This window comes from Mycobacterium sp. 1245805.9 (assembly GCF_001672915.1).
Lineage (GTDB): Bacteria > Actinomycetota > Actinomycetes > Mycobacteriales > Mycobacteriaceae > Mycobacterium.
This window is the reverse complement of sequence record NZ_LZKR01000006.1, coordinates 1-45,581: the sequence shown is the minus strand read 5'-3', so window position 1 is coordinate 45,581 and position 45,581 is coordinate 1. Positions and strand designations below refer to the sequence as shown.

Here is a 45,581-nt window from a genome sequence, read left to right as displayed (position 1 = left end):
CGGCGCCTGGGCCCCCGCGGGCGCCCCGCCCCCCACCCCCGCCCCCCCGGGCAACCCCCCCGGCCCCGCGCCCCCGCGCCGCCCGGCGCCCGCCGCGGCGCCGCCGCCGGCTCCCGCGCCACCCCCCGTCCCCAAGGATTACGTCGAGGGCCTGGTCCAGTCGGTGTCCGACGGCACGATCCAGCTCCGGACGCGGACCGGGTCGGCCACCGTCGACTTCACCCCCCAGACCCGGGTCGTCGAGACCACGCCGGCCCAGCTGACCGACGTCACCCCCGGCAGCTGCGTCAATGTGCGCGCCACCCCGCAGAACGCCCCCACCCCCGGCGCGATCACCGCCCAATCGGTCACGGTCACCCCGGCCGTCGACGGCAAGTGCCCGCCGCCCGCGGGGTTCTACGGCACGGTCAGCTCGGTCTCCGGTGAGACGATCGCGGTCAGCGGTATCGGCGCCCAACCGACGCCGACGAACGTGACCGTCGCAAACACGACGTCCTACCAGAAGCAGACGGCTTCGGACGCCCAGGCGATCACGAACGGGAAATGCATGGGGGCGCAGGGAATCCAGGACGCCGGGGTGCTGCACGCGGTGACCATCAGCCTCGAGACGTGCCCGCCGATGGGTCACCCGCATCACCACCTGCACCTGCCCCACCTCCCCTTCCACCTTTAGTGGCGATCGCAAGCGCGGCGTAGCCGGGCGCGGCGGGTCGCCACCATCGGGCTAGTGGGGAGGTCCGGGACTAGACGGTGAAGCCGAGGGCGCGCAGCTGCTCGCGGCCGTCCTCGGTGATCTTGTCGGGGCCCCACGGCGGGTTCCACACCCAGTTGATCCGCAGGTCGTCGACCAGGCCGCTGCCGACCAGCGCGCTGCGCGACTGGTCCTCGATGACGTCGGTCAGCGGGCAGGCCGCCGACGTCAACGTCATGTCGATCAGGGCGACGGTTCCCTCGTCGCCCTCCTCCACGTTGAGGCCGTAAACCAGCCCGAGATCGACGACGTTGATGCCCAACTCGGGGTCGACGACGTCGCGCATCGCCTCCTCGACGTCGGCGAGGAACTCGTCGCTCGGTGCGGTGGTTTCGCTCATTTTTGGTCCTCCTCAAACCCTGCGCTGGCCTGAGCCAAGGCGTCTTTGAAAGCCATCCAGCCGAGCAGTGCGCACTTCACCCGCGCCGGGTACTTGGCGACTCCGGCGAACGCGACCCCGTCGCCCAACACGTCCTCGTCGCCGTCGATGGTGCCGCGCGAGGACACCATCTCGCTGAACGCGGTGATGGTCTTGAGCGCCTCGCCGACACTGCGGCCGATCACCTGCTGGGTCAGCACCGACGTCGACGCCTGGCTGATCGAACAGCCCTGCCCGTCGTAGGAGACGTCCGTGACGGTTTCGCCGTCGTCGGACAGCGCGACCCGCAGGGTGACCTCGTCACCGCAGACCGGGTTGACGTGGTACACCTGTGCGCCGAACGGCTCCCGCAGCCCCCGGTGCTGCGGGTGCTTGTAGTGATCGAGGATCACGTCCTGGTAGATCTGCTCGAGGCGCAACGTCAGTCTCTCCCAAAGAAATCCAGCGCGCGTCGCACGCCGGCCACCAGTCGCTCGACCTCGTCGCGGGTGTTGTAGACCGCGAACGACGCCCGCGCGGTGGCCGCCACGCCGAACCTGCGGTGCAGCGGCAACGCGCAGTGGTGGCCCACCCGCACCGCGACGCCGTCGTCGTCGAGCACCTGGCCGACGTCGTGGGCGTGCACCCCATCGACGACGAAAGCCACCGGCGAGCCCCGGTGCTCCGTCGACGTCGGGCCGACGATGCGCAGGCCGTCGATGCCGGACAGGCCGTCGATGGCCGCGGCCACCAGCTCGCGTTCGTGGGCCTCCACGGCGTCCATGCCGATGGCGCCGAGATAGCGTGCGGCGGCGGCCAATCCGACCACCTGGGAGGTCATCGGGGTACCGGCCTCGAAGCGCTGCGGCGGCGCCGCGTAGGTGCTGACCTCCATGGCGACCGTCTCAATCATCGACCCGCCGGTGAGGAACGGGGGCGCGGCCGCCAGCAGCTCGCCCCGCCCGTACAGCACGCCGATCCCGGTGGGGCCCAGCATCTTGTGGCCGGAGAACGCGGCGAAGTCGACGTCGAGCGCGTGGAAATCGACCGGCCGGTGCGGCACCGACTGGCAGGCGTCCAGCACCGTCAGCGCGCCCACGGCCTTGGCGCGCCGGACCAGCTCGCCCACCGGCGCGTGCGCGCCGGTGACGTTGGAATGGTGGCTGAACGCAACGACTTTGACCCGCTCGTCGAGTTGCAGCGAGTCCAGGTCGATGCGCCCGTCGTCCGTCACGCCGTACCAGCGCAGCGTCGCCCCGGTGCGCCGGGCCAGCTCCTGCCACGGGACCAGGTTGGCGTGGTGCTCGAGCTCGGTGGTGACGATGACGTCGCCGGGCCCGACGGCGTGCTCGAAACGGTTGTCGCCCAGCACGTATGACACCAAGTTGAGCGCCTCGGTGGCGTTCTTGGTGAACACCAATTCGTCGGCGTCGGCGCCGACGAAGGCCGCGATGTCGGAGCGGCCCTGCTCGTAGGCGTCGGTGGCCTCCTCCATCAGCTGGTGCGCACCGCGATGCACCGCGCCGTTGGAGGTCAGCAGGAACTCCCGCTCGGCGTCGAGCACCTGCAACGGACGCTGCGAGGTCGCGCCGGAATCCAAGTACGCCAACTGGTTTCCCCCGCGCATGATGCGCTTGAGGATCGGGAAGTCGGCACGGATGGCCGCGACGTCCAGCATGGTCAGGCTCCGGTGGCCGCCGCTTGCGAAAAGCGCACGTATCCGTTCTGCTCGAGCTCGTCGGCCAGCTCCGGACCGCCGGACTCGGCGATGCGGCCGCCCACGAACACGTGCACGTACTCCGGGTGGATGTAGCGCAGGATGCGGGTGTAGTGCGTGATCAACAGGATTCCGCCGTGCTCGGTTTCGGCGTAGCGGTTCACGCCGTCGCTGACCACCCGCAGCGCGTCGACGTCCAGCCCCGAGTCGGTCTCGTCGAGGATCGCGATCTTGGGCTTGAGCAGTTCCAGCTGCAGGATCTCGTGGCGCTTCTTCTCGCCGCCGGAGAAACCCTCGTTGACGCTGCGCTCGGCGAAGACAGGATCGATCTCGAGGGACGTCATCGCCCCCTTGACCTCCTTGACCCAGTGGCGCAGCTTCGGGGCCTCGCCGCGGATGGCCGTCGCGGCCGAGCGCAGGAAGTTCGACACCGACACACCGGGCACCTCGACGGGGTACTGCATCGCCAGGAATATCCCGGCACGCGCGCGCTCGTCGACGCTCATTGCCAGCACGTCCTCGCCGTCCAGCGTGATCGACCCGGAGGTGACGCGGTACTTGGGGTGACCGGCGATCGCGTAGGACAGCGTCGACTTGCCGGACCCGTTGGGGCCCATCAGGGCATGCGTCTCACCGGATTTCACCGTCAGGTCCACGCCCTTGAGGATGGGGATCTCGCGCTCCCCCTCCGCGGCGTTGGGGTCGTCGACGCTGACGTGCAGGTCTTTGATTTCGAGGGTCGTCATGATGTGGTCGTTTTCTCCGTAATGGCCAGTTCGTGTTCGATGGCTGCGGTCAGGCGTTCGCGCACCTCGGGCACCGCGATCTTCGAGATGATCTCCCCGAAGAACCCGCGGACCACCAGGCGGCGGGCCTGATCCTCCGGGATGCCGCGGGAACGCAGGTAGAACAGCTGCTCGTCGTCGAAACGCCCGGTGGCGCTGGCGTGTCCGGCGCCGGCGATCTCGCCGGTCTCGATCTCGAGGTTGGGCACCGAGTCGGCGCGCGCGCCGTCGGTGAGCACCAGGTTGCGGTTCACCTCGAAGGTGTCGGTGCCGGTGGCTTCGGCGCGGATCAGCACGTCACCCACCCAGACCGTGTGCGCGTCGGGCAGCGCGGAATCCGGATCCCCTTGCAGCGCACCCTTGTACAGCACGTTCGACTTGCAGTCGGGCCGCGCGTGGTCCACCAGCAGCCGCGACTCGAGGTGCTGGCCGTCGTCGGCGAAGTACAGCCCCAGCAACTCGGCGTCCCCACCGGGACCGGAAAACCGCACGTTGGCCGACATCCGCACGACCTCACCGCCCAGCGTGACGGTGACGTGCCGCAGCACCGAGTCCTTGCCCAGCCTGGCGTGATGCGCGCTGACGTGCACCATGTCGTCGGCCCAGTCGGCGATCCACACGACGGTCAGGCGCGCGGCGTCGTCGACGACGCATTCGACGTTGTCGGCATAGGTTCCGCCGCCGCGTTGGTCGATGACCACCACCGCCTCGCCGAGCTCTTCCACGCGGATCTGCAGGTGCCCGTAGGCCACCGCGCCTTCGCCGGGCCCGGTGATGGTGATGTTGATCGGCTCGGCGACCCGAGTGTCCCGGCCGACGGTGACCACGGTCGCGGAGTTGAACGACGAAAACGCCTGGGCGGCAACGCGGTCGGCGGGCGCACCGCCCTGACCGAGCCGCTCGTCGCCGCGGCGGACGGTCTCGACCTGCACGCCGGGCCGCGCGTCGGCGGCGATTTCCGCTCGGCCCGTGGCCTTGGCGGAACCGTCGTGCAGCCCGCGCAGCCGCCGCAGCGGGGTGAACCGCCAGAGCTCGTCGCGGCCGTGCGGAACCTCGAACGCGTCGACGTCGAAGGAGGCGAACAGCTCTCCCTTATTCAGAGCGGCAGTCACTACCCGACCGCGCCTTCCATCTGCAGCTCGATCAGGCGGTTGAGCTCCAGCGCGTACTCCATCGGCAGCTCTTTGGCGATCGGCTCGACGAAGCCGCGCACCACCATCGCCATCGCCTCGTCCTCGGTCAGCCCGCGGCTCATCAGGTAGAACAGCTGGTTTTCGCTGACCTTCGACACGGTGGCCTCGTGGCCCATCGTGACGTCGTCCTCGCGGATGTCGACGTAGGGGTAGGTGTCGCTGCGGCTGATCGTATCGACCAGCAGCGCATCGCATTTCACGCTCGAGCGCGACCCGTGCGCGCCCTTGTTCACCTGCACCAGGCCGCGGTAGGAGGTGCGGCCGCCGCCGCGGGCCACCGACTTGGACACGATGTTGCTCGACGTGTTGGGCGCCAGGTGCAGCATCTTGGCGCCGGTGTCCTGGTGCTGATCCTCGCCGGCGAACGCCACCGACAGCACCTCGCCCTTGGCGTGCTCGCCGGTCATCCACACCGCCGGGTACTTCATCGTCACCTTCGAGCCGATGTTTCCGTCGACCCACTCCATGGTGGCGCCGGCCTCGGCGCGGGCCCGCTTGGTGACCAGGTTGTAGACGTTGCCCGACCAGTTCTGGATCGTCGTGTAACGGCAACGGCCACCAGGCTTTACGATGATCTCCACCACCGCGGAGTGCAGCGAATCCGACTTGTAGATCGGGGCGGTACAGCCCTCGATGTAGTGAACGTAAGCGTTCTCATCGACGATGATCAGCGTGCGTTCGAACTGGCCCATGTTCTCGGTGTTGATCCGGAAGTAGGCCTGCAGCGGAATGTCGACGTGCACGCCCGGCGGCACGTAGATGAACGAGCCGCCGCTCCACACCGCGGTGTTCAGCGCGGAGAACTTGTTGTCCCCCGCCGGGATCACCGTGCCGAAGTACTGCTTGAAGACCTCGGGATGCTCGCGCAGGCCCGTGTCGGTGTCCAGGAAGATAACCCCTTGCGCCTCAAGGTCTTCCCGGATCTGGTGGTACACCACCTCGGACTCGTACTGCGCCGCGACGCCGGCCACCAGCCGCTGCTTCTCCGCCTCCGGGATGCCCAGCCGGTCGTAGGTGTTGCGGATGTCCTCGGGGAGGTCATCCCACGTCGCGGCCTGCTTCTCGGTGGAACGCACGAAGTACTTGATGTTGTCGAAGTCGATGCCCCCGAGGTTCGAGCCCCACGTCGGCATGGGCTTGCGCTCGAAGATGCGCAGCGCCTTGAGCCGGGTCTGCAGCATCCACTCGGGCTCGTTCTTCTTCGCCGAGATGTCGCGGACCACCGCCTCCGACAGCCCGCGCTGCGCGCTGGCGCCCGCGACGTCGGAGTCCGCCCAGCCGTAGCCGTACCGCCCCAGGGAGGCGATCGCCTCCTCCTGGGTCAGCGGCACGGCCGCGGTCTTGTCGGCCTCTAGGGTCATAACGACGCTCCTTCGATGCTGGTGGTGTCGGGCGGCGGGCTGGCCACCTTCGACACCGGGACAGTGAGTGGCACGTGGGTGGTGCAGGCGCAGTTTCCGTTGACGATGGTCGCCAACCGCTGCACGTGGGTTCCGAGCACCTCGGCCATGGCCTGCTGCTCGGCTTCACACAACTCGGGGAATTCCTCGGCGACGTGCGACACCGGGCAGTGATGCTGGCAGATCTGCACCCCGTGGATCGGCCCGCCCACCCGGGTGGTGGTCGCGACGTAGCCGGCCTTGGTCAGCGCGCCGGCGACCCGCTCGGCCGCCGCCTCGACCTCGGCGTCCTCGGCGCTGTCGGCCGCCTCGACACCGGCCAGGATCGCGTCGATGCGCCGCCGGGCGAAGGTGCGGACGGCGTCCTCGCCGCCGATCTCCCGCAGCTGGCGCATGGCCGCCGCGGCCAGGTCGTCGTAGGCGTGGTCGAGCTTGGCCCGGCCGGCCCCGGTCAGCCGGAAGCGCTTGGCGGGGCGCCCGCGGCCCACCTGCTGCCACGGCTCGGCGGCCACCGACTCGGCGTCGCCCGCCTCGATCAGCGCGTCGAGGTGACGCCGCACCCCGGCGGGAGTCAGGCCGAGCCGGTCGCCGATCTCGACGGCGGTGATCGATCCGGATTCCAGCAGCAGGCGCACGATGGCGCGGCGGGTGTGACCATCCGGCACCGCGGCGCCGACGGAAGCCACGGGCGCCTCATCGAGGCTGGTTCGGATTTTCACAACACCAGTGTGACGCAATTCCGGGGATCGGTCCACCAAGGGTCCCCTGTCTGCGCGTTGCGCTGGTCACAAGGGCGTGCCGCTACGCTGCTCTGATGGCAGCCCGCCACCACACGCTGAGCTCGTCGATCGCCAGCTTGCACGGCGACGAGCAAGCGGTGGGCTCGCCGCTGAACGATACCGAGCTCACCGCGCTGCAGCGCACCCGCCTGTTCGGCGCCACCGGCACCGTCCTGATGGCGATCGGCGCGCTGGGCGCCGGGGCGCGGCCCGTCGTGCAGGATCCGACGTTCGGGGTCCGGCTGCTCAACCTGCCGTCGCGCATCCAGACGGTCTCGCTGACGATGACGACGACCGGCGCGGTGATGATGGCGCTGGCCTGGCTGATGCTGGGGCGGTTCGCGCTGGGCAACCGGAAAATGTCGCGCGGGGACCTGGACCGCACCCTGCTGCTGTGGACGCTGCCGCTGCTGATCGCGCCGCCCATGTACAGCAAGGACGTCTACTCCTACCTGGCCCAGAGCCAGATCTCGCTGGAGGGGCTCGACCCGTACAAGGTGGGTCCGGCGTCCGGGCTGGGCCTCGGCCACGTGTTCACGCTGTCCGTGCCCACGCTGTGGCGCGAGACACCGGCGCCCTACGGCCCGTTGTTCCTGTGGATCGGGCGCGGCATCTCCGCACTGACCGGGGAGAACATCGTCGCCGCGGTGCTGTGCCACCGGATCGTGGTGCTGATCGGCGTCGGCCTGATCGTGTGGGCCACCCCGCGGCTGGCCCGGCGCTGCGGCGTCGCGGAGGTGAGCGCGCTGTGGCTGGGGGCGGCCAATCCGCTGCTGATCATGCATCTGGTCGCCGGCGTCCACAACGAGGCGCTGATGCTCGGGCTGATGCTGGCCGGCGCGGAATTCGCCCTGCGCGGCGTCGACGCCCCGCGGCTGCTGCCCACCTCGTGGCGGCCGGGCCCGGACTGGGGACCGCTGGGCATGCTGGTCGCCGGCGCAATCCTGATCACCCTGTCCTCGCAGGTGAAGCTGCCGTCGCTGCTGGCGCTGGGCTTCGTCACGATGGCGCTGGCCTACCGCTGCGGCGGCAACCTGCGCGCCCTGCTGCTGGCGGGCGGCGGGATGGCGGCCCTGTCACTGGCCGTGATGGCCCTGGTCGGCTGGGCCAGCGGGCTGGGCTTCGGCTGGATCTACACGCTCGGCACCGCCAACGTGGTGCGCAGCTGGTTGTCGCCGCCGACGCTGCTCGCCCTCGGCACCGGGCAGGTGGGCATCCTGCTGGGCCTCGGCGATCACACGACCGCGGTGTTGGGGCTGACGCGTGGCATCGGCGTGCTGATCATCATGGTGTTGGTGGTCTGGTTGCTCGTGGCCGTCTTCCGCGGCCGGCTGCACCCGATCGGCGGCCTGGGCGTCGCGCTGGGCATCTGCGTGTTGCTGTTCCCCGTGGTGCAGCCCTGGTACCTGCTGTGGGCGATCATCCCGCTGGCCGCGTGGGCGACGCGCCCGGGCTTCCGCGTGGCGGCGATCATCATCACCCTCGTCGTGGGCATCTTCGGTCCGACGGCCAACGGTGACCGCTTCGCGCTGTTTCAGATCGTGGACGCCACGCTGGCCAGCACCCTGATCGTCGCGGTGCTCATCGCGCTGACATACAGGCGCCTGCCGTGGCGCCAACTGCCGCCGACGAGCCCGGAAACCAACGGCCAGACGGTGATCGGGCTGGTCGCCCCGGTGGCTCCCAAGACCCCCAGTTCCGAGGCGGCACCCGACGCCTACGCTGATTCCACGTGAGCCCGCTCCCCGAAACGCCCGACACTGTCGTGCGGCTGCGCGGGGTCACCAAGCAATACGGGTCAACCACGGCCGTCTCCAACCTCGATCTGGAGGTGCACGCCGCCGAGGTGCTGGCCCTGCTCGGGCCCAACGGCGCCGGTAAGACCACGACGGTCGAGATGTGCGAGGGCTTCACGCGCCCCGACGCCGGCACCATCCGGGTGCTCGGCCTGGACCCCATCGCCGACAACGCCCGCCTCCGCGCGCGCATCGGCGTGATGCTGCAGGGCGGCGGCAGCTACCCCGCGGCGCGGGCGGGCGAAATGCTCGACCTGGTGGCGGCGTATTCCGCCGACCCGCTGGACCCGGCGTGGCTGCTGGACACCCTCGGCCTCACCGACGCCGCCCGCACCACCTACCGGCGGCTCTCCGGCGGGCAGCAGCAACGGCTCGCGCTTGCCTGTGCGCTGGTCGGCCGGCCCGAGCTGGTGTTCCTCGACGAGCCGACCGCCGGCATGGACGCCCACGCCCGGCTGCTGGTCTGGGAGCTCATCGACGCGCTGCGCCGCGACGGCGTGACCGTGGTGCTGACCACGCACCAGCTCAAGGAGGCCGAGGAACTCGCCGATCGGCTGGTGATCATCGACCACGGGGTGACGGTGGCCTCGGGCACCCCGACGGAACTGATGCGCGCGGGCGCCAAGGATCAGCTGCGGTTCACCGCGCCGCCACGCCTCGACCTGTCCCTGCTGGCGTCCGCGCTGCCGGAGGACTACAAGGCCACCGAGGTGACGCCGGGCGAGTACCTGGTCGAGGGCCCGGTCGACCCGCAGGTGCTGGCGACCGTCACGGCGTGGTGCGCGCAGATCGACGTGCTGGCGACCGACATGCGCGTCGAGCAGCGCAGCCTCGAGGACGTCTTCCTCGACCTCACCGGCAGGAAGCTACGGCCGTGACCCAGTCGACCACGTTCCCCGCGGGGACCTTCAAACCCGACCCGCGCCCCAGCCCCGTGCCGCGGATGCTCGCGGCGCAGTTCGGGCTCGAGCTCAAGCTGCTGCTGCGCAACGGCGAGCAACTGCTGCTGACCATGTTCATCCCGATCACGCTGCTGGTCGGGCTGACCCTGCTGCCGTTCGGCGACTTCGGCCGCAACCGCGCGGCCACGTTCGTCCCGGTCATCATGGCCCTCGCGGTGATCTCGACCGCGTTCACCGGGCAGGCGATCGCCGTCGCGTTCGATCGCCGCTACGGCGCGCTGAAACGGCTCGGGGCCACCCCGCTGCCGGTCTGGGGCATCATCGCCGGCAAGTCGCTGGCCGTGGTCACGGTGGTGTTCCTGCAGGCAATCCTGTTGGGCGCCATCGGTTTTGCGCTGGGCTGGCGACCCGCGCCGGCGGCCCTGCTGTTGGGCGCGGCGGTCATCGCGCTGGGCACCGCGGGCTTCGCGGCCCTCGGGCTGCTGCTCGGCGGGACGCTGCGGGCCGAGATCGTGCTGGCGGTGGCCAACCTGATGTGGTTCGTCTTCGCCGGCCTGGGCGCGCTGACCCTGGAAACCAGGATGATCCCGACGGCCGTGAAGTGGGCGGCGCGGCTCACCCCGTCGGGCGCGCTCACCGAGGCGCTCTCACAGGCGATGACACTCTCGGTGGACTGGTTCGGGCTCGTCGTGCTGGCGGTGTGGGGCGCGCTGGCGGCGCTGGCCGCGCGGCGCTGGTTCCGCTTCACCTGACGAGGCCGTTTCTACTACGCGGCGTAGGAGCGCTTACCATCGGGCCGTGCTACGACGAACGCTGCTGCGGTTGGTGGACCTGCTCCCCGACCCCAGCCTGCGCGCCCAGCGGGTGATCGCCGCGCTCGTCATCCTGAGCCAGGGCGGCATAGCGGTCACCGGCGCGATCGTGCGCGTCACCGCCTCGGGGCTGGGCTGCCCCACCTGGCCGCAGTGCTTTCCGGGCAGCTTCACGCCGGTCGCGGTGGCCGAGGTGCCGCGGATCCACCAGGCCGTCGAGTTCGGCAACCGGATGATCACCTTCGCCGTCGTCATCACCGCGGCGCTGGCCGTCTTGGCCGTCACCCGGGCGCGCCGGCGCACCGAGGTCCTCGTCTACGCGTGGCTGATGCCGGTGTCGACGGTGGTGCAGGCGGTGATCGGCGGCGTCACCGTGCGCACCGGGCTGCTGTGGTGGACGGTCGCCGTGCACCTGCTGACGTCGATGACGATGGTGTGGCTCTCGGTGCTGCTCTACGTCAAGGTCGGCGAGCCGGACAACGGCGTGGTCCACTACGCGGTGGCGCGGCCGCTGCGGGCGCTGACCGCGCTGAGCGCGGTGAACCTGGCGGCGGTGCTTATCACCGGCACGCTGGTGACCGCCGCCGGCCCGCACGCCGGTGACCGCAGCCCCAGCCGCACGGTGCCCCGGCTCAAGGTCGAGATCACCACGCTGGTGCACGCGCACTCGTCGCTGCTGGTCTCCTACCTGACGCTGCTGGTCGGGCTCGGCTTCGGGCTGCTGGCGGTGGGCGCCGGCCGCGCCATCCGGCTGCGGCTGGGCGTGCTGGTCGCCCTGGTCTGCGCCCAGGCCGCCGTCGGCACCACGCAGTACTACACCGGAGTGCCCGCCGCCCTGGTCGCGGTGCACGTGGCCGGCGCGGCGGCCTGCACGGCGGCCACGGCGGCGCTATGGGCGTCGATGCGACAACGGACCGAGGCCCAGCCGCTCGCAGGCTGACTCCACCGCGCGGGCGAACTCGCGCTGGGCGCGCCCCCGGGTGTCGGCGTCGAGATGCGACCACCCCAGCGACGGCGCGACGAGGTCGAGCCCCACCAGCCGCTCCCCCGCCAGGTCGGCGCGCGCGTAAAGCAGGTCACGCGAGTCGATTGCGGCGCGTTGGGCGGCGGAGGCGATGGCGGCGTATCCGAGGTCCCACGACTCGAACTCCGGCTCGAGCGGCCACGCGTGCGACCGCTGGCCGCCGATGAATACCAACGCCGACCGAGCCGTCGCTCCCGGCGCCACCGGTACCCCGTCGCCCTCGAGGTCGAGCAGGTACCGCGCGCCGAGGTTCCACGCGACCGCGTCGGGCGGGTTGAGCAGGTGGCGCACCCGGCGGGTCCAGGCCAGGAAGTCGTCGCGCCGGTTGGGGGCGCGCCGCAGGATTACCAGGTCAGCGCCGACGGTCTGCGGGTCGTCCCAGGACAGCCAGCGCGCGTGCAGCCCGCGGGCTCGCAGCGCGGGCACCAGCCCCGCATCGTCGGGGTGTCGCGGGCCGCCCGCCAGCACGATGCGCGGATGGAAGACGTCCGGCCGGGCCAGCTTCATGCCCGGGCATGATATCCCCATGCACGCAATCGAAATCAGCGAAACCGGTGGTCCCGAAGTCCTGCGCTATGTCGACGTCGCCGAGCCCACGCCCGGTCCCGGCGAGGTCTTGATCAAGGCCGAGGCCATCGGCGTCAACTACATCGACACGTATTTCCGCTCCGGGCAGTACCCGCGCGAGGTGCCGTTCCTCCTCGGCCAGGAGACCGCCGGCACCGTTGTCGCCACGGGCGACGGGGTCGACGGTTTCAGCGAGGGCGACCGGGTGGGCACCGCCGCGGCGTCCGGCGCCTACGCCGAATTCGCCATCGCCCCAGCGACTTTGACCGCGAAGGTGCCCGACGGCGTGACGTCCGATGTGGCGGCCTCGGTGATGCTGAAGGGCCTGACCGCGCACTACCTGCTGACGTCGGTGTATCCGGTCAAAAGCGGTGACACCGTGCTGGTGCACGCGGGCGCCGGCGGGGTCGGGCTGATCCTGACGCAGTGGGCCACGCTGCGCGGCGCGCGGGTCATCACGACGGTCTCCACGCCGGAGAAGGAGCGGATGTCCAGGGAGGCGGGCGCCGCCGAGGTGCTCTCCTACCCCGACGACCCAGGCGAATTCGGCCAGAAGATCCGCGAATTGACGGGGGGCGATGGGGTGGCCGCGGTGTACGACGGCGTCGGCGCGACGACCTTCGACGCCAGCCTGGCCAGCCTGGCCGTGCGCGGCACCCTGGCGCTGTTCGGCGCCGCCAGCGGGCCCGTTCCGCCGTTCGACCCGCAGCGCCTCAACGCCGCCGGGTCGGTGTTCCTGACCCGGCCGTCGCTGGCGCACTTCATCCGCACCGGCGACGAGTTCCATTGGCGCGCGGGCGAACTGTTCGACGCGATCGCCGGCGGCGGCCTCACCATCGAGGTCGGCGGGCGTTACCCGCTCGCCGAAGCGGCCCGCGCACACCAGGACCTGCAGGCCCGCAAGACGACGGGCTCGATTGTGCTGCTGCCGTAGAGGCTTCTGGCACACCTTTCACTGAGCTTGAAGCCACTGCGAAATTCCCGACCTTTTTTCGCAGTGGCTTCACGCTCGGCGTTGTGCCCGCCCCGCGGAGAGAATGGTGTGACGACCGTGACCGGTGCCTAGAGCAGCGTCGGCAGCGCGATCACCGAGTCGACCGCCAGCGCGCAGAACACCACGGCCAGGTAGTTGTTCGACTGCAGGAACAGGCGCAGCGGCTTGACCGGTTCGCCGGCGCGCACGCCGGCGTACAGCTGATGCGCCATGGCCAAGAACCACACCCCGGCCAGCAGGGCGACCGCCGCGTACAGCCAGCCAGTCGCGAGCGCCAGCGCCAGCGTCGCCAGCACGGTCAGCCAGGTGTAGATCAGGATCTGCTTGGTGACCTGGCGCTCGGTCGCTACCGCCGGCAGCATCGGCACGCCGGCCGCCTTGTAGTCGTCCTTGTAGCGCATCGCCAGCGCCCAGGTGTGCGGCGGCGTCCAGAAGAAGATGATGGCGAACATCACCAGCGCCGGCCAGCCGATGGTGCCGGTGACGGCGGACCAGCCGATCATCACCGGCATGCAGCCGGCCGCGCCGCCCCACACCACGTTTTGCGAGGTGCGCCGCTTGAGCAACAGGGTGTAGACGAACACATAGAACGCGATGGTGGCGACGGCCAGCAGTCCCGACAGCAGGTTCGTCGTCCACCACAGCCAGAAGAACGAGCCCACGCTGAGCACCAGGCCCAGGACCAGCGCGTTTCGCGTCGGCACCGCCGCGCGCGCCAGCGGCCTGCGCGCGGTGCGCTTCATCACCTTGTCGATGTCGGCGTCGGCCACGCAGTTGAGCGTGTTGGCGCCGCCGGCGGCCAGCATCCCGCCGATCAGGGTGTTCAGGATCAGCAGCGGGTTCACGGTGCCGCGGTGGGCGAGCAGCATCGCCGGGATCGCGGTGACCAGCAGCAGTTCGATCACCCGCGGCTTGGTCAGCGCCAGGTACGCCAAAACCGTGCCTTGTACCCGGCCCGGTACTCGACTCGGCGCGACGCGCCCGCGAACGCTCACGCAATAACTCCTCGGGTCGCAGCAGCGCGCAGCATCTACTACGCACGATGGTAGACCGCGTGCCGGCGGTGGCCTGCCAGGAGGGTCCGAAAGGGGATTCTTCCGAGAATTGCGAACTGAATGCAAAGCCCAGGCAACGGGAGCGTAATTTTCACAGCTGCCGGCGTTGGGTACCCGAAACTCTGCACTGCAGGAGCCGGCACTCCCGCATTAGGGTAGGCAATATCAGCTTGATGACCCAAGGACAGAGGCTGTGACGACACTCGAAGAGATCTCCACGCTGACCCAACCGCACCTCCCCGACGACTGGACCGAGATCGATTCGGCGGCGGTCGACACGATCCGGGTGCTGGCCGCCGACGCGGTGCAAAAAGTCGGCAACGGCCATCCCGGAACGGCGATGAGCCTGGCGCCGTTGGCCTACACCCTGTTTCAGCGAACGATGCGCCACGACCCCAGCGATACCTTCTGGCTGGGCCGCGACCGGTTCGTGCTGTCGGCGGGGCACAGCAGCCTGACCCTGTACCTGCAGCTGTACCTCGGCGGGTTCGGGCTGGAGCTGTCGGACATCGAGTCGTTGCGCACCTGGGGATCCAAGACGCCCGGGCACCCGGAGTTCCGGCACACCAAGGGCGTTGAGATCACCACCGGCCCGCTCGGTCAGGGCCTGGCCTCGTCGGTCGGGATGGCGATGGCGTCGCGCTACGAGCGCGGCCTGTTCGATCCGGACGCCGAGCCGGGCACCAGCCCGTTCGACCATTTCATCTTCGTGATCGCCTCCGACGGGGACATCGAGGAGGGCGTGACGTCCGAGGCGTCGTCGCTGGCGGCCGTGCAGCAGCTGGGCAACCTGATCGTGTTCTACGACCACAACCAGATCTCCATCGAGGACGACACCAACATCGCGCTGTGCGAGGACACCGCGGCGCGCTACGAGGCCTACGGCTGGCACGTGCAGCGGGTCGAGGGCGGCGAGAACGTCGTCGGCATCGAGGAGGCCATCGCCAACGCCAAGGCCGTCACCGACCGGCCGTCGTTCATCGAGCTGCGCACCATCATCGGCTACCCGGCGCCCAAGCTGATGAACACCGGCAAGGCGCACGGCGCCGCCCTCGGCGACGAAGAGGTCGCGGCCGTCAAGAAGATCCTGGGCTTCGACCCGGACAAGAACTTCGAGGTGCGCGACGAGGTCATCGCCCACACCCGCAAGCTGGTGGACCGCGGCAAGGAAGCGCACGAGAAGTGGCAGGCGGAGTTCGACGCCTGGGCGCAGCGTGAACCGGACCGCAAGGCGCTGCTGGACCGGTTGACCGCCGAGCGGTTGCCCGACGGCTGGGACGCCGACATCCCGACCTGGACAACCGACGACAAGCCGTTGGCCACCCGCGCGGCGTCCGGCAAGGTGCTGAACGCGGTGGGGCCGAAACTGCCCGAGCTGTGGGGCGGTTCGGCCGACCTGGCGGGTAGCAACAACACCACCATGGACAACGTCAAATCGTTTGGGCCCCCGTCTATTTCGACGAAGGATTACACCGCCGACTGGTACGGTCGCACGCTGCACTTCGGCGTACGCGAACACGCAATGGGCGCCATCCTGTCCGGCATCGTGCTGCACGGCCCGACCCGGGCCTACGGCGGAACGTTCCTACAGTTCTCCGACTACATGCGCCCGGCGGTGCGCCTCGCGTCACTGATGAACATCGACACCATCTACGTGTGGACGCACGATTCGATCGGGCTGGGCGAGGACGGCCCGACGCATCAGCCCATCGAGCACCTGGCGGCGCTGCGCGCCATCCCCCACCTGTCCGTGGTGCGCCCTGCCGACGCCAACGAGACGGCCTACGCCTGGCGCACGATTCTGGCCCGCGGCAACGGCAGCGGCCCGGTCGGCCTGATCCTGACCCGCCAGGGCGTGCCGGTCCTGGAGGGCACCAACTTCGAGGGCGTGGGCCGCGGCGGCTACATCCTCGGTGATGACGGCGGCGACGAGCCCGACGTCGTGCTGATCGCCACGGGCTCCGAGGTTCAGCTCGCCGTCGAGGCGCGAAACCTGCTGGCGGACAGGGACATCGTGGCACGGGTGGTGTCCATGCCGTGCGTGGAGTGGTTCGAATCGCAGCCCGAGGAGTACCGCGACAGCGTCCTGCCTCCGTCGGTGTCGGCGCGGGTGGCCGTCGAGGCGGGCGTCGCGCAGTCCTGGCACAAGCTCGTCGGCGACACCGGTCGCATCGTGTCGATCGAGCACTACGGCGAATCCGCCGATTACAAGACTTTGTTCCGTGAGTTCGGCTTTACCGCCGAAGCCGTCGCGGCGGCCGCGGAGCAGGTAGTCGATAACTGAGAAAGGGTGATTCACATGGCCAGTCAGAACCCCAACCTCGCGGCGTTGAGCGCAGCCGGGGTGTCCGTTTGGCTGGACGACTTGTCGCGGGAGCGGCTGCAGTCGGGCAACCTGCAGGAGCTGATCGACACCAAAAGCGTTGTCGGCGTTACCACCAACCCCTCGATCTTCCAGAAGGCGTTCGCCGAGGGCGACTCCTACAACGGCCAGATCGCCGAGCTGGCCGAGCGCGGCGCCGACGTGGACGCCACCATCCGCACCGTCACCACCGACGACGTGCGCCGGGCGTGTGACGTGCTGGCGCCGCAGTGGGAGGGCTCCGACGGGGTGGACGGCCGGGTGTCCATCGAGGTCGACCCGCGGCTTGCCGACGACACCGACAAGACCATCGCCCAGGCCGTCGAGCTGTGGAAGATCGTCGACCGGCCGAACCTGTTCATCAAGATCCCCGCGACCAAGGCCGGCCTTCCGGCCATCACCGCCGTTCTGGCGGAAGGGATTTCGGTCAACGTCACGCTGATCTTCTCCGTCGAGCGGCACCGCCAGGTGATGGACGCCTACCTGGCCGGGCTGGAGAAGGCCCGTGAGGCCGGACACGACCTGTCCAAGATCCATTCGGTGGCATCGTTCTTCGTCTCCCGGGTGGACACCGAGGTCGACAAGCGGCTGGAAAAGATCGGCTCCGAAGACGCGCTCGCGCTGCGCGGCAAGGCCGGCGTCGCCAACGCCCGGCTGGCATACGCCGCCTACGAAGAGGTCTTCAAGGGCGGCGATCGCTACGAGTCGCTCAAGTCCGCCGGGGCCCGCGTGCAGCGCCCGCTGTGGGCGTCTACGGGCGTCAAGAACCCCGACTACTCCGACACCCTCTACGTCACCGAGCTGGTCGCGCCCAACACGGTGAACACCATGCCGGAGAAGACGATCGACGCCGTCGCCGATCACGGTGAAGTCAAGGGCGACACCGTCAGCGGCACCGCGTCGGCCGCCCAGGAGGTGTTCGACAAGCTGGCCGCGGTCGGCGTCGACCTGACCGACGTCTTCGTGGTGCTGGAAAAAGAGGGCGTTGACAAGTTCGTGGAGTCCTGGACCGAGCTGTTGGACGAGACGCAGAAGCAACTCGATTCCCTCGGCAAATGAGCCCGGCGGGCTCGAAGGCGGGCTCGCGCGGGGCCGATCAGTGGCGAAACCCGTTGCGGGACAAGCAGGACAAGCGGCTGCCCCGGATCGCGGGCCCGTGCGGCATGGTGATCTTCGGCGTCACCGGTGACCTGGCCCGCAAGAAGGTGATGCCCGCCATCTACGACCTGGCCAACCGCGGGCTGCTCCCGCCCACCTTCTCGCTGGTGGGCTTCGCCCGCCGGGACTGGGAGACGCAGGATTTCCGCAAGGTGGTCTACCAGGCCGTCAAGGAGCACTGCCGCACGCCGTTTCGGGAGGACTACTGGGAGCGGTTGGCCGAGGGATTCCGTTTCGTGCCGGGCGCTTTCGACGACGACGAGGCGTTCGCCCGGCTCGCTGAGACGCTGGAGAAGCTCGACGCCGAGCGCGGCACCGGCGGCAACCATGCCTTCTACCTGGCGATCCCACCGAACGCGTTTCCGGTGGTGTGTGAGCAGCTGCACAGGTCCGGTCTGGCCCGTCCGCAGGGCGACCGGTGGAGCAGGGTGGTCATCGAAAAGCCCTTCGGCCACGACCTGGACAGCGCCCGCGAGCTGAACAAGACCGTCAACGCCGTCTTCCCCGAGGAGGCGGTGTTCCGCATCGACCACTACCTGGGCAAGGAGACGGTCCGTAACATCCTGGCGCTGCGGTTCGCCAACCAGTTGTTCGACCCGATCTGGAACGCCCACTACGTCGACCACGTGCAGATCACCATGGCCGAGGACATCGGGCTGGGCGGGCGGGCCGGCTACTACGACGGCATCGGCGCCGCGCGCGACGTCATCCAGAACCACCTCATGCAGCTGCTGGCGCTGACCGCGATGGAGGAACCGATCAGCTTCAATCCGTCTGCGCTGCAAACGGAGAAGATCAAGGTGCTCTCGGCGACGCAGCTCGCCGAGCCGCTCGACGAGACCACCAGCCGCGGCCAGTACACCGGCGGCTGGCAGGGCGGCGAGAAGGTGGTCGGGCTGCTCGACGAGGAGGGGTTCGCAAAGGACTCCACCACCGAGACGTTCGCCGCCATCACGCTCGAGGTCGACACCCGCCGCTGGGCCGGCGTGCCGTTCTATCTGCGCACCGGAAAACGCCTGGGCCGCAGGGTGACCGAGATCGCCCTGGTCTTCAAGCGTGCGCCGTTCCTGCCGTTCGACGCCACCATGACCGACGAGCTGGGCACCAACGCCATGGTCATCCGGGTGCAGCCCGACGAGGGGATCACGCTGCGGTTCGGCTCCAAGGTGCCGGGCACCGCGATGGAGGTCCGCGACGTCAACATGGACTTCTCCTACGGGTCGGCGTTCGCCGAGGAATCGCCCGAGGCCTACGAAGCGCTCATCCTCGACGTGCTGCTCGGCGAGCCCTCCCTGTTCCCGGTCAACGAGGAGGTCGAATTGGCCTGGGAAATCCTCGATCCCGTCCTCGACAACTGGGCGGCGCACGGCAAGCCCGACCCTTACGAGGCCGGCACCTGGGGCCCGGAATCGGCGTTCGAGATGCTGCGCCGCACGGGGCGCGAATGGCGGCGGCCGTGATTGTCGACCTGCCCGACACGACCACCACCGCGGTCAACAAGAAACTGAGCGAACTGCGCGAGAAGGCCGGCGCGGTCACCATGGGGCGGGTGCTGACGCTGCTCGTCGCGCCCGAAAGCGAGGACGTGCTGGAGGAATCGCTCAAGGCGGCCAACGACGCCAGCCACGAGCACCCGAGCCGGATCATCGTCACGATGCGGGGCGACCCGTACGCCGACAAACCGCGCCTGGACGCCCAGCTGCGCTCCGGCGGCGACGCCGGTGCCAGCGAGGTGGTGATCCTCAAGCTGTCCGGGCCGCTGGCCGGCCACGCCGCCAGCGTGGTCATCCCGTTCCTGCTGCCCGACATCCCCGTCGTGGCGTGGTGGCCCGACATCGCGCCGGAGCAGCCGGCGCAAGACCCGTTGGGCAAGTTGGCAATCCGGCGCATCACCGACGCCACCAACGGCATCGACCCGTTGTCGGCGATCAAGAGCCGGCTGCCCGGGTACAGCGCCGGCGACACCGACCTGTGCTGGGCGCGCATCACGTACTGGCGGGCGCTGCTGACCTCCGCGGTCGACCAGCCACCGCACGAACCGATCGAGTCGGCATTGGTTTCCGGCCTCAAGACCGAGCCCGCGCTCGACATCCTGGCGGGCTGGCTGGCCAGCCGCATCGACGGTCCGGTGCGCCGGGCCGTCGGCGACCTGAAGGTCGAGCTGTCACGCCAGAGCGAGACCATCACACTCAGTCGGCCCCAGGAGGGCAGGACCGCGACGCTGAGCCGCACGGCGCGCCCGGACGCGCTGGTTCCGTTGGCGCGCAGGGAAACCGGCGAGTGCCTGGCCGAGGACCTGCGCCGGCTGGACGCCGACGAGATCTACCGAACGGCGCTGGAGGGGATCAAGAAAGTGCAGTACGTATGAGTCCGATCGTCGAGGTTCTCAAAGACGGCGACGCCCTCGTCGAGGCCGCGGGCGAACGCCTGGTGAAGACCATTCAGGACGCCGCGGCGGCCCGGGGCCGGGCCCTGATCGTGCTGACCGGCGGCGGCAACGGCATCGGGCTGCTGCGCTACCTCGCCACCCGTCGCGAACAGATCGACTGGTCGAAGGTGCACCTGTTCTGGGGCGACGAACGCTACGTGCCCGAAGACGACGACGAGCGCAACGACAAGCAGGCGCGCGAGGCCCTGCTCGATCACGTCGACATCCCGTCGAGCCAAGTGCACACGATGCCGGCCAGCGACGGCGAATTCGGCGCGGACCTCGCGGCCGCGGCGCTGGCGTATGAGCAACTGCTGGCCGCCAACGCCGAACCCGGCGAGCCGGCGCCCAATTTCGACGTCCACCTGCTGGGAATGGGGCCGGAGGGCCACATCAACTCCCTCTTCCCGGACACCGCGGCCGTGCGCGAAACCAGCCGCATGGTGGTCGCCGTCGAGGACTCCCCCAAACCGCCGCCACAGCGAATCACGTTGACGCTGCCCGCGATCCGGCGTTCGCGCGAGGTGTGGCTGATGGTGTCCGGCGCGGGCAAGGCCGACGCGGCGGCCGCCGCCATCGGGGGCGCCTCGCCGGCGTCGGTGCCGGCCGGGCAGGCCGTCGGCCTCGAGACCACGCTCTGGCTGCTCGACCAAGAGGCCGCATCCAAGCTTCCCGGCTGAGGCGTCGGGGTAATAATTCAGTCATGGCAGACCGAACCGCGCGCGGGGGGCCCGAGCGAAGCCGGATCAAGACCCTCACCCAGGCCGCGCTGAACGCCGACAAGACCGTCGAACAGGTCGAGGACGTGCTCGACGGCCTGAGCACCACGATGCGGGAGCTCAACAGCTCGCTCACCAACCTCAACGCCACGGTCGAACGGATGGAGGCCGGGCTGGATCACCTCGACGGCACCCTCGCCAGCCTCGACGACCTGGCCAAGCGGCTGATCGTGCTGGTCGAACCGGTCGAGGCGATCGTCGCGCGGATCGACGACATGGTGAAGGTCGGCGAGACGATGATGTCGCCGCTGTCGGTCACCGAGCATGCCGTGCGCGGCGTGCTGGACCGGCTGCGCAACCGCTAGCCCTACATCTTGGTGGATCGGGCCATCACGAAGCTGTACAGGCCGTAGGTGATGATCCCCGCGCCGGCCGCGATCAGCAACGCGGCCCCGTAGGGCTGAGCCCCCAGGGTCTTCAGCGCCCCGTCGAGTCCGGTGGCCTTCTTCGGTTCCGAGCGGCAGGCGGCGACGACGACCAGCGCCCCGGTGCCGGCGATCACCACGCCCTTCGCCACGTAGCCGGCGGCGCCGAGGCGTCGCACCAGATCACCCGACCTGCCCTTGAGGTCGTCGACGAAATTGCGGCTGGCGCCCTTGTAGACGTGGTAGCCACCGACCACCACGATGAGCACGCCGCAGGCGATGAGGGCGAGCGTGCCGGCGGTGGTGTGCATCAGGCGCGCGCTGATGCTCGAATTCTGTTGATCGGCCGGCCTGCCCGCGCCCCGGGCGTAGCCGCACGCCGAGTAGGCGAACGCCAGGTAGACGGCCGCGAGTCCGAACGCCTTCACCCGCTCCCACAGCCCCGGCGATGCGCGCTCGGGTTCGCGGTCGCTCGACCGGCCGAGGGCCGTCTCGACGAGCCGCCACAGGCCCATCGCCAGCAGGGCGGCCGCGGCGACCCACAGCGCGAGCGGCCCGCCCGGTTTGGTCGCCAATGTCGCGAGGGCGCCGGTCTGGTCGGCAGTGCCGCCGTCACCGCACGCGACCCGGATGGCGAGATAGCCGACGATCAGGTGCAGCAGCCCGTTCACCACATAGCCGGCGCGGGCGATGCGCTCGAAGACGGTGTTCTGGGCCACTTGTGCCGGTTCCATGGCACGGGGATGCCCGTCAGCCGCTGTTGCGTAACGCGCTTGCCAGACCGTTCATCGTCAGCAGGATGCCGCGCTGCACCAACTCGTCGTCGTCGCCGGAACGGTAGCGGCGAAGCAACTCGACCTGCAGGTGGTTGAGCGGCTCCAGGTACGGGAACCGGTTGAACACCGAACGGGCCAGCGCCGGGTTGTCGGCGAGCAGGTCGTCCTGACCGGTGATGAGTTTGTGCATGGCGATGGTGCGCCGGTGCTCGTCGACAATCTTGTCGAACACCCTGTGCCGCAACGATTCGTCGGCCACCAGCTCGGCGTAGTGGGCCGCCAGGCCCAGGTCGCTCTTGGACAACACCTGCGCCATGTTGGAGAGCACGCTGCGGAAAAAGGGCCACCGCTCGTACAGCTCGTGCAGGATCGCGACCCGCTCGGTTTCGCTCTGGGGGCCCGCCGCGATCCACTGCTCGAACGCCGCGCCGGTGCCGTACCAGCCCGGCAGCATCACCCGCGACTGGCTCCACGCCAGCACCCACGGGATGGCGCGCAGGTCGGAGATGGATTCGGTGGGCTTGCGCGACGTCGGCCTGCTGCCGATGTTCAGCGACCCGATCTCGCTGACGGGCGTGGACGCCTTGAAGTACTCCACGAAACCCGGCGTCTCGTGCACCAATTCGGCGTAGGCGCGGTGCGCCAGCGCGGCCACCTTGTCGAGCACCGCGTAAGCCGGCTCCGCGGCGTCGCCCAACCCCTCCACGTCGAGCAGCGTCGACTCCACCGTGGCCGCCACCAGGCTCTCCAGGTTGCGCCGGGCCAGTTGCGGTTCGGCGTATTTGGCGGCGATCACCTCGCCCTGCTCGGTGAGGCGCAGCGAGCCGTTCACCGCCCCCGGCGGCTGCGCCAGGATCGCCTGGTAGCTGGGGCCGCCGCCGCGGCCCACGGTTCCGCCGCGACCGTGGAAGAGCCGCAACCGGATTCCGGTCTTGCGGGCCACCTCGACGAGGGTGAGCTCGGCCCGGTACACCGCCCAGTTCGCGGCCAGGTACCCACCGTCCTTGTTGGAGTCGGAATAGCCCAGCATCACCTCCTGGCATCCGCCGCGGGCATCCACCAGCGCGCGGTAGATGGGCAGGTCCAGCATCGCCTGCAGGATCGACGCCCCGTTGTGCAGGTCGTCGATCGTCTCGAACAGTGGCGAAATGCCCAGGGGGCAATAGGGTTCCGGGCCGGACGCGTCCAGCAGCCCGGCCTCCTTCAACAGGATCGCCGCCTCCAGGACGTCCGACACCGACTGGCACATCGAGATGATGTAATTGGGCACCGCCGCCGGGCCGTACAGTTCGACGGCGCGGGCGGCGGCCGCGACGACGGCCAGCTCGCCGCGGGCCAGCTCGGACAGTTGCGCGCGGTCGCCGACCAGCGGCCGGCGGGTGGCCAGCTCCCCCGCCAGCAGCTCGACCCGCTCGTCCTCGGCCAGCGAGCCGTAGTCCTGATGCACCCCGGCCCAGGCCAGCAGCTCGGCGACCACCTCCTCGTGCACGTCGGAGTTCTGCCGCATGTCCAGGCCGGATAGATGAAACCCGAAGACGTGCACGCTTTCTCGCAGCCGGGCCAGCCGATCGTCCGCCAAAAGGTCGGCGCCGTGCGTGCGCAGCGAGGCGTCGACGACGTCCAGGTCGGCGCGCAGTTCCGCCGGGACCGAGTACGGCCGCAGGCCCAGGTCGAGCTCGTGCTGCGGCCGGCGATCCAGGATCTCGGTGCCCGTCGCGGTGAGGCGGGCGCGGATCACCCGCGTCGCGCGCCGGTAGGGCTCGTCGGCGCGGGCGCTCTCGTTGCCGCCCTCGGCCAGCGCGGTCAATTCGGGGGTGACGGTGATCAGCCGGGCCGACATCGACAGCTCCTGCTCGAGCTCGGTCAGCTCGGCCAGGTAGTGGGCCAGCGCGGTGAACGCGGCGCTGCCGGTGGCCCGCCGCACCACGTCGGCGGTCACGTTCGGGTTGCCGTCGCGGTCACCGCCGATCCACGACCCGGGTTGCAGGATGGGCGCCGCAAGCAGGTCGGCGTCGGGCCAGCGGGCGCGCAGCGCCTCCCGGACCTCGGCGTTGACCTGCGGGATCACCTCGAACAGCGCGGCCGGGTAATACCGCAGCCCCACGTCGATCTCGTCGGTGATCTGCAGCCGGGACAGCCGGATCAGCGCGGTCTGCCACAGCGTCAGCACTTGGCGGCGCAACTCGAGCTCGATGCTGCGGCCGTGGTCGGTCTGGGTGTGCCCGGCGGCGCGCTGCCGCATCAATTCGGTGATGCGGTGCTGGGTGACGAACACGGTGCGCCGGCGGGTCTCGGTGGGGTGCGCGGTGATCACCGGGGACACCAGGGCGCCCCGCAGCGCGTCGGCCACCGTGGCCGAATCCAACTCCGCCCGATCGAGTTTCGCGTACGTCGCGGCCAGGCTGCTGTCCTGCGGCGGCTCGCCGGCGGCGACGTGGATGTCGCGGCGGCGTTCCCGGTGGATGTCCTCGGCGACGTTGGCCAGCAGCGCGAAGTGGCTGAACGCCCGGATGACCGGGATGGCCCGGTGGATGTCGATGCCATCGAACATCCTCGCCATGTCGGCCCGGTCGATCTCGGAGCGGCGCACCCGGAAGGACTCGACCCGCGCGCGTTCGACGAGCTCGAAGACCTCGTCGCCGTTCTGCTCGCGCACGGTGTCGCCGAGGATGGTGCCCAGCAGCCTGATGTCGGCGCGCATCGGCTCGGTCGCCTCGCGGCCGACCCGGGTGCGTTGGACGGCACCGATCGGTTCCAGCGCGATGTCGGAAGCCTCAGCCATGCGTCCCAGTATCGGTGGGGATCCGGTGGGCCGCCCGTCGAGCGGTCAGCGGTACTTGATCAGCAGTGCCATGCCGATGATGCACACCAGCCAGATGCCGACGATGAACACCGTCAGCCGGTCGAGGTTCTTCTCCACGACCGTCGACCCGGACAGGCTCGACTGCACGCCGCCGCCGAACAGCGTCGACAGGCCGCCACCCTTGGCGCGGTGCAGCAGCACCAGCAGCACCACCAGGATGCTCGTGACCACCAGGGTGATCTGCAGGGCCAATTGCATGAGGGGCAGCTTACCGGTTGCGGCTCCAGCGCCGATAACCGCCGCTCGGCGATCGCCCCTACTACCCCGCGACGCGCGCTCACGCGTGTCACCCGGCGCGATCAGTTCGACACGTGCACAATAGATCTGCGCATCGTGCACCACGCGCTGGGTCCTGTCCTGGGTGAGTCGGAGGTACGAGATGTCGCTCGTGATCGCGGTGCCGGAGATAGTCACGGCGACCGCCGCGGATTTGGGCAACGTCGGCACGACGATCCGCGCGGCCTATCTGGCCGCGGCGGCCCCGACCACGGGTGTGCTGCCGGCGGCCGAGGACGAGGTGTCGACGGCGATAGCGGCGCTGATGGGCAACCACGCCCAGCAATATCAGGCCCTCGGCGCCCAAGCCGCCCAGTTGCATGACCAGTTTGTGTGCAACCTCAACGCCGCCGCCGGCGCCTACGCGGCGGCCGAGGCCGCCAACGCCAACCCGCTGCAACAGCTGCTGGGCCTGGTGAACGCGCCCACCGAGGCGCTGCTCGGCCGCCCGTTGATCGGCAACGGCGCGGACGGGACGGCGGACGCGCCCAACGGCCAGGCCGGCGGGTTGCTGATCGGCAACGGCGGCAACGGCTACAGCTACACCAGCGGCGGCGCCGCGGCCGGGGGCAATGGTGGTGCCGCCGGGCTGATCGGCAACGGCGGGGCCGGCGGCAGTGGCTTCCGAGGTGGCTCCGGGGGCCACGGCGGCAACGGCGGGTGGCTGCAGGGCAACGGCGGGGCGGGTGGATCCGGCGGCGCAGGCGAAATCGACACGTTCGGCGGGCATGCGGGCGACGGCGGGGCCGGCGGGTCCGCCAGGCTGATCGGCGCAGGCGGGACCGGCGGTGTCGGCGGGACCGGCGGGTTCACCATCGACACCGCCTCCGCCGGCGCCACGGGGGGTCACGGCGGGTCCGGCGGTAACGGTGGGTGGCTCTTTGGCAACAGCGGCGCCGGCGGTCAAGGCGGGGTGGGCGGCGGCGGGAACCACGACGGCGGGACCGGCGGTCAGGGTGGAAACGCGGGCGCCGCCCACGGGCTTTATGGCATCGGAGCGGCCGGCGGCACCGGCGGGCTGGGCGGCGACGGGAACCACGCCGGCGGAGCCGGGGGGCACGGCGGCGCCGGCGGCTCCGGCGGGTTGGTGGGCCACGGCGGAGCCGGCGGGACCGGCGGGGTGGGCGGCGACGGCATCACTTCGTCCGGCGGCGCCGGCGGTAGCGGTGCGGCCGGTGGTCTCAACTCGGGTGGTGGCCGCAGCAACGCGGGCAACGGCGGCAACGGCGGATCCGGCGGTGCGGGCGGGGATGGTCTGAGCGGGACCGCGGGCAACGGCGGCAACGGTGGTGCGGCCGGTGCGGGCGGCGCGGGCGGTGCGGATGACGCAGATGCCGTACAGGGACTCGGCGGCACCGGTGGCAACGCCGGCAACGGCGGCGACGGCGGACAGGGCGGGTCCGGCGCCCCATCCGGAATCGGCGGTAACGGCGGCGACGGCGGCGACGGGGCCGCCGGCGGGGCCGGCGGCGCGGCAGCCGGGTACACCAGCGCCGGCGGCAACGGCGGCCTCGGTGGCAATGGCGGGGTGGGCGGTGACGGCGGCGCCGGCACCGCCACCGGCGGTTCCGGGGGCAACGGTGGCAACGCCGGTGCCGGCGGCGACGGCGGCGACTCCCTGGTCGGCAGCGACGGCTACACCAACATCGGCGGGGCCGGCGGCACCGGCGGCACCGGCGGCAACGCCGGCAACGGCGGGGCGTCCGGCACCGGTGTGGGTGGAAGCGCGGGCAACGGCGGGTCCGGTGGTGACGGCGGCGCCGGCGGCGACTCCGTCACCTACCTCAGCGGCGCCGGCGCGAACGGCGGCGGCGGCGGCAACGGCGGAACCGGCGGCGCCGGCGGCACGCAGGCGGGCGACGGCGGCAATGGCGGCCTCGGAGGCAACGGCGGTGCCGCCGGCGTCGCCCCGAATCTCACCGGCGCCCCCGGTACCGGTGGTAGCGGCGGGGCCGGCGGCAACGGCGGGGATGGCCTTAACGGCGGCGCCGGCACCGCGGCCGACGGCGGCAACGCGGGCAGCGGCGGCGATGGTGGTGCTGGCGGTGCCGGCGGGAGCGCCGGCGGCGCCGGCCATGCGATCAGCGGGAGCGGTGGGGCCGGCGGCCAGGGCGGAAACGGCGGTGACGGTGGCACCGGCGCCGCGGACACCGGTAGCGGTGCCGGCGCTGGCGGCAACGCGGGCAGCGGGGGCAACGGCGGCGCCGGCGGCGCCGGCGGCGACCCGACCGTCATCGACACCGTTGGTGGCAACGGCGGCCAGGGCGGCAACGCCGGCAATGGCGGCAACGGCGGTAACGGCGGCGCCATCGGCGGTTCTGGCGGTACCGCCGGCAACGGCGGCGACGGCGGTTCCGGCGGCACGGCCGGCGCCGGAGCCACTGGCGGCGACGGCGGCAACGGCGGCGACGGCGGTGACGGCGGCAACGGCGATTCGGGCGCGCCCGGCGGCCTCGCCGGCACCGGCGGCAACGCCGGGACCGGCACTGCACCCGGCGGCGTCGACGGCCAGGGCGGCAGCACCGGCACCGACGGCACCTGATGCCCGGTCGTCGCGGCTAGAACAGCTCCTTGGCGAGCAGCTCCAGCGTCGCGACCCGCGCCGGCGCCGTCGCGGGATCGGTACCCAGGTGGGCCGACGCGACCGGGTGCACCATCACCTCGTCGACGCCGAACCGGTCGGCCAACGCCCGCACCTGCTCGGCGGCCTCCTCCGGCGTGCCGAGGACGGCCCGCCGCAGGCCGCTCTCCACGATGCGCTGCTGTTCCGGCCCGAGCTGCGCCACTTCGGCCTCCTCGACCAACGGCACCGGCCCGAGCGGCTGCCCGGTGCGCAGCCGGGCCATCGTTTGCAGGTTGGGCAGCATCAAAGCCATTGCCTCGTCGCGGGTTTCGGCCACCGCGGCGTTGACCGTCAGGAACGTCACCGGCTCTTGTGTCAGCGCGCTCGGCTTGAACCGGGACCGGTAAACCGCGAGCGCCTCCTCGGTCCCCTGCCCCGAGAAGTGATGCGCGAAGACGTACGGCAGCCCCTTCGCCGCGGCCAGGTGCGCGGAGTACATCGACGAGCCCAGTAGCCACAGCCGCGGTTCGCTGGCCGCCGCCGGGGTGGCCTTGAGCCGGTAGTCCCCCGAGCGCAGCGGCACCACCACGCCGCGCGCGCTCATCAGCGCGGCCACGTCGTCGAGGTAGTCGGGGAAGCGCTCGATGTCCTCGTCGCCGCGGCTGCCGCGCAGCGCGTATGACGTCACCGGGTCCGAGCCGGGCGCGCGGCCGATGCCCAGGTCGATGCGGCCCGGTGCGGCGGCTTCCAGCAGCGCGAACTGCTCGGCGACCGCCAGCGGCGCGTGGTTGGGCAGCATCACGCCGCCCGAGCCGAGGCGGACCTGCGTGGTCTGCGCGGCCAGGTAGGCGATCAGCACCGGCGGGCTGGTCGCGCCCACGGACGGCATGTTGTGGTGTTCGGCGACCCAGTAGCGGGTGAAGCCCAGCCGGTCGGCGGTCTGGGCCAGCTGCACGGTGGCCGCCAGCGCGTCGCCGGTGGTCTGGTCGCTGCGCACCGGCACCAGGTCAAGGACGGAAAGTCGCACGATCGCGTCAACGCCGTTTTGCCTGCGAACGTTCCCGCGTTTGCGTGTGCATTCACGGCTTTCGGTGTGAATCCAGGGCGGGAATCCGGCGATTTTCCCGCCCAGGCTTAACACTCAAAGCCCAGGCTTCACACGCAAAGGCGGCTCAGTAGTCCTTCAGGGTGATCGAGTTGACGATGCGGTCGAACACTTCCTGCGGGATCGGCGCACCCCCGGGGATGTTGTCGATCACCAGCCACTGGTTGCGCTTGACGTAGTCGTGGAACTCGGCGTGATAGGTCGCGAAGCCCTTTTCGTAGTCGCCACCGGCCGCGGCCAGCTCGCCGGCCAGGACGTAGGCGCCCAGCAGCGCCACGCTGGTCCCCTGCCCCGACAGCGGCGAACAGCAATACCCGGCGTCGCCGACCAGCGCGACCCTGCCCTTCGACCACCGATCCATCTTGATCTGCGACATCTCGTCGAAGTAGAAGTCCGGCGCGCTGCGCATGTACTGCAGCAGTTGCGGGCGGACCCAGCCGTCGTCGGCCATCCGCCGTTCCAGCTCGGCGAACACGGCCTCGGTGTCGCGGTAGTCGATCCGCAGGTCGGCCTCCATGAAGCCCACCATGGCCCGGGCCTCGGTGTTGTTGCGGGCGCTGTAGACGCCCACCATGGTGTTGTCGCCGTAATGCCAGGTCTGCCAGTAGTCCAGGTCGAGGAAGTTCGGCACGGTGAAGATCGCCGCGTAGGTGCCCAGCCGCTCGACGAATTGCGCCTCCGGGCCGAACACCAGCCGGCGCACGTTGGAATGCAACCCGTCGGCGCCGATCACCAGGTCGAAGCTGCGCGCGGCCGCACGTTCGAAGGTCACCTTGACCGCGCTGCCGTCGTCCTCCAGCGCGGCGATGCTGTCGCCGAAGATATATTCGGTGTTGAGTTTAGTTGCGTCGTAAAGCAATTCGACCAGGTCGTCGCGCAGCAGCTCGATGTCGGGGTTGGCGATGATCCCGCCGGTGGGCGTCGACTCGGTGTCCTCCGACAGCTCGTTGCCGTCGCGGTCCACCACGGACGCACCGCGGATCCTCGTCCGCACGTGGTCGGCGGCCGCCCGCAGCATCATGCGTTCGAGCACCGTCAGCGCCGGGCCTCGTACGTCGACGGCCTGCCCGCCCGGCCTCAGCCCCGGATGCCTTTCCACCACCGTGACCGAATAGCCGTGGCGCGCAAGCCAATACGCCGCCGTTATGCCGGCCACGCTCGCGCCGGAAACCAGTATGTCGGTCACGTGATTCCTGCCAACCTCTTTGCTCCCACGAAGATGTCGTCCAGCATTACCGGAGTCAACCTACCGGTGAACATATTCTGCTGGCTGGGGTGGTAGCAGCCGAGCAATCGCACGCCCGATCCCAGTTCCGCGACGACGCCGTGCCCGAACCGCGGCTTGGGCACTACCGGCACCCCTGACACCAGCCGCAGCGCGATCTGCCAACCGAAACCGCCGAGGGCCACGATCACGCGGACGTGTTCGGACACCAGCCCCCACTCGGCCTGAAGCCACGGCCAGCAGGTGTCCCGCTCGGCCGGCGTCGGCGCGTTGGCCGGCGGCGCGCAGCGCACCGGAGCGGAAATCCGAATCCCGTTGGCGCGCAAGCCGTCAGCGGCGTCGACGCTCGTCGGCTGGTTCACCAGCCCGGCCCGGTGCAGCGCCGCGTACAGCTGGTCACCGGAGCGGTCGCCGGTGAACATCCGCCCGGTCCGGTTGGCGCCGTGCGCGGCGGGGGCCAGCCCGACGATCAGCAGCCAGGGCCGCTCCGATCCCCACCCGGGCACCGGCCGCCCCCAATAGGGCTGGTCGGCGAAGGCCCGACGCTTGGTGGCGGCGACCTCCTCGCGCCAGGTCACCAGCCGCGGACAGGCCCGGCACACGCTGATCACGGCGTCGAGCTCCGCGATGGAGCCGGCCTGGGCGCTCAAGGCGACCACGCGGGCGGCGTCGGCGGCCACCGGCGTCCGCGGGGTTGCCGGATCGCCAGGCCATCCGCTGCCGGGCACCACCGGCGACGCGAACGCCTGGCCGATGCGCGGATGGGCGAACACATGAACATCCTGCATGAGCGCGAAAAATCGGTCGCCGCAAACGGCGCATTGGCGCTACATTCAGCGCCGATATCCCATGAAAAGCAGCGGCCCAGCGGTTCTGATCCTGTTCGCCACCCTGGTGGCGACCGCGGGTACCGGCATCTCGATCGTCGCGTTCCCCTGGCTGGCATTGCAGCACCACGACAGCGCCAAGGACGCATCAGTGGTGGCCGCCGCCATGACGGTGCCGCTGGTGTTCGCCACACTGGTCGCCGGCACCGCGGTGGACTTCTTCGGGCGCCGCCGGGTGTCGCTCATCTCTGATTCGCTGTCCGGAACGGCGGTGGCCACCGTCCCGCTGATCGCCTGGTCGGCCGGCCCAGCCGCGCTCAACGTCGCGGTGCTGGCCATGTTGGCCTTCTTCGCGGCCGCCTTCGACCCGTCGGGGATGACGGCGCGTCAGTCGATGCTGCCGGAGGCCGCCGACCGCGCGGGCTGGTCGTTGGACCGCACCAACAGCGTCTACGAGGCGATCCAGAACCTGGGGTTCATCGTGGGCCCGGGCATCGGCGGGTTGATGATCGCCGCGGTCGGCGGCATCAAGACGATGTGGATCACCGCGGGCTTGTTCGGGCTGTCCATCCTCGCGGTCGGGGCGCTGCGGCTGCACGGCGCCGGCAAGCCACACCTCGCGACCCGGCCCGCCGGGTTGGTGTCCGGCGTCGCCGAGGGCGTGCGGTTCGTCTGGAACCTGCGGGTGCTGCGGGCGCTGGGGCTGATCGACCTGGTCGTCACCGCCCTGTACCTGCCGATGGAAAGCGTGCTGTTTCCCAAGTACTTCAGCGACCGGCACCAGCCCGCACAGCTGGGCTGGGCGTTGATGGCGCTGGCGGGCGGCGGCGTGGTGGGCGCGCTCGGTTACGCCGTGCTGTCGATACACATGCGGCGGCGCACGGCCGTGCTGACGGCGATGCTGACCTTCGGCGCGGCGACGGTGGGCATCGCGTTCCTGCCGCCGCTGCCGGTGATCCTGGTGCTGTGCGCGGTGACCGGCGTGGTCTACGGGCCGATCCAGCCGATCTACAACTACGTGATGCAGACCCGGGCCCCGCACCATCTGCGCGGCCGGGTGGTCGGGGTGATGGCGGGGCTGACCTACGCGGCCGGCCCGCTGGGCCTGCTGGTCGCGGGGCCGCTGACCGACGCGGCCGGGCTGAAGGTGACGTTCCTGGCGCTGGCGGTGCCCATCCTTGTGATCGGCCTGATCGCGTGCGGCCTGCCCTCGCTGCGCGAGCTGGACCGCGCGCCGGAAGTTACCGCGGATTCGTCGCGGTGACGCGTCACTCGCCGAGGATCTTGCGCTTTTGCTGCTCGAATTCCTCGTCGGTGAGCAGCCCGCGGTCCTTGAGCGCGGCCAGCCTCTCGAGCCGGTCGATCGGGTCCTGGCGGGCCTGCTGGGCGGGCTGGGCCTGCGCCGCCTGCGCCGCGCCGAGCGCCTGCCGTTGCATCTCGGCACCGCGCCGCATCATCTCGTCGCGGAATCCGGTGGGATCGGCGATGGCCTGGCGGATGACATCGCCCATCGGCATGCCCATGACCTGAGCGCCCGCCAGGTCGGGGCGGGCCGCGGTCACGGCGTCGATGGCCGTGTCGGCCGTGTCGGTCGGCCGATGGTCGATTTGCACGCGGCCGTGATCCTTGGGGTCGTAGAGCACCGCCAGCCTGGTGCCCGGGCGCGGCGCGCTCAGCTGGGGCAGCAGCGCGGCGACGTCGGCCTCGAACGGCGGTTCGCCGTCGGGCGTGACCCGTAGGCGCAGCTTCCAGCGAACCTCGGTGTTGCCAACCAGATTCGGGTTGCCGACGGTCACCGAGATCGCCGACTGCTCCGCGGCGAGGACGTCCGCGAAGGCGCGGACGCCGACTTTGCTGAGATCTCTGCGCCCGAACACCCTGCCCCTTCCAAGATCGGTCAACTGTACAGCGCCGCAGGGCCCGTAGGATCGGTTCGTGATTGCCGATGCCCTGGCCGAGCTGGTCGCCAAGCTGCCCGACGGGATGGTCGTCACCGACCCGACCATCACCGAGGGCTACCGCCAGGACCGCGCCTTCGACCCGTCGGCCGGCAAGCCGCTGGCGGTGGTGCGGCCGCGGCGCACCGAGGAGGTGCAGACGGTCCTGCGCTGGGCCACCGCCCACCGGGTGCCGGTGGTGACGCGGGGGGCCGGCAGCGGCCTGTCCGGCGGGGCCACCGCGCTGGACAACGGCATCGTGCTGTCGACCGAAAAGATGCGCGACATCACCGTTGACCCGGTCACGCGCACCGCGGTCTGCCAGCCGGGCCTGTTCAACGCCGAGGTGAAGAAGGCCGTCGCCGAGTACGGGCTGTGGTATCCGCCCGACCCGTCGTCGTACGAGATCTGCAGCATCGGCGGCAACATCGCCACCAACGCCGGCGGCCTGTGCTGCGTGAAGTACGGCGTCACCACCGACTACGTGCTGGGCATGCAGGTGGTGCTGGCCGACGGCACCGCGGTGCGGCTGGGCGGGCCGCGGCTGAAGGACGTCGCGGGGCTCTCGCTCACCAAGCTGTTCGTCGGCAGCGAGGGCACTTTGGGTGTGGTCACCGAGGTGACGCTGCGGCTGCTGCCCGCGCAGAACGTGTCCAGTGTCGTGGTCGCGACGTTCGCGTCGGTCGCCGCGGCCGTCGACGCGGTGCTGGGAGTCGTTGCGCGGCTTCGCCCTTCGATGCTGGAGTTCATGGACTCGGTGGCGATCAACGCCGTCGAGGACACCTTGCGCATGGACCTGGATCGCGGGGCGGCCGCGATGCTGGTGGCCGGTTCCGACGAGCGGGGACGTGCGTCCGGCGAGGACGCGGCGGTGATCGCCGACGTGTTCGCGGAAAACGGTGCCACGGAAGTGTTTTCGACCGACGACCCGGACGAGGGCGAGGCGTTCGTCGCAGCGCGCCGGTTCTGCATCCCCGCGGTGGAGGCCAAGGGATCGCTGCTGCTGGAGGACGTCGGGGTGCCGCTGCCGGCGCTGGGCGAGCTGGTCACCGGGATCGAGCGCATCGCGTCGGAACGCGATTTGATGATCTCGGTGATCGCGCACGCCGGCGACGGCAACACCCACCCGCTGATCGTCTACGACCCCGGCGACGCCGCGATGACCGAGCGCGCCCACCTCGCCTTCGGCGAGATCATGGACCTGGCCGTCGGATTGGGCGGCACGATCACCGGTGAGCACGGCGTCGGCCGGTTGAAGCGGCCGTGGCTGGACGGCTACCTCGGCCCCGAGGTGATGGAGCTGAACCAGCGCATCAAGCGCGCGCTGGACCCGCTCGGAATCCTGAACCCCGGCGCCGCGATCTAGAACGCGAAGCGGTTGAGCACGTCGTAATTACCCATCGGCGTGGCGTTGACCAGCCGCCACAGCCATCGCAGCGGCGCCGAGGGTATCCGTTGGTACAGCGCCCCGACCGGCGAGCGCTCGAGGAAGCGCAGCCGCGGGTTCCACCGCTCCAGTTCGCGGGCATCGCGGATGCCCCACTTGGTGATGCCCTTGGTGAGCAGCTTGGACAGCCGCGGCGCCATCGGCGACGCGGTGTCGAAGAGGAGCTCGCCACTCTCGAACCGATCCGTGAGGCGCCGCAGCAGCGTTCGCACCTGAGCCTCGGTGAGGTACATGAGCAGGCCCTCCGCGACGATCAGGGTGGGGCGGTCGGCGGGGATTTCGTCCAGCCAGACCGCGTCGGTCACCGACGAGCCGATCATCCGGTAGCCGTCAGCGTCGTCGTATAGCTTGCGCCGCAACGCGATTACGTCGGGTTGGTCGACGTCGAACCACCGCACGGTGTCCGGCGGGTGCAGCCGGAACGCCCGGGTGTCCATGCCGCACCCGAGGTGCAGCACGACGGCGTCCGGATGGCTTTGGAGAAAGGCCGCGCTCCAGTCGTCGAACTGTTTGGCACGCATGGTGACCAGGTACTGGTTGGACCTGGGCCACGAGGCGCGGCGCATGCGCGCCCAGTCGTAGTCGATGCGGTCCACCGCCTCGGCGGCCGCCTTGTCGTCGAGAATCGGTGCCGACGAACCGGTTTCGTACGCCCGCAGGTACAGCGTGCACAGGTTGGTCCATTCCACCGATCCCCACGCGACCTCGCTGAAGTCGACCTTGGTCATGACGGTCTTTTTCCCTCCCGATATTCGGTCCACATCCGCATCAGCTGGTCGCGGTAGTCGCGGGTGCAGAACTCGCAGAAGTCGCGGAAGTCCTCGACCCGCTCGCGCTGTTCGGCGCGGTCCTCCCCCAGCACCGACAGGGCGAATTCGGCGGGCTCGATGCCCAGGCGCATCAGCGACAGTTGCGTTTCCATCACGCTGGTGAACCCGCCCGGGGTGACCCGGTAGAGGTGTTGACGGTCGGCGCTGGGCAGCCGCTCCACCATGCCGCCCTCCAGCAGCTGGCGGGCGACGGTGCTGATCGAGGCCTTGCTCGCCGACAGGGCGCCGGCCAGCTGGGTCAACGACTGCGCGGGCGGATCGCAGATCAGCAGCCACCCGTAGACGCGGCCCATGGTTCGGGTGGCGCCGAGCAACTCGAAGAACAGGCCCAAGCGGTCGACGAATTCGGTTTCTTCCGGAGACATCGCTCCATCTTCTTCGTTCAGTACGGACTGAACGAACTATACAACAGTTGACATCCGCTCTGAGCTGCCTTAGAAATGAGACATGTCATCGGTGATGTCTCACAGCTTCCGGCTGGCCACCGCCGAGACGTGGCCCAATCCCTGGCCGATGTACCGCGCGCTGCGCGACCACGACCCGGTGCACCACGTCGTCCCCGAGGGCCGCCCCGACCGCGATTACTACGTGCTGTCCCGGCACGCCGACGTCTGGGCCGCCGCGCGCGACCACGAGACCTTCTCCTCCGCGCAGGGCCTGACGGTGGAGTACGGCGAGCTGGAAATCATTGGGCTGCAAGATAATCCGCCGTTCGTGATGCAGGATCCGCCGGTGCACACCGAGTTTCGCAAGCTGGTGTCCCGCGGTTTCACGCCGCGGCAGGTCGAGGCGGTGGAGCCCAAGGTGCGCGAGTTCGTCGTCGAGCGCATCGAGAAGATCCGCGCCGACGGCGGCGGCGACATCGTCACCGAGCTGTTCAAGCCGCTGCCCTCGATGGTCGTCGCGCACTATCTCGGCGTCCCCGAGGAAGACCGCGCGCAGTTCGACGGCTGGACGCAGGCGATCGTCGCGGCCAACACGTCCGAAGGCGGAATCGGCACGTCGCTGGACGCGGTCGGTTCGATGATGGCCTACTTCACCGCGCTGATCGAGCGTCGGAGGGCCGAACCCGAGGACGACACGATCTCGCACCTGGTGGCGGCCGGGGTCGGCGCCGACGGCGACATCACCGGGACGCTGGCGGTGCTGGCGTTCACGTTCACGATGGTCACCGGCGGCAACGACACCGTCACCGGAATGCTCGGCGGCTCAATGCCTTTGCTGCACGAGCGGCCGGACCAGCGGCGGCGGCTGGCCGACGACCCGGGGTTGATCCCCGACGCGGTCGAGGAGCTGCTGCGGCTGACGTCACCGGTGCAGGGCCTGGCGCGCACCACCACCCGCGACGTGACCCTTCAGGGCACGACCGTCCCGGCCGGCCGCAAGGTGTTGCTGCTCTACGGGTCGGCCAACCGCGACGAACGCCAGTACGGCCCGGACGCGGGCGAACTCGATGTGACACGGTGTCCGCGCAACATCCTGACCTTCAGCCACGGCGCCCACCACTGCCTGGGCGCGGCGGCGGCACGGATGCAATCGTGGGTTGCGCTGACCGAATTGTTGTCCCGCTGCCCGGATTTCGAGGTAGACGTGCCAGGCATCGTGTGGTCGGGCGGCAGCTATGTGCGCCGGCCGCTGTCGGTGCCGATCCGGGTGAACTCCCGATGACCGACTGGCTGGCCGACCGCCGCGGCGAGGCGGCCGTGGACAGGATACTCGACGCCGCCGAGGCGCTGTACACGCGCCGGGACCAGGCTTCCATCGGGATGAACGAGATCGCCAGGGCCGCAGGATGTTCCCGCGCGACGCTGTATCGGTACTTCGAGAACCGCGTGGCGCTGCGGAACGCGTACGTGCACCGCGAGGCGCGCCGGCTCGGCCGCGCCATCGCAGACGAGATCGGCGGCATCGACGACCCGCGCGAGCGGTTGGTCGCGAGCATGGTCGCCGCGCTGCGGATGGTGCGCCAAAGCCCCGCACTGTCAGCGTGGTTCGCCGCCAGCCGGCCGCCGATCGGCGGCGAGCTGGCGCAGTCGGAGGTGATCACGGCGCTGGCCGCCGCCTTCGTCGGATCGCTCGGTCCGGAGGACCCCGCCGTCGTGCAGCGCCGGGCGCGCTGGGTGGTGCGGGTGCTCACGTCGCTGCTGATGCACCCCGGCCGGGACGACGCCGACGAGCGCGCGATGATCGAGGAGTTCGTCGTCCCGATCGTGGCGCCCGTCGCCGCGCGGGGCTAGTTCGTCACTCCCGGCACACCGACCTCCCGGCCGGACCACCACCCGTTGTGTCCACCTCACAGCGACAACTAGCCCGCGCGGTGCCGCGTACCCGAATTGTCGCTGCGAGGTGGACAATTCGTGGCATCCTCCCACGCCGGTGCACATGTGGCAGTTGTGACGCGGGATCGTCAGCGCCTAACATGCCGACATCACAGGCTCGACAGGTCGGGAGTGCGCCATGGCAACCATTCATTTCATCTCGGGCCTGCCGCGTTCCGGCTCGACCTTGCTGGCCGCGTTGCTGCGGCAGAATCCGCGGTTCCAGGCCGGGATGTCGGGCCCGCTGGCCGGCCTGTTCGGTGCCCTGCTCGGCGAAATGAGCGCGCGCAACGAGTTTTCAGTGTTCATCGACGACGCCAAGCGCGAGCGCATCCTGCGCGGATTGTTCGACAACTTCTACTCCGACTGCACCGCCGAGGTCATCTTCGACACCAACCGCTTCTGGTGCGGCTGGATGCCGGCGGTTTCGCGGCTGTTCCCGCAGGCGAAAGTGATTGCCTGCGTGCGGGATCTGCCGTGGGTGGTGGACAGTATCGAGCGGCTGATCCAACGCAACGTTTTTTCGCCATCGTCGATCTTCAACTACAGCGCCGGCGGCACCGTCTACACCCGCGCCAAGAGCGTGGTCGCGCCCGACGGCATGGTCGGCGGTCCCTACGACGCCCTGAAGCAGGCCTGCTACGGCGCCCAGCGGGACCGCCTGATGTTGATGCAGTACGAAACCCTGACCACCGACCCGGCCAAGACGATGGACGCCATCTACGGATTTCTCGGTGAGCCGGCGTTCGATCACGACTTCGACCACGTCGACTACGACGTCACCGAGTTCGACGAACGCGCCGGCACGCCCGGCCTGCACACCGTGCGCGGCACGGTCAAGGCCGAACCCCGCGAGACCCTGCTGCCGCCCGACCTGTTCAACCGATTCCTGCGTGACGCGTTCTGGCGCGACCCGCAGCGGATTCCCGCCGGGTTGCGGGTCGTGTGACGCAATTGCAGTAGCGCTCCCGCAACGCGCCTGCGCTCGTCCGCCTCACTGTCGCTGGGAGGCGGGCAAAACGTCGGTCGCTCGGCGCCGATACGAATGGGGCGGATGTGCGCCGGCGAATCGCCGCGGGGCTACGCCGACGCGGCGTGCGGCCTTCGCTGCTCGCGCGCCGCGAACGCGGTAACGATCTCCCCGGCGCGCACCGCCACGTTGGACAGCAGCGAGGACGACAGGCCGTGCGTGTGCTCGACGGCGCCGTTGAGGTAGATGTCCCCCGGGGCACCGGCTTTGGGCACCAGTCGATAGTCCCGGGTGACGGCGGGGCGCCCGTGTGAGTCGAATTCGTACCGGCCGACCAGGTCGCCCAGGAAGGACCGGACGTCCAGCGGCGCGTAACCCGTCGCGTACACCACCGCGTCGCAGTCCAGCGTCGCCTGGGTGTGATCGATCAGATGGGATATCGTCAGCCGCACCTTGTCCGGATATTCCTGCGCGCCAACGACTTCGGAGGCGTTGTGCATGAACAGCCGCCGATCGCCGGCCACCAGCTCGGCGTACTCGCGCGAATAGAGATCGTCGATCAATTCCGGATCGACCGCCGAATAGTTGGTCGACCGATGGTAATCGAGCAGTCGCTGGCGCACCTGCGGGTCGGCGCGATAGAACTCGTCCATAGCTGACGGGTCGAAAATCCGGTTCGCGTACGGGTTGTCGTCGGCGCTGCTGTAGCCGTAGCGGGCGAAAATCGAGTGCACCTCGGCCTGCGGGAAGGTCTCGTGGAGGTGGGCGACCACCTCGGCCGCGCTCTGCCCCGCGCCAACCACGGCGAATCTCCTTGGGGTGAAGAGGCTCAGAGCGGCCAGATTACCGAGCAGCCGGTGGCTGTGCCACTGCCGGGGACTTTCGTCGACGCCCGGGGGCAGCTCGGGCTGCAGACCGGTCGCCAGCACCAGCGTTGCGGCGTGTATGACGCCGTCGGGTTCGGTGCGGACCACGAAACCCGGTTCGCCGGCGGAGATTTCGACGACGCGGTGGCCGTAGCGGACGTCGGTGGCGACGCGGGCCGCGGCCCACTGGAGATAGTCGTGAAACTCCATGCGGCTGGGAAACAGGGTGTGCCGGCCGATGAATTCCACCAGCCGGCCGCGCTCGCTGAGGTAGTTCAGAAACGTGAAGTCGCTCTTGTTGTTTCGCAGCGTCACCAGGTCCTTGAGGAACGGAACCTGCATGCGTGCGTGCGGCAGCAGCATCCCCAGGTGCCAACCGAACCGGGGCTGCTCCTCGACGAACACGGCGGGCGAGCCCTGCTCGGCGAGCGCGATCGCCAACGCGAGATTTGACGGCCCGAAGCCGACGCCCAGCAGGCTGGTCTTTTCAGGAATGGGCATAGGACCGCCCCAACCGTTCCAGATAACGTTCGCGCACCCCGGCCCTGTTGATCAGCACAACGAAATCGGCCATGTCGAAGTCCGGATCGTACGAGGGCTCTCCGCAGATCATACCGCCGATCCGCAGCGATCCCTGCACCATCGGCGGGATCCGCACGGGTCCCGGGTCGGGCAGCTCGGACAGGCTCAATCCGTTGACCGTGACGGGGTTTCGCGGAAAGACCCGGTATCGGTCGGGGGCGGCGTGCTTGCCCAGGGCCACATCGCGCACGCCGCGCGCCAGCGCGCCGCGGGGCCCGCCGTCCTCCATCCGGACCGACAGCGAGCCGATCCCCCACTGATAGCCGCTGATTTCCTGGTATCGAAGGATGCCCGCCCACAACAAACCCATGACCGCCCCGCTGCGGTGGTCGGGGTGCACGCTCACCCGGCCAAGCTCGACGAGCTCGGAGCGCAACTCGTTCAGGCCGCCGATGTCGAAGGTGGTGTCGGCGAAGAGCCCGCCGGCGGCCTTGGCGCCGTCGGGCGGCAGCAGCCGGTAGCACCCGACGATCTGCCCGTTCGTCTCGTCCCTGGCCAGCAGATGATCGCTGTAGGGATCGAACTGATCGACGTCGATCATCTCCCCCGTCCGGGGCCCGCGGATCGCCTGCGGCAGCGCCGCGCCCATTTCTTCGGCAAACGTCTGATAACGCAACCGCTGCGCGGCTTCGATGTTTGCCGGGTCGCTGGAGATAATGACGCTGTAACGGTTCTTATCCGTCGCCGGGATGATGATCGCATCGCCCAACATGGATCGGAACGTTACACGGACATGCCTTCAGCAAACGGCATTTCGGGCTCGCCGTGGCGGCGCGCGCCGACGGCGATCAAGATCGCGCTCGCGATCGCCGCGGCGGTGGCGGCGGCGGCGGCCGCGACGAGAGCGACCTGCATTCCGGCGGCGCTGGCCTGACGGGCCGCCCGCGCGATCGCCGGCAGCGCGGCACGGTATTCGGCGGGCAGGAAATCGAGCGCCCGCAGGCCCGCGCCCGCGGCCAACCGATCGACGAGGCGTTGCGCGGGCCCGGGGCCGGCGACGCCGAGGCGAGCCAGTTCGCCGGTGGCGCTGTCGGACCCGCGACGGCCGAACAGGGCGCCCAGGCCTGCGACACCGGCCAGGATGCCGACCTGGCGAACCGTGCTCACCGCCCCGGTCGCCATCCCGGCGTCCTCGACCGGCACGAATTGCAGTGCGATGTCGGACGTCAACGCGAACAGGCCGCCCAGGCCGAGCCCGGCCACGACGGAACCCGCGATGAAATGGGTCCATTGGGTGTCCGCGCCGACGCCGGTCATCAGCCACAGCCCCGCCGCGATCAGCGCCACCCCGGCCGGGATCGACGTCCACGCCGGAAAATATCGCGCGGCGATCATGGCCAGTGGGGCGCCCAGGACGCACGCGACGGTCAGCGGGAGCGCCCGCAGGCCGGCCTGAAATGGGCTGTATCCCAGCGTGTTCATGAAGTACAGCGCCAGGTAGTTGGTCGAGGCGATCAGCGTTCCGGCCGCCGCGAACGCCGCGAGGGACACCCCCGCGAAACCCGGGCGGCGCACCACCCGGAGGTCGAGCATCGGCGCGCGGGATCGCGACTCCCACCAAACGAATACCGCCAGGCCCGACACCGCGAACGCGCCCAGCGCCAGGATCACCCCGCTGGTCCAGCCGCGGTGGTTGCCCTCGATCAACACGTAGACTCCCGCGAACAGCGCGGCCGACAACACGGCCGTGCCGGCCAGGTCGAGCGGACGGTCTTGCGCGCCAACGGTTTCCGGGATGAACCGGACGGCGATCGCCAGGGCGACCACCCCGATCGGCACGTTGATCAAAAAGATCGATTCCCAGCCGAAGGCGCCGACCAGCGCCCCGCCGAGCAGGGGCCCGACGGCGGCGCCCGCGCCCATCACGGCGCCGTAGATCGCGATCGCGATGCCCCGGCCCCGCGGTGCGGGGAAGGCCGCGGCCACCATCGGCAGCGACACGCCCAGCAGCACCGCCCCGCCCGCGCCCTGCAGCGCCCGGCACACGTTCAGGACCTCGATGCTGCGGGCCAGCGCGCAGCCGGCCGAGGCCAGCGTGAACGCCGTCATCCCGGCCAGATACAGCCGTCGCCGCCCGAGCCGGTCACCCAGCGTCGCCGCGGTGAGCAGCAGTCCCGCCATCGGCAGCGCGTAGGCGTCGACCACCCACTGCAGGCCGCTGAGGTCGGCGTCCAGGGATGCCTGGATGTTGGCCAGCGCGGCCGAGACGATGGTCATGTCGAGGAGCAGCATGAACACCGCCAGACAGACCGCGAGCAGGGTCAGGCGGGGGTGACGAGCCGTCCCGCCGTCCCCGTCGTCGGCCACCTAGCCGTCCTTGACCCGGGTGAAGCGGTGCAACAGCCACGCCAGCGGAATCGTCACCGCCAGCGTCGCGACGAACAGATACAGCATCGAGCCGGTGTACACGTGCGCGCGGACGATGTAGACCATCGCGAATTCCATCGTGATGAGGTGGATCAGGAAGATCTCGTAGGAGATCTCGCCGAGCCACACCATCGGCCGGGCTGCCAGCAGCCGCGAATACGCACCCTGATCGCCCAAGGCCAGCGGCGCCACCGCGAGCGCGGCGATGACGGCGTAGAACACGGTCTTGCAGACGGCCTGGCTCAGCGTCGCCGGCGACGTCGTGGGCGCGCCGGCGATCGGCGTGGATGCGATGAAGTAACAGATGACCGCCAGCGGGATGGCCATGAACGCGTAGCAGCGCACCTTCATCGCCTGCAGCACCGCCAGCGCCATGCCGGCCAGGAACCAGGCCAGGTAGGTCGGCAGCCAGAGCCGGGCGCCGTCGGGGAACCAGTGGTCGGTGTGCACCAGGACCAACCAGCCCGGGCTGATCAGCGCCATCGCCGCCAGGGCGGCCAGCATCAGGCTCGGCTGCCAGCGCCGCCGGGCGATCAGCACCAGCAGCAGGTAGGCCAGCAGGGGCAGCACGAGGTAGAACGAGGCCTCCACCGCCAGGCTCCACATCTGGGTAAGGCCCTGGTGTAAGTACTTGCCCAGGTAGCCGTTGCAGTAGATCTGCGTCAGCGTCAGGTTGCGCACCAGCCCCAGCCACGTGTGCCCGGGGTTCGGGCCGGCCTCGCGGAAGTGGTAGAGCACGTAGGCGATCAGCACGGTGATGACGTAGGCGGGCATGATGCGCCGAACCCGGTGCCGCGCATAGCGACTCAGCGACGGCGGTGGCCCGCCGGTGGCGGCCGACTTCACCCACGGGCGAAACAGCAGGAAGCCGGACAGCACGAAGAAGATCGGCACGCCGATCTCCAGCCGGGAACCGACCAGTCCCCAATAGCCGTGCGTGTACTTGCCGGTGGTGTAGGCGGCGTGGGTGCCGACGACCGTCAGCGCGGCGACGGCGCGGATGCCGGTCAGCGACGCGACGCGGTCGACATGGGCGGTCTGTTCGAGCCCGCCCTGGGCGTCGCGTTCCTCGGAAAGGGTCACCGGCGTGATTTCGTCTTGCCTGGCGACCGGTCCGGCCGCAGGTCGATCAGCACGCCCGAGATGCGGGTCTGCTCCAGCTTCTTCAGCGTCGCCTTGGGCAGCTTGGCCGGCAGCTCGACGAGCGAGAAGTCCGGGCCGATGGCGATGTGGCCGAAGTCGCTGCGGTGCAGGCCGCCCTCGTTGGCGATGGCGCCGACGATCGCGCCCGGGCCGATCTTGTGCCGCTTGCCCACCGAGATCCGGTAGGTGGCGAAGTTCCGTGGCTGCCTGGGTCTTTCGTGTGATTTTTCGGGACGTTCCCGGCGTTCGCGCCGTTCCGGCGGCGGCTCGGGTGCCATCAGGAACGCCTCGCCGTCGCGGGACTGCACCGCCAGCGCCGCGGCGATGTCGGCCATCGGGACGTCGTGCTCGCGCTCGTAGTCCTGAATCAGCTTGCGGAACAGGTCGATTCCCGGCGCGGCGAGCGCGTCGGTGATGGAGTCGGCGAATTTCGCCACGCGCTGGGCGTTGACGTCCTCGACGGTGGGCAGCTCGGCCTCGGTGAGCGTCTGGCGGGTGGCCTTTTCGATCGCCTTGAGCAGGTGGCGTTCCCGCGGGGAGACGAACAGCACCGCGGTGCCGCTGCGCCCGGCCCTACCGGTGCGCCCGATGCGGTGCACGTAGGACTCGGTGTCGTGCGGGATGTCGTAGTTCAGCACGTGCGAGATGCGGTCGACGTCAAGGCCTCTGGCCGCGACGTCGGTGGCGACCAGGATGTCGAGGCTGCTGTTCTTCAGCGCGGCGATGGTCCGCTCCCGCTGCGCCTGCGGGATGTCGCCGTTGATGGCGGCGGCGGAAAACCCTCGGGCCCTTAGTTTTTCGGCGACCTCCTCGGTGGCCTGCTTGGTGCGGACGAAGACGATCATCGCCTCGAACGGCTCGACCTCGAGCAGGCGGGTGAGCGCGTCCATCTTGCGGGGGCCGGCGACCTGGATGTAGCGCTGCGAAATGTTCTGCGCGGTCGCGGTTTTCGACTTGGTGGTGATTTCCACCGGGTCGTGGAGGTATTTGGTGGTGAGCTTGCGGATCGCGGGCGGCATGGTCGCCGAGAACAGCGCGACCTGCTTGTATTCCGGTGTTTCGGACAGGATGCGTTCGACGTCCTCCGCGAAACCCATGGTGAGCATCTCGTCGGCCTCGTCGAGCACCAGGTAGTCGAGGTGGGACAGGTCCAGCGTGCCGCGCTCCAGGTGGTCGATGACGCGGCCGGGCGTGCCGACCACCACCTGCGCGCCGCGACGCAGCCCGGCCAGCTGCACGCCGTAGGACGAGCCGCCGTAGATCGGCAGCACGTGGATCTTGGGCAGGTGCGCGCCGTAGCGGCTGAACGCCTCGGCGACCTGCAGCGCCAGCTCCCGGGTGGGCGCCAGCACCAGCGCCTGCGTCGCGGTGCTCTTGGCGTCGATCTTGGACAGGATCGGGATCGCGAACGCCGCGGTCTTGCCGGTGCCGGTCTGCGCCAGCCCGACGACGTCGGATCCGGCCAGCAGCGGCGGGATCGTCGCCGCCTGGATGGCCGTCGGCGACTCGTAGCCGACGTCGGCGGTCGCCTTGAGGACCGCAGGGTGAATCTGCAGGTCGGCGAACGTGGGAGAGGCAGCCTCGGGCGGGCTGTCGGGGAGGGTCATCGTGTCAAGAGTCTAGTGGTGATCACGAGCTCGGCGGAGCTGAGCGCGGCGGGTGACCGACCTCCCTCGGTGCCAGCGCTACCGCTACGGGGAGCCTTGGCCGCCAGCGCCGCCAGAACCGCCGCTCGACCCAGTCGGATCCATGCCCGGGCTGCCGGGGCTGCCGCTACCACCGAGGGAGCCGGTGCCGCCGGCACCACCGGTCCCACCACCGCCGCCGTCAGCGGCGGTACCCGTGCCGCCCGTGCCACCGGTGCCGCCGGTGCCGCCGGTGGCCGTTGCGCTCGAACCGCCGGTGCCGCCGGTGCCGCCCGTGCCGCCATAGAAACCGGTGCCGCCGTCGCCGCCTTGGCCGCCTTGGGCGCCGCCGGTTCCCAGGGTGTCGGTGCCGCCTTGACCGCCGGCGCCGCCTGCGCCGCCACTGCCCGCGGCACCCGGCGAAGCCTGGCTGCCGGCTCCGCCTGTGCCGCCGGCACCACCGGTGCCGCCGCTACCGCCAGCGGCATTATCGGCGCCGGAGCCGCCTGCGCCGCCTTGGCCGCCAGTGCCGCCGTCCCCACCATTGGCCACGTTTGGGTATGCCGAGCCCCCGCCTGCGCCGCCTGTCCCGCCGGTTCCGCCGGACCCGCCAGTGGCGCCGCGGCGGGCCTCCCC

At 70.1% G+C, this 45,581-nt stretch carries 40 protein-coding genes and 2 pseudogenes; 18 read left to right on the top strand and 24 right to left on the bottom strand.

The features are described 5' to 3' along the window. Positions 1-673 (top strand): DUF5666 domain-containing protein (locus tag A9X00_RS30455; protein ID WP_232006639.1); only part of this gene is annotated, 673 nt, incomplete at its 5' end. A gap of 70 nt (positions 674-743) precedes the next feature. Here A9X00_RS30455 and A9X00_RS01560 read toward each other — a convergent pair. The 7 genes and pseudogenes from A9X00_RS01560 to A9X00_RS01530 all read right to left on the bottom strand — a co-directional run bounded on the left by A9X00_RS01560 (position 744) and on the right by A9X00_RS01530 (position 6,962). Continuing rightward, positions 744-1,091 (bottom strand): metal-sulfur cluster assembly factor, encoded by a 348-nt coding sequence (locus A9X00_RS01560; RefSeq protein ID WP_067014712.1) that lies wholly within the window; start codon positions 1,089-1,091, stop codon positions 744-746. Next, positions 1,072-1,555, bottom strand: a pseudogene (gene sufU / locus A9X00_RS01555) (Fe-S cluster assembly sulfur transfer protein SufU); the annotation flags it as partial. The gene A9X00_RS01560 and the pseudogene sufU, both read right to left, overlap by 20 nt. Continuing rightward, entirely contained in the window at positions 1,552-2,787 is a 1,236-nt protein-coding gene (locus A9X00_RS01550) for a cysteine desulfurase (RefSeq protein ID WP_067148245.1), read from the bottom strand. The pseudogene sufU and the gene A9X00_RS01550, both read right to left, overlap by 4 nt. Before the next feature lie 2 nt (positions 2,788-2,789). After that, positions 2,790-3,572, bottom strand: coding sequence for a Fe-S cluster assembly ATPase SufC (sufC, locus tag A9X00_RS01545; RefSeq protein WP_067148242.1), 783 nt, complete (start codon positions 3,570-3,572; stop codon positions 2,790-2,792). Then, entirely contained in the window at positions 3,569-4,723 is a 1,155-nt protein-coding gene (gene sufD / locus A9X00_RS01540; protein WP_067148238.1) for a Fe-S cluster assembly protein SufD, read from the bottom strand. The genes sufC and sufD overlap by 4 nt, the downstream gene beginning before the upstream one ends. Next, complete coding sequence (sufB, locus tag A9X00_RS01535; RefSeq protein ID WP_067148235.1) at positions 4,723-6,165, bottom strand: Fe-S cluster assembly protein SufB; 1,443 nt, start codon at positions 6,163-6,165, stop codon at positions 4,723-4,725. The genes sufD and sufB overlap by 1 nt, the downstream gene beginning before the upstream one ends. Beyond that, on the bottom strand, positions 6,162-6,962 hold the full coding sequence (locus A9X00_RS01530) for a metalloregulator ArsR/SmtB family transcription factor (protein ID WP_156771881.1): 801 nt from the start codon (positions 6,960-6,962) through the stop codon (positions 6,162-6,164). Before A9X00_RS01530 ends, sufB begins: the two co-directional genes overlap by 4 nt. Before the next feature lie 56 nt (positions 6,963-7,018). Here A9X00_RS01530 and mptB point away from each other — a divergent pair, with 56 nt between their 5' ends. The 4 genes from mptB to A9X00_RS01510 are packed head-to-tail and all read left to right on the top strand — an operon-like array spanning position 7,019 to position 11,433. Continuing rightward, the gene (gene mptB, locus A9X00_RS01525; protein WP_067148229.1) at positions 7,019-8,719 is read left to right on the top strand and encodes a polyprenol phosphomannose-dependent alpha 1,6 mannosyltransferase MptB; all 1,701 of its coding nucleotides are present in this window, start codon (positions 7,019-7,021) and stop codon (positions 8,717-8,719) included. Beyond that, positions 8,716-9,657 carry an ABC transporter ATP-binding protein gene (locus tag A9X00_RS01520; protein ID WP_156771880.1) on the top strand — a complete coding sequence of 314 codons (942 nt, stop codon included), beginning with the start codon at positions 8,716-8,718 and terminating at the stop codon, positions 9,655-9,657. The genes mptB and A9X00_RS01520 overlap by 4 nt, the downstream gene beginning before the upstream one ends. Beyond that, positions 9,654-10,433, top strand: a complete 780-nt coding sequence (locus A9X00_RS01515; protein ID WP_067148226.1) for an ABC transporter permease — start codon at positions 9,654-9,656, stop codon at positions 10,431-10,433. Before A9X00_RS01520 ends, A9X00_RS01515 begins: the two co-directional genes overlap by 4 nt. 46 nt (positions 10,434-10,479) lie before the next feature. Further along, positions 10,480-11,433 carry a heme A synthase gene (locus A9X00_RS01510; RefSeq protein ID WP_082974623.1) on the top strand — a complete coding sequence of 318 codons (954 nt, stop codon included), beginning with the start codon at positions 10,480-10,482 and terminating at the stop codon, positions 11,431-11,433. On the opposite strand, the gene A9X00_RS01505 is transcribed toward A9X00_RS01510, so the two are convergent. After that, a complete protein-coding gene (locus tag A9X00_RS01505; RefSeq protein ID WP_067148223.1) occupies positions 11,383-12,024 on the bottom strand; it encodes a hypothetical protein in 642 nt (213 codons plus the stop codon). The genes A9X00_RS01510 and A9X00_RS01505 overlap by 51 nt on opposite strands. A gap of 19 nt (positions 12,025-12,043) precedes the next feature. On the opposite strand from A9X00_RS01505, the gene A9X00_RS01500 reads away from it, so the two are divergent. Next, on the top strand, positions 12,044-13,018 hold the full coding sequence (locus A9X00_RS01500; protein WP_067148220.1) for a quinone oxidoreductase: 975 nt from the start codon (positions 12,044-12,046) through the stop codon (positions 13,016-13,018). A gap of 128 nt (positions 13,019-13,146) precedes the next feature. Here the strand turns inward: A9X00_RS01500 and A9X00_RS01495 are convergent, their stop codons facing one another. After that, complete coding sequence (locus A9X00_RS01495; RefSeq protein ID WP_067148217.1) at positions 13,147-14,073, bottom strand: heme o synthase; 927 nt, start codon at positions 14,071-14,073, stop codon at positions 13,147-13,149. Between the two features lie 253 nt (positions 14,074-14,326). Here A9X00_RS01495 and tkt point away from each other — a divergent pair, with 253 nt between their 5' ends. Genes tkt through A9X00_RS01465 form a run of 6 tightly spaced genes read left to right on the top strand, consistent with a single transcriptional unit; the run spans position 14,327 to position 21,165 of the window. Beyond that, positions 14,327-16,417: a transketolase gene (gene tkt, locus A9X00_RS01490; RefSeq protein WP_067148214.1), complete on the top strand. Its 2,091-nt coding sequence runs from the start codon at positions 14,327-14,329 to the stop codon at positions 16,415-16,417. Positions 16,418-16,432: 15 nt separating this feature from the next. Further along, the gene (gene tal, locus A9X00_RS01485; RefSeq protein WP_067148212.1) at positions 16,433-17,554 is read left to right on the top strand and encodes a transaldolase; all 1,122 of its coding nucleotides are present in this window, start codon (positions 16,433-16,435) and stop codon (positions 17,552-17,554) included. After that, positions 17,551-19,113: a glucose-6-phosphate dehydrogenase gene (zwf, locus tag A9X00_RS01480; protein WP_067148209.1), complete on the top strand. Its 1,563-nt coding sequence runs from the start codon at positions 17,551-17,553 to the stop codon at positions 19,111-19,113. The genes tal and zwf overlap by 4 nt, the downstream gene beginning before the upstream one ends. Then, positions 19,110-20,021: a glucose-6-phosphate dehydrogenase assembly protein OpcA gene (gene opcA, locus A9X00_RS01475; protein WP_067148255.1), complete on the top strand. Its 912-nt coding sequence runs from the start codon at positions 19,110-19,112 to the stop codon at positions 20,019-20,021. Before zwf ends, opcA begins: the two co-directional genes overlap by 4 nt. After that, positions 20,018-20,761 carry a 6-phosphogluconolactonase gene (gene pgl / locus A9X00_RS01470; RefSeq protein WP_067148206.1) on the top strand — a complete coding sequence of 248 codons (744 nt, stop codon included), beginning with the start codon at positions 20,018-20,020 and terminating at the stop codon, positions 20,759-20,761. The genes opcA and pgl overlap by 4 nt, the downstream gene beginning before the upstream one ends. 23 nt (positions 20,762-20,784) lie before the next feature. Further along, on the top strand, positions 20,785-21,165 hold the full coding sequence (locus A9X00_RS01465; protein ID WP_067148203.1) for an ATPase: 381 nt from the start codon (positions 20,785-20,787) through the stop codon (positions 21,163-21,165). Positions 21,166-21,167: 2 nt separating this feature from the next. Here A9X00_RS01465 and A9X00_RS01460 read toward each other — a convergent pair whose 3' ends face one another. Genes A9X00_RS01460 through secG form a run of 3 tightly spaced genes read right to left on the bottom strand, consistent with a single transcriptional unit; the run spans position 21,168 to position 25,062 of the window. After that, entirely contained in the window at positions 21,168-21,959 is a 792-nt protein-coding gene (locus A9X00_RS01460) for a DUF1206 domain-containing protein (protein ID WP_067148200.1), read from the bottom strand. Between the two features lie 16 nt (positions 21,960-21,975). Further along, positions 21,976-24,783, bottom strand: a complete 2,808-nt coding sequence (gene ppc, locus A9X00_RS01455) for a phosphoenolpyruvate carboxylase (RefSeq protein WP_067148197.1) — start codon at positions 24,781-24,783, stop codon at positions 21,976-21,978. 45 nt (positions 24,784-24,828) lie between these two features. Continuing rightward, positions 24,829-25,062 (bottom strand): preprotein translocase subunit SecG, encoded by a 234-nt coding sequence (gene secG, locus A9X00_RS01450; RefSeq protein ID WP_066929551.1) that lies wholly within the window; start codon positions 25,060-25,062, stop codon positions 24,829-24,831. Between the two features lie 181 nt (positions 25,063-25,243). On the opposite strand from secG, the gene A9X00_RS01445 reads away from it, so the two are divergent. Continuing rightward, the gene (locus A9X00_RS01445) at positions 25,244-27,682 is read left to right on the top strand and encodes a PE family protein (protein ID WP_067148195.1); all 2,439 of its coding nucleotides are present in this window, start codon (positions 25,244-25,246) and stop codon (positions 27,680-27,682) included. Positions 27,683-27,698: 16 nt separating this feature from the next. Here A9X00_RS01445 and A9X00_RS01440 read toward each other — a convergent pair whose 3' ends face one another. The 3 genes from A9X00_RS01440 to A9X00_RS01430 all read right to left on the bottom strand — a co-directional run bounded on the left by A9X00_RS01440 (position 27,699) and on the right by A9X00_RS01430 (position 30,821). Continuing rightward, a complete protein-coding gene (locus A9X00_RS01440) occupies positions 27,699-28,730 on the bottom strand; it encodes an LLM class flavin-dependent oxidoreductase (protein ID WP_067148192.1) in 1,032 nt (343 codons plus the stop codon). A 145-nt stretch (positions 28,731-28,875) separates the two neighbouring features. Then, positions 28,876-29,994 carry an FAD-binding protein gene (locus A9X00_RS01435; protein ID WP_067148188.1) on the bottom strand — a complete coding sequence of 373 codons (1,119 nt, stop codon included), beginning with the start codon at positions 29,992-29,994 and terminating at the stop codon, positions 28,876-28,878. Beyond that, complete coding sequence (locus A9X00_RS01430) at positions 29,991-30,821, bottom strand: uracil-DNA glycosylase (RefSeq protein WP_067148185.1); 831 nt, start codon at positions 30,819-30,821, stop codon at positions 29,991-29,993. Before A9X00_RS01430 ends, A9X00_RS01435 begins: the two co-directional genes overlap by 4 nt. Here A9X00_RS01430 and A9X00_RS01425 point away from each other — a divergent pair. Continuing rightward, the gene (locus A9X00_RS01425) at positions 30,820-32,124 is read left to right on the top strand and encodes an MFS transporter (protein ID WP_156771879.1); all 1,305 of its coding nucleotides are present in this window, start codon (positions 30,820-30,822) and stop codon (positions 32,122-32,124) included. The genes A9X00_RS01430 and A9X00_RS01425 overlap by 2 nt on opposite strands. 4 nt (positions 32,125-32,128) lie before the next feature. Here A9X00_RS01425 and A9X00_RS31085 read toward each other — a convergent pair whose 3' ends face one another. Further along, positions 32,129-32,737, bottom strand: a complete 609-nt coding sequence (locus A9X00_RS31085) for an SHOCT domain-containing protein (protein ID WP_067148179.1) — start codon at positions 32,735-32,737, stop codon at positions 32,129-32,131. Between the two features lie 58 nt (positions 32,738-32,795). Between A9X00_RS31085 and A9X00_RS01415 the strand changes: the two genes are divergently transcribed. Beyond that, positions 32,796-34,163 (top strand): FAD-binding oxidoreductase, encoded by a 1,368-nt coding sequence (locus A9X00_RS01415; protein WP_067148176.1) that lies wholly within the window; start codon positions 32,796-32,798, stop codon positions 34,161-34,163. Here A9X00_RS01415 and A9X00_RS01410 read toward each other — a convergent pair. Then, entirely contained in the window at positions 34,160-34,972 is an 813-nt protein-coding gene (locus A9X00_RS01410; RefSeq protein ID WP_067148173.1) for a class I SAM-dependent methyltransferase, read from the bottom strand. The two genes, A9X00_RS01415 and A9X00_RS01410, sit on opposite strands and share 4 nt — an antisense overlap. Continuing rightward, a complete protein-coding gene (locus A9X00_RS01405) occupies positions 34,969-35,439 on the bottom strand; it encodes a GbsR/MarR family transcriptional regulator (protein ID WP_067148170.1) in 471 nt (156 codons plus the stop codon). Before A9X00_RS01405 ends, A9X00_RS01410 begins: the two co-directional genes overlap by 4 nt. 82 nt (positions 35,440-35,521) lie before the next feature. On the opposite strand from A9X00_RS01405, the gene A9X00_RS01400 reads away from it, so the two are divergent. The 3 genes from A9X00_RS01400 to A9X00_RS01390 all read left to right on the top strand — a co-directional run bounded on the left by A9X00_RS01400 (position 35,522) and on the right by A9X00_RS01390 (position 38,341). Beyond that, positions 35,522-36,742: a cytochrome P450 gene (locus A9X00_RS01400; RefSeq protein WP_067148167.1), complete on the top strand. Its 1,221-nt coding sequence runs from the start codon at positions 35,522-35,524 to the stop codon at positions 36,740-36,742. Further along, on the top strand, positions 36,739-37,311 hold the full coding sequence (locus tag A9X00_RS01395; RefSeq protein WP_067148164.1) for a TetR/AcrR family transcriptional regulator: 573 nt from the start codon (positions 36,739-36,741) through the stop codon (positions 37,309-37,311). Before A9X00_RS01400 ends, A9X00_RS01395 begins: the two co-directional genes overlap by 4 nt. Positions 37,312-37,531: 220 nt before the next feature. Then, complete coding sequence (locus A9X00_RS01390; protein ID WP_067148161.1) at positions 37,532-38,341, top strand: sulfotransferase; 810 nt, start codon at positions 37,532-37,534, stop codon at positions 38,339-38,341. Between the two features lie 131 nt (positions 38,342-38,472). Here the strand turns inward: A9X00_RS01390 and A9X00_RS01385 are convergent, their stop codons facing one another. From A9X00_RS01385 to A9X00_RS30445, 6 genes and pseudogenes are all read right to left on the bottom strand, one after another. Then, entirely contained in the window at positions 38,473-39,705 is a 1,233-nt protein-coding gene (locus A9X00_RS01385) for a lysine N(6)-hydroxylase/L-ornithine N(5)-oxygenase family protein (protein WP_082974625.1), read from the bottom strand. Between the two features lie 10 nt (positions 39,706-39,715). After that, positions 39,716-40,522 carry a GNAT family N-acetyltransferase gene (locus A9X00_RS01380; RefSeq protein ID WP_067148155.1) on the bottom strand — a complete coding sequence of 269 codons (807 nt, stop codon included), beginning with the start codon at positions 40,520-40,522 and terminating at the stop codon, positions 39,716-39,718. Between the two features lie 11 nt (positions 40,523-40,533). Further along, positions 40,534-42,075, bottom strand: coding sequence for a DHA2 family efflux MFS transporter permease subunit (locus A9X00_RS01375; RefSeq protein ID WP_082974624.1), 1,542 nt, complete (start codon positions 42,073-42,075; stop codon positions 40,534-40,536). A 42-nt stretch (positions 42,076-42,117) separates the two neighbouring features. Further along, a complete protein-coding gene (locus A9X00_RS01370; RefSeq protein ID WP_067148152.1) occupies positions 42,118-43,260 on the bottom strand; it encodes an acyltransferase in 1,143 nt (380 codons plus the stop codon). Continuing rightward, the gene (locus tag A9X00_RS01365; protein ID WP_067148151.1) at positions 43,257-44,927 is read right to left on the bottom strand and encodes a DEAD/DEAH box helicase; all 1,671 of its coding nucleotides are present in this window, start codon (positions 44,925-44,927) and stop codon (positions 43,257-43,259) included. Before A9X00_RS01365 ends, A9X00_RS01370 begins: the two co-directional genes overlap by 4 nt. Before the next feature lie 84 nt (positions 44,928-45,011). Beyond that, positions 45,012-45,581: pseudogene (locus A9X00_RS30445) on the bottom strand (hypothetical protein); the annotation flags it as partial.

Excerpts from the sequence above, each read along its gene's own strand:
- A9X00_RS01560 (WP_067014712.1), bottom strand. The coding sequence starts at position 1,091 with ATGAGCGAAACCACCGCACCGAGCGACGAGTTCCTCGCCGACGTCGAG.
- A9X00_RS01550 (WP_067148245.1), bottom strand. The coding sequence starts at position 2,787 with ATGCTGGACGTCGCGGCCATCCGTGCCGACTTCCCGATCCTCAAGCGC.
- sufC (WP_067148242.1), bottom strand. The coding sequence starts at position 3,572 with ATGACGACCCTCGAAATCAAAGACCTGCACGTCAGCGTCGACGACCCC.
- sufB (WP_067148235.1), bottom strand. The coding sequence starts at position 6,165 with ATGACCCTAGAGGCCGACAAGACCGCGGCCGTGCCGCTGACCCAGGAG.
- mptB (WP_067148229.1), top strand. The coding sequence starts at position 7,019 with ATGGCAGCCCGCCACCACACGCTGAGCTCGTCGATCGCCAGCTTGCAC.
- A9X00_RS01505 (WP_067148223.1), bottom strand. The coding sequence starts at position 12,024 with ATGAAGCTGGCCCGGCCGGACGTCTTCCATCCGCGCATCGTGCTGGCG.
- A9X00_RS01500 (WP_067148220.1), top strand. The coding sequence starts at position 12,044 with ATGCACGCAATCGAAATCAGCGAAACCGGTGGTCCCGAAGTCCTGCGC.
- tal (WP_067148212.1), top strand. The coding sequence starts at position 16,433 with ATGGCCAGTCAGAACCCCAACCTCGCGGCGTTGAGCGCAGCCGGGGTG.
- zwf (WP_067148209.1), top strand. The coding sequence starts at position 17,551 with ATGAGCCCGGCGGGCTCGAAGGCGGGCTCGCGCGGGGCCGATCAGTGG.
- pgl (WP_067148206.1), top strand. The coding sequence starts at position 20,018 with ATGAGTCCGATCGTCGAGGTTCTCAAAGACGGCGACGCCCTCGTCGAG.
- A9X00_RS01465 (WP_067148203.1), top strand. The coding sequence starts at position 20,785 with ATGGCAGACCGAACCGCGCGCGGGGGGCCCGAGCGAAGCCGGATCAAG.
- A9X00_RS01460 (WP_067148200.1), bottom strand. The coding sequence starts at position 21,959 with ATGGAACCGGCACAAGTGGCCCAGAACACCGTCTTCGAGCGCATCGCC.
- ppc (WP_067148197.1), bottom strand. The coding sequence starts at position 24,783 with ATGGCTGAGGCTTCCGACATCGCGCTGGAACCGATCGGTGCCGTCCAA.
- secG (WP_066929551.1), bottom strand. The coding sequence starts at position 25,062 with ATGCAATTGGCCCTGCAGATCACCCTGGTGGTCACGAGCATCCTGGTG.
- A9X00_RS01445 (WP_067148195.1), top strand. The coding sequence starts at position 25,244 with ATGTCGCTCGTGATCGCGGTGCCGGAGATAGTCACGGCGACCGCCGCG.
- A9X00_RS01425 (WP_156771879.1), top strand. The coding sequence starts at position 30,820 with ATGAGCGCGAAAAATCGGTCGCCGCAAACGGCGCATTGGCGCTACATT.
- A9X00_RS01430 (WP_067148185.1), bottom strand. The coding sequence starts at position 30,821 with ATGCAGGATGTTCATGTGTTCGCCCATCCGCGCATCGGCCAGGCGTTC.
- A9X00_RS01410 (WP_067148173.1), bottom strand. The coding sequence starts at position 34,972 with ATGACCAAGGTCGACTTCAGCGAGGTCGCGTGGGGATCGGTGGAATGG.
- A9X00_RS01405 (WP_067148170.1), bottom strand. The coding sequence starts at position 35,439 with ATGTCTCCGGAAGAAACCGAATTCGTCGACCGCTTGGGCCTGTTCTTC.
- A9X00_RS01400 (WP_067148167.1), top strand. The coding sequence starts at position 35,522 with ATGTCATCGGTGATGTCTCACAGCTTCCGGCTGGCCACCGCCGAGACG.
- A9X00_RS01395 (WP_067148164.1), top strand. The coding sequence starts at position 36,739 with ATGACCGACTGGCTGGCCGACCGCCGCGGCGAGGCGGCCGTGGACAGG.
- A9X00_RS01390 (WP_067148161.1), top strand. The coding sequence starts at position 37,532 with ATGGCAACCATTCATTTCATCTCGGGCCTGCCGCGTTCCGGCTCGACC.
- A9X00_RS01380 (WP_067148155.1), bottom strand. The coding sequence starts at position 40,522 with ATGTTGGGCGATGCGATCATCATCCCGGCGACGGATAAGAACCGTTAC.
- A9X00_RS01365 (WP_067148151.1), bottom strand. The coding sequence starts at position 44,927 with ATGACCCTCCCCGACAGCCCGCCCGAGGCTGCCTCTCCCACGTTCGCC.